The sequence below is a fragment of the Psychrosphaera sp. B3R10 genome (genome assembly GCF_018861025.1).
Lineage (GTDB): Bacteria > Pseudomonadota > Gammaproteobacteria > Enterobacterales > Alteromonadaceae > Psychrosphaera > Psychrosphaera algicola.
In genome coordinates, this window is sequence record NZ_JAHKQH010000028.1 from 51,591 (window position 1) to 109,261 (window position 57,671).

Consider the following 57,671-nt stretch of genomic DNA (forward strand, 5'->3'; position numbering starts at 1 on the left):
GAGGTAGAGTGACTCAGGAGACAAAACCGACGACCACATGGATGTGGGAGGTAGAGTGACTCAGGAATTATAGGTGGTAACAACTTGCTAAATTCTATTGTGGAAAATTTCAATTTTGAAGAAAAACAAATTAACCTTTGGGGTGCTTACGTTCGACATACTAAAAAGGGAAACTATTCTAGTTAATAACAAACTTACATAAACTCGACAACTCGCTAATGCATATTGAAATCTATGGTAATTTCCATAATGTCTGTTGTCCGTTTGCCATCATCCATAGCCGGCTTAAATTTCCACTTTTTCAGAGCATTTAGCGCTGATTTACGAAAAATTCTTTTGGGTTTTTCATCTATGACTTCGATATCTTCAGCTTCCCCCTTTTTATTGACAACAAAAATCACTGAAACGTAACCTTCTATTTGCCTTAAATAAGCCTCTCTAGGATATTTAGGCGAAACTTTTTTTATCACCTCTGAACTTTGAAATTCAGCAAAGGAAGAACTACTAAAAACACTCGCTGCAAGTAAGATAGTCTTAAATTTATTAGCTTGAAAAAAACGATACTTGTTCACAAAACGCGTCCCTATCATACAAGAGTGACTATTCCGTCATTAGTTTTTTGTAATTAAATGCTAATTTAGCACAATTTCAGATGTTAGCTTAATATGGTTTTTAACCTTAATAAAAATTTTAGGCATAAAAAAACCGTGTATTAAACACGGCTTTTTCAATTCTTATTTACTAATTACAATGTCGCTTCTTTATCTTCTGCTTCTTCATCTTTGATTTCAGCTTTTAATAACAACATGTCACGTAATTTTCCTTCGATCTCGTCAGCCATTGCAGTGTTCTCTTTTAAGAACTTAATGCAGTTAGCTTTACCTTGACCAACTTTATCACCGCCGTAGGCATACCAGGCACCAGCCTTATCTACCACGCCGTGCTTCACGCCAAGGTCAATCAACTCACCTTCTTTAGAAATGCCTTTGCCATACATAATAATAAATTCAGCTTGCTTAAATGGCGGAGCAACCTTGTTTTTGACAACCTTAACTCGCGTTTCGTTACCAATAACCTCATCACCTTCTTTAACCGAACCAATTCTACGAATGTCTAAACGAACTGAAGCGTAGAATTTAAGTGCGTTACCACCAGTTGTCGTTTCTGGGTTACCGAACATCACACCAATTTTCATACGAATTTGGTTAATGAAAATACATAACGTATTCGAACGTTTAATGTTACCTGTTAACTTACGTAATGCTTGAGACATCAAACGGGCTTGTAGACCCATGTGAGAGTCGCCCATGTCACCTTCAATTTCTGCCTTTGGTGTTAATGCTGCAACGGAGTCAACAATTAATACATCTACTGCACCAGAGCGAACTAGCATATCCGTAATTTCTAATGCTTGCTCACCGGTATCTGGTTGAGATACTAAGAGCTCAGCGACATTTACGCCTAATGCAGAGGCATAAATTGGGTCCAATGCGTGTTCTGCGTCAACAAACGCACAGGTTTTACCTTCTTTTTGCGCTTCCGCAATAACTTGTAACGTTAATGTTGTTTTACCTGACGATTCTGGACCATAGATTTCGATGATACGACCACAAGGTAAACCGCCTATACCAAGCGCGATATCCAGACCAAGTGAACCTGTTGAAATTGAGTCAATATCTAGCGCCTTGCTATCGCCTAGCTTCATGATTGAACCTTTACCAAATTGACGTTCAATTTGCTGTAAAGCTGCGCCTAACGCTTTTTCTTTATTCGCGTCCATCTTAATCTCCAAGAATTTGTTTTTATGCATTTCGTCATAACTTGCTGCAAAGTATACTGTATAATTAAACAGTATCAATAAAAATTTTTATTTATTTAAATATTTTCAGCCAACTAGCTCACAGGCCTTTGTTAACGCCACCTCAGTAGCTTTTTGTCGTATTTCACTTCGGTTACCTGAAAATGTAAAACACTGTGACCATACAGTACTTTTTTCAACTTGAGTACTGTCCCTTGTCGCAATCGCTAACCAAACTGTACCAACTGGCTTAAATTCTGTACCGCCACCTGGGCCTGCTATACCACTAACGGCAATTGCCACATTAGCATTAGCTGCATTTAGCGCGCCCTTTGCCATCTCGTGAACGGTTTCATCCGATACCGCGCCATAAGTATTTAACGTCTCGGTATTAACACCGACCAACCTATGTTTCGCTTCGTTTGAGTAAGTTACATAGGCACAATCAAAATATCCCGAGCTCCCTGCAACCTCTGTTATTGCGTTGCTTATACCGCCACCGGTACAGGATTCAACGGTCGTTATCTTCCAACCTTTGGCTAACAATAAGTCACCTAATAATTGACTCTGTTTGTATATTTTGTTTTCCATTTGGATACCTCATGTTTTGTCAGTAAATTTAGCAAGACAGACGGTTTTTGATCTGGGACAATGTTCGATATCATAGACTAAATCACTATTCTGTTAACGCTTTTATGACCGATATTTACAGCCCTGAAAACATCTCGCAACAAACTCCAATGATGAAACAATATTTGTCGATGAAAAAAGATCATCACGAAATTTTGTTGTTTTACCGAATGGGCGATTTTTACGAACTCTTTTTTGACGATGCAAAAAAAGCCGCCGAGTTACTTGATATATCGTTAACCAAACGAGGTACGTCTTCTGGGCAACCTATTCCTATGGCCGGCGTACCTTATCATGCGGTCGATAATTATTTGTCGCGTCTAGTGCAAATGGGAGAGTCAGTCGCCCTATGTGAGCAAATTGGTGACCCAGCGACAAGTAAAGGTCCTGTCGAACGCAAAGTGGTAAGAATCGTTACCCCTGGCACCGTTAGTGATGAAAATCTATTAAATGAGCGGGCTGATAACCTAATTTGCTCAGTTTATTCATCTTCCACTAAGTCAGGTGAACAATTTGGTATCGCTTATCTGGATATTAACAGTGGTCGATTTTTAATAAACCAGTTTGACCAAATCGCGGATCTAAGTGCCACCCTGACACGTCTTTCCCCAGCAGAGTTGTTATTTCCTGAGAGTTTTCCGCATCTGAGCTTATTACAATCCATTAAGGGAACTCGCAGACGTCCCGACTGGGAATATGATTTACAAACCAGCGAACGCGTTTTAGCACAACAATTTAAAACAAAAGACCTTGCGGGCTTTGGCGTAACTAATGCACCTGTTGCCATTTGCGCTGCGGGTTGTTTGATGCAATACGTAAAAGACACTCAGCGTACTGCTTTGCCACATATCCGTGCGGTAGTTTTGGAATCTATTGAAGATACAATAATTTTGGATTCAGCTACGCGCCGTAATCTAGAGTTAACGCAAAATCTAAGTGGTGGGCAGGAAAATACCTTGTCACAGGTATTAGATAAAACATCAACGTCAATGGGAAGCCGACTTCTAAAGCGTTGGATCCACCTACCACGCCGCAATCACAGTGAAATAAATGCTCGACTAGAAGCCGTTGAACACATATATAACAAGGCTAATTACGACGAATTTTCTGACATATTAAAACAAATAGGTGATATTGAACGAATTGTTGCCCGCCTTGCGCTTCGTTCGGCTCGACCTCGGGATTTAGCACGTCTACGAAGTGCAATATTGGTTTTTCCTGCCTTAAAGGCCTTGGTAAGTGATGCGACCGCACTACGATTTAAAGCACTTAACAACCAAATTCAAACGTTTCCTGAGCTATCTGATTTACTACAAAAGGCGATTATTGATAATCCACCGGTACTTATTCGAGACGGTGGCGTTATTGCACCGGGTTACAACGACGAATTAGATGAATGGCGAGAACTCAGTGCTGGCGCAACTCGATTTGTTGAGCAATTGGAAATATCCGAACGTGAACGCACAGGAATTAGCACACTAAAAGTCGGCTACAATCGAGTGCACGGCTTTTACATTGATATAAGTAAAGCGTACTCAGATAAAGTGCCATCGGAGTACATTCGTCGTCAAACATTAAAAAACAACGAACGTTATATTATTCCAGAGTTAAAGGAACACGAAGAGAAAGTCCTGAGCAGTCAAAGTAAAGCATTAGCGCTTGAAAAACGTTTATATGAAGAATTGCTCGAACACCTAGCGACATTGATTGAGCCTTTACAGTTGGCGTCTGACGCAATTGCCCAAATCGATGTATTAAACAATTTTGCAGAACGCGCCGATGCCTTAAATTACGCAAAACCAGAATTGGTCGAAGGTCGCTTTGTTAAAATCGAAGGCGGTCGTCACCCGGTTGTTGAACAAGTCATGACAGAACCTTTCATTGCAAACCCTGTGGAACTCGACCAGCAAAACCACCTAGCGATTATCACAGGGCCAAATATGGGCGGTAAATCAACCTACATGCGCCAAATCGCACTGATTTGTTTGCTTGCTAATATAGGTAGTTTTGTTCCTGCTGAGCGTGCACAAATTGGTAATATTGACAGGATATTTACCCGTATCGGTGCATCCGATGATCTGGCTTCTGGCCGTTCAACCTTTATGGTTGAGATGACGGAAACTGCGAACATAATGCATAATGCGACGCCTAATTCATTAGTGCTAATGGATGAAATTGGCCGCGGGACAAGTACCTACGACGGTCTAAGTTTAGCTTGGGCCTGTGCCCAGCATCTTGCTAATAAGATTGGCGCACTAACGCTTTTTGCCACCCATTATTTTGAACTGACACAATATGCAGAACAACAAAAAGGCGTATTTAATGTTCACCTCGATGCCCATGAACACGGTGACGACATCGTCTTTATGCATCAAGTTCAACCTGGCGCTGCGAGTAAAAGCTTTGGGATACAAGTGGCTAAACTTGCGGGTCTACCACCAGAAATACTTACTTTTGCAAAAGCCAAACTGCACTATTTAGAATCGAATAACATTCCTACCGGCGCAACCCCGACCTCTGCGGACAACCAAGTTCCACAGATGCCATTATTAGTCATGGAGCAGTCTGAGGTTGTCGATATTTTAAATCAAACCGATATCGATGAGTTGTCACCGCGCCAAGCATGGCAATTGATATTAGAATTAAAGCAAAAGATAAAATAGAACATCTTACTATTGCCATTTAACGGTTAAAGCTAACTTTTAATTGAGGCATAAAAAAGGCCCGACCAAAATAACATTTTGTGTCGGGCCTTTTTACTTCTATGTATACGATTCACATAATTAATAGATCATTCAGCGAAACTTAGTATATTTTTCCGGAAGCTTGCTCTGGCTTTGGTTCTATTCGACTCGGTGTAATCGTCCCATCATTTATTCCCTCAGAAAATAGCTTTATGGTATTCACTACGTTATTCATCGATTCAAGATTTAGCGTTGAAACGTCATCGGTCACTTGATGATAATGGATATCTTTATCTAATTGTGTTGTAGAGAACGAATGAGCAGGCACGCCAAACTTAGCTAAAGAGGCGTTGTCCGAGCGATAAAACAATCTTTGATCTGGATACGGATCTGCATGAACTTTGATGCCTTCTGGCTCCAAATAGTTATTAATGAGCGTCATAAAATTAGAACGCTTAGGACCCGTAATCCAAGTAATACCTGGACCAAACTTTGATGGTTTACCTATCATTTCAATATTAACCATGGCAATAATTTTTGCCGGATCCAATTGTTTTGAAAAAAACTTAGAACCAAAACCACCAATTTCTTCACCCGAAAAGGCTGAAAATATTAACGTGCGTTTGTTTTTGTTTTGCGCCGCAAATTGCGCTGCTAAATTAATAACGGCGGAAGTTCCAGATGCATTGTCGTCAGCACCATTAAAAATTCTATCCTTATCTGCACTGCTACTTTGGTCTTCAGGCATCATACCTAAATGGTCATAATGAGATGAATATAATACATACTCATCTTTCAACTCTTGCCCAGGCAATACACCCACAACATTAAATAATTCTTTTATCTCCAACTTAACTTCTGCGTCGGCAACGGCCGATTTTACTGAAGTGAGATCTGTTAGAACCAAAAAGAGAGTCCCTCGCTCACTTAGACTTTTTTTCGTTAATCCACGGGAGAAATAATTTCGATAAATGTTAAACCATTTCACATGGCTATTGTCGATTAGTACTAAGTGGTTACCACCTAACATATTCAGCTGGCGCAATTCAGTTTTCAGTTCTTGCCCTGGCCCTACATGCGTAACGGATAACATATCCAAATTAAACGAACTGTCACCATCCGCCGTACTGACAACCGCCAAATTTACGCCGTCGATTACCGTATTGTTCAGTTTTAAATTCGCTTCTGTTACCGCATATTTATAAACAGGAACAGCCTGTAAAAATGATTTTTCGCCCCGAAAAGGCTTCAGTCCGATTTCTTTAAATCGGTTTTGGATATAATCTGCAGCGACGTCAATTTCAGGACTAAAATTGGCTCGACCTTTTAAGTCATCAGACGCGAGATACGTCAGGTCTGCTAGTAATTCATCTTGATATTTATCTTGTGCTGAGGCATCACTTACAAAAAAAACAAACGCCATTAAGAGAAAAGAAAATTTAGTCATTAGTATCCTTGAAATTAACATCTTAAAATTGGTGATTCTAATACGATTAGAGTTAAACAACGCCAATAAAAACTCATCTAATAGAGCGATATCGGCAATAAATTGGAAACATTAAAAAAGCCAGCGGGTTGGCCGCTGGCTTTAATTAAAAACATTAGGTTTTACACTTCGACTTTAAACAAGGATTCCATGTTAAGGCCTTCATGAGTCGCCATGTCCCGCAAACGACGTAACGCTTCAACTTGGATCTGCCTAACACGTTCGCGCGTTAAGCCAATTTCTTTACCCACATTTTCAAGTGTCGAAGGTTCATAACCCAACAGACCAAATCGACGAGCCAAAACTTCACGTTGTTTTGGATTAAGTTGCTCTAACCAGCTAACAATATTGTCGTTTATATCATCATCCGTCGTTTTAACTTCAGGGCTCTTGCCTCTGTCGTCCGCTATAATATCTAACAAGACTTTATCCGAGTCACCACCGATTGGTGTGTCGACAGAGCTAATGCGCTCGTTTAAACGTAACATCTTAGAAACGTCTTCTACTGGGCGATCTAGAGTTGCTGCTATTTCTTCTGCTGTAGGTTCGTGATCGAGTTTTTGGGCAAGCTCTCGCGCCGTACGTAAATAAACATTTAGTTCTTTCACCACATGTATAGGCAAACGAATCGTTCGTGTCTGATTCATTATCGCGCGTTCAATTGTTTGTCTAATCCACCAGGTCGCGTAAGTAGAGAAACGGAATCCACGTTCTGGGTCGAATTTTTCCACTGCTCGAATTAAACCTAAATTACCTTCTTCGATTAAATCTAATAGAGCTAAACCACGATTATTGTAACGACGGGCAATTTTAACAACGAGTCGTAAATTACTTTCGATCATACGCTTGCGGGAGGCATCGCATCCTCTTAAGGCTTTGCGAGCAAAAAAGACTTCTTCTTCGGCGGATAGTAATGGTGAAAATCCAATTTCACTAAGATAGATTTGAGTGGCGTCTAAGTTTTTTGGCTGGTCGGCTTTCGCTACAACTTCTTCCTTTTCTTCCTTTGCGACATCTTCAATGTCATTAATGTCAGGTTCGACTAATTCTAATAGGTCAACTTTTGCGTCCGTTTCGATGTTTTTAACACTAGTTTGGCTCATACACGCCTCCAATTTACCCTTCAGTGGATCATCCAGGTGTTGAAATCGAGTGCTTAACGTTTTGGAAGGTACTTAAGTGGATTAACAGAACGGCCACGGAATCGGATTTCAAAATGCAAACGCACTCGATCAGATCCGGATTTTCCCATCTCTGCAATCACTTGACCTGCCTTAACCCAATCTTGTTCTTTCACTTTTAGTGAACGATTGTGAGCGTAAGCACTCAAATAATCATTGTTATGTTTGACAATAATTAAATTGCCATAACCTCGAAGCGCACTGCCAGCGTAAACCACTTTGCCGTCTGCTGCAGCAATAATGGAGTCACCTTCTTTTCCACCAAAATCGAGTCCTTTGTTGCCATTTACACGGCTTGAATAAGTCTCAATTATTTTTCCCTTACTAGGATACCGCCAATTGCGGATCTTACTAGGGAACGGATCTTTATTAGCTTTTTGTGTATCTCTATGATCCTGTTGTTTTTTACCGTACTCCTCTGACTTTTCTTTTGCAATAAGTTTTTTGTTATTTTTTCCTAAACTGTCTACTACGCCCACTATAACCTGCTTTGGTGGTTCAGCTTTATTAACGACTGCTTTGGGGTTAATGATTAACTTTTGGCCCGGGTAAATATTGAATGGTTTATCTATTTTATTTATTTGAGCCAAATACCGAAAGTCTTGCCCAGAACGCCATGCGATTGAATAAAGGGTTTCACCCTGTTTAACTTCGTACGTGTCGTCAGACAAAGTATTGCGATAAGAAGGTAAATAGCTTACCCCCGCGTCGCTTATGTCCGCGATAGGTGCAGGCGCTTTTCGACTCGTGCAACTCGTTAAAATTAAAAACGATATTAGGGCGACTACGACTATTTTCATTAGAATAATTGTTTATATCCGATCAAACCTACGATTAGCACAATCACTAACCAACCTAAAAAGTCCACGTATTCGCGGATCTTATGTTCCATTTTTTCGCCACCAAAATACAAGATCCCAGCAACCAAAAAGAATCGCATGCCGCGACCAATGGCAGAGGCAAATACAAATGGCCAAAACGCCATCGATAACATACCAGCGCTTACTGTAAATAATTTGTATGGAATTGGGGTAAATCCGGCAACAAACACAACTAGCACGCCATATTCGCTAAAATAGTTAACTATTGTTTCGAACTTACTTTGGTAACTCATCATTTCAATAAAAGGTAAAACAACTGGCTCGTATAAATACGCACCAAGGAAATAACCGACAATACCACCAATTACAGAACTAATACTGGTTATTGACGCAAAATACCACGCTTTTTTAGGTTGACTCAAAACCATTGGAGCCAACATAACATCTGGTGGGATTGGGAAAAATACGGATTCAGCAAAGGTTAAAACCGCTAAATATGCCGTCGCATATTTGTGTTTTGCCCACTTCAAACATGTATCGTAAAGCGTTGTAAATATTTTCACTAAATGGTTGCTCCTGCCACTAATGGAACAAACTTAGCGGGTTCTAAAATAGTTTCGACGAACGTATCGCCATTCCGGACAATTTTAACAAGATGTTGGACACGTTCACCAACCGGTAATATCAAAATACCACCATCTTTTAATTGTTGTTTCAACGCGGGTGGAACTTCATTAGGTGCCGCTGTCACTATGATGGCATCAAATGGGGCTTTTGACTCCCAGCCTTGCCAACCGTCACCATGCTTCATTTGCACGTTGTAAATATCAAGCTGCTGTAACTTACGTTTGGCATTTAGTTGTAAGTTTCTGATCCGCTCTACAGAAAAGACTTTATCAAATACTTTACCTAAAATGGCTGCCTGATACCCAGAACCGGTGCCAATTTCCAATACATTGGTTTCGACATTATGTTCAACCAAAAGTTGCGTCATTTTTCCAACAATATATGGCTGTGAAATTGTCTGACCCTGGCCAATAGGCAAAGCGGTATTTTCATAGGCTTTATGTGCCAGCACAGATTCAATAAAGAAGTGTCTTGGAACCTCAGACATAGCGTTTAGAACACTGTCATTGGTAACACCTAAAGTTTTTAATTGGCTGACCAGTGCGCCACCACTTCGTGCAAATTGATTCATATTAAATTTCTAATTGTTTAACCCAGTTCGCAACAGTTTCTAAACTGTCGTATGCCGTCATATCAATTTTTAATGGTGTAATTGATACCTTATTTAGTGAGATGGCGTAAAAGTCAGTACCTTCACCCGCATCTAATTCTCTGCCAAGTTCACCGTACCAATAAATATCCCGTCCCCATGGATCTTGCTGTTTTTGCATCATTTCAGCTTTATGTCTGCGACCTAAACGCGTCACCTCAAAGCCTGCAATATCTTCATAAGGTAAGTCAGGTACATTGACATTTAAGATCTGATCAGAAGGTATCGGATTTTTAATAATGTTCTCAACTACATCACGGGCAACTCTAGCAGCACTTTTAAGGTTATTTTCATTGCGACTCACCAACGACATAGCAACCGCTGGTAAACCTAAATGACGTCCTTCCGCAGCGGCAGAAACCGTACCACTGTAAAATGTATCATCGCCTAAATTGGCACCATGATTAACTCCAGCTACCACTATATCGGGTTGTGTTTTCATCAATTGGTTAATGGCAAGATGAACACAATCTGTAGGAGTGCCGTTTACACTATAAAAGCCATTTTTATGTTTGTGCAAACGCAGTGGATTGGTCAACGTTAATGAACTGCTGGCACCGCTTAGATTTCTATCTGGCGCGACAACTGTAACTTCGCCCAGTGTAGAAAGCGCTTCATATAACGCTTCTAATCCCGGAGCATGCACACCATCATCATTACTGACTAGTATTTTCACGTTCTAATATCCTTATACATTCGCGAATAACAGAGGTCGCAAATGTGCCACTCGGCAATTCAAAACTAAGGCTTATATTGTCGCCACTTTGAGTATGTTTTACATTTTGTGGATATAACCACAGCGCCCTGCGTTCTTGTTTGAGGCCATTATCGACCAGCAGCTTTACCCATTTAGGATGTTGGGTAGCAATGTCGTTTTCAAGCGTTTGAACGTCCCCTTTTGACAACATCTCGCCGTCACCAAACATAGGACCTGTTAAGTAGATGTCTTTTTCAGCTAAACGTTGATGAATTTCAGGAGCCAATGGTTGTTGAAAATAAGAGTTGCTGCCAGCTAATTCAAAAACATCGCCCTCTATTGCAGTTACCTCTGGGTTACCTGCAAGTCGAGCACTGAGTACCTCATTAAATAAAAATGAACGTGCGCCCGATAGACCGAAACCTTTGACTTTTTTATCACGGATTGCTTCGCCGTCTGCCATCCTATTAGCCCAATTTAGGTTATTTCCCTTAAATCCAAAACGTTGCTCTCCAAAATAATTAGGAACACCGTGCTCAGCAATATGGGTCAATCGACGTTGGACATCTGCAATGTCAGACACAGATTTAAGTTGAATATCAAACTGGTTGGATTTTAACGAACCGACTTTAAGCTTTCGGTTGTGACGAATCGTTTGTAGCAGTTTAATATTAGGTGTTTCAACACCTGTTAGGTCTGGTTCTTGTTTAACGTTCATTTGAATCGAAAACCACTGCCGAGTAATGGCGTGTTTGTCCTTTAAACCAGCGTAACCCACATCACGTAAACGTCGTTGCAGAACTTTAGCTAAATGCATACACACTTGCTGCGTATTCATTGAGGTTTTTTCAATTAACAAATACAGGTTTTCACCTTCACCCGTTAGGTCATAACCTAATTTTTCGGTGACGATAAAGTCCTCTGGTACGTCTTTAAAAATTGCCGTTGCGGTAGGTTGTCCGTACGCATATTGCCAATGGTCTAAACGCCAATCTTTAAAATGGGGGGATTCGCTCATTCTGTTCCAACTTTAGTTTTAAACATGAGTACTGACGCTTGAACGCCAATGCCTTCTTTACGACCTTGAAAACCGAGTTTCTCAGTTGTAGTGGCTTTAACCGATACTTGAGAAACGTCCACAAGTAAATCTTCTGCTAAACATTTACGCATGTTTTCGATATGAGGCGCCATTTTTGGCGCTTCCGCAATAATAGTCAGGTCACAGTTACCCACTACAAAATCTAGCTCATTCACTAATTTCACAACATGGCGTAATAATATTCGACTATCGATGTTGTCGTACTGATCAGCCGTATCTGGAAAATGCTTGCCAATATCTCCTAACGCCAATGCGCCGAGAATAGCATCACATAATGAATGAATAGCGACGTCGCCGTCAGAGTGCGCCACAAAACCTTGTTCATATGGGATCTTGACCCCTGCAAGCACGATAGGCCCGTTTCCACCAAATTTATGTACGTCGTAGCCGTTTCCAATCCTAATATTCATCACTCTTCACTTTGTAAAAATAATTGCGCTAATTCTAAGTCGTCTGGCTCAGTAATTTTGATATTTCGAGCACTGCTGGCCACTAGCAAAACCCGCTTGTTGTTTAACTCTAGTGCCGAGGCTTCATCAGTTACTGCAGAGTTTACTAATCCATCCTGCAGTTGACTAACAAGTGCCGTTTCTAATGATTTAATATCGCTGCATTGCGGTGTTAACGCGTGCCACAAGTCTGTTCTTGGAACAGTATGGTCAACCGAAACTGAATCCGGTTTTGCTCGTTTCATTGTATCTTTAACGCGTACCGCTAAAATTCCTGCTGACTGCTGCGCTACGCATTGGTGGTACAGTTCAATAATGTCTCGTTCTAAAACACATGGTCGCGCTGCGTCGTGCACCATAACCCAAGACAAATCGAGTTCTGACGCAAACCTAATGCCACTTAACACGGAATCAGCTCGTTCTTTTCCGCCGATAACCGTTTTCACCTTAGGGTGATGAGCAATTGACAGAGTTGAAAATACGGTGTCGTCTGCCGACAGCGCTAAAATAATACTATGAACAAAAGGTAACTCGATGAATTTGTTAATCGTTTGTTCTATAACGGTTAGACCATTTAAGGTTAAATATTGTTTTGGTACTTCCGATAACATTCGTTTACCAGTGCCAGCTGCCGGGATAACAACTGCCAAACTCGGCAATGGTTCAGTCATGGATTAATTATCCTCTCGTTTTGGTACTACACGAAAGAAGGTTTCATTCTCTCTAATCATGCCAAGCTCGTTGCGAGCACGCTCTTCAATTCCCTCAAGTCCAACACTAAGATCTTTTACGTCCGCAGCAATGAGTTCATTTCGTTTAATTAATTGTTCGTTGTCATGTTTTAATTTTGTTACTTCTTTACGATGCGAATTGTAAAAATCCACACCATTGTGACCAAATACGAGTCGGTACAATAGTAAGGAAGCTAATACTAATAACAAAAAATTAATTAGGCGCACGCTTTGCAAATCTAAAGGTTAGTCATAACGCTATTATGCAAACGATTTACGAATATAGAAAGAGGGGTTTACATATTCAGGGATAATAATTTGTGAAATTGCTGCCAATTGATCCGACTAGCCAATAACATTTCACGCAAACTCAATAATCTTGGAGTTGTTTTGTGTAGATTAAGCCATTGATGGCCACAACATGCCGCAGACATTATTGGTTTACCCAACTTTAATAGTGTTTTGTTGTAGAGCCTATTGGGTTCGAGTTGCTGGCCGTTAAATTGAAACCAACCTTGTTCATTGCAATGTAATCGTTTTTGGTCCCAATCAATCTCGTCAATGGTATCGAGCTTTACTTGTTCAATTCCATAATGACTTACTGCGACAGGAACAATGAGTGCCATTTTGGCATGTTGCTGATAATACATTTCCGTTTTTTCTGGGGCGGCTTTTATCGAGAACGGCTTTGCCGATTGTGTACCTAGCCAAGAGCCATTTTGGCTGTCTAAATCGAGCGGAGTGTATAGTTCGGCGATATGCTCCGACGCTCGTTTGATATAGTAAGGTAAAGACCGAAGTCTTTTTTGAATTGTCTGTAAATCTAACCCTTCGTCTTGGGATAAACGTTTAAGCTCACGTTCATACAAGGCGTTAGCAAGCTCAGACAAAACCTGATGGTTTGTTCTTTGTTGCCATAAGTTGGGTTGATTGTCAGGCGTCTTCATGTCAGAAATATAACGCTATATCGAAAAAATACCAAGAAACAAAAAAGGGGAATCACAATGAATTCCCCTTTTTAAGATTATCGAGCCAGTATAATTACTGACCTTTAATTTCACTTAGGCCGTTATAAGCAACATCGCCTAACTGTTCTTCGATACGTAACAATTGGTTGTACTTAGATACACGGTCTGAACGACATAGAGAACCAGTCTTAATTTGACCAGCCGCTGTACCAACTGCTAAATCAGCAATCGTTGAGTCTTCAGTTTCACCGCTACGGTGAGAGATAACAACGGTATATCCCGCTTCTTTAGCCATACGAATAGCTTCAAGCGTTTCAGTTAAAGTACCAATTTGGTTAAACTTGATAAGGATAGAATTACCAACACCCTTTTCAATGCCTTCACGCAAAATCTTAGTATTTGTAACGAATAAGTCGTCACCAACTAACTGTACTTTTTCACCGATTTTGTCAGTAAGAAGTTTCCAGCCATCCCAATCAGACTCATCAAGACCGTCTTCGATTGAAACAATTGGGTATTTTTCGCTAAGTTCGGCTAAGTAGTCACAGAAACCAGCTGAATCGAATTCTTTCCCTTCGCCTTTAAGGTTGTAGATACCGTCTGAATAGAATTCAGAAGCAGCACAATCTAGGGCTAAAGTTACGTCTTCATTTAGTTTGTAACCAGCGCGTTCAACCGCGATTTCAATGATAGCTAATGCTTCTTCATTTGATGCTAAGTTTGGCGCAAATCCACCTTCGTCACCAACTGCGGTATTAAGACCTTTTTCGCTTAATACTGATTTTAAGTTGTGGAAGATTTCAGCACCCATACGTAGTGCTTCTTTAAATGATTTAGCAGAAACAGGTTGCACCATGAATTCTTGAATATCAACGTTATTGTCAGCATGTTCGCCGCCGTTAAGAATATTCATCATAGGTACAGGCATAGAGTATTCACCCTTAGTGCCATTTAACGCTGAGATGTGTTCAAACAGAGCTACACCGTTTTCTAGCGCTGCAGCTTTAGCATTTGCAAGAGAAACCGCTAAGATTGCATTCGCACCTAATGTTGCTTTGTTTTCTGTGCCGTCTAAATCCAACATTAGTTGGTCGATAGCAACTTGCAATTGAGCGTCGTTACCGATTAATACCGGAGCAATTTTATCATTGATGTTAGCAACAGCTAATTCAACGCCTTTACCCATATAACGGCCTTTGTCTCCGTCGCGTAATTCTAATGCTTCACGTGAACCAGTTGATGCGCCACTTGGTGCAGCTGCACGGCCAACAGCGCCTGATTCCAGATATACATCTGCTTCTACAGTCGGGTTACCGCGTGAGTCCATGATCTCACGACCAATGATTTTAACAATTTGAGACATTCCCAATTCCTTAACTTGTTGTGAAGTGAAACGCAGCCAACAGACTGCATTCTAAGTTTTATTTATTTTTTGCGTAGTCGCCCGCAGCACCGACAAACCCTTCAAACAAAGGATGCCCGTCACGAGGCGTAGACGTAAACTCTGGATGGAATTGACCCGCGACAAACCAAGGATGTCCTGGGATTTCTATCATTTCCACCAGTTTCTTATCTTCTGACAACCCTCCAAAAACTAAACCAGCTTTCTCGAGTTGTTCAATATAGTTATTATTTACTTCATAACGATGACGATGACGTTCAACGATCCATTCGCTGCCGTAAACCTCACGCGCTTTTGAATTTGGTTTCAAGAAACAACGTTGTGCACCTAAACGCATAGTTCCGCCTAAGTCTGAAGTTTCAGTACGCGACTCAATTTGACCTTCTTTGTCTAACCATTCAGTTATCAAACCAACAACCGGAAACGGTGTTTCAGGGTCAAATTCAGTTGAGTGGGCGCCTTCAAGTCCCGCAACATTTCGTGCGAACTCAATTAATGCAACCTGCATTCCTAAACAAATCCCTAAATATGGAATTTTGTTTTCACGGGCATACTGCGCGGCTAACATTTTGCCTTCTGTACCACGTTCACCAAATCCACCAGGAACTAAGATCGCGTCTAGATCTTTTAAAATGCCAGCCCCTTTTACTTCAACATCTTGAGCATCAACATATTGAATATTTACCGACAGACGGTTTTTAAGGCCCGCATGCTTTAAGGCTTCGTTTACAGATTTATAGGCGTCTGGTAATTCAACATACTTACCAACCATACCGATGTTAACTTCACCGTTTGGATTTGATTCTGAATATAAAACTTGTTCCCACTCAGTTAAGTCTGCTTCTGGAACATCAATGTGGAAACGACGACAAATAAGTTGGTCGAGTCCCTGCGACTTTAACAACGCCGGAATTTGATAAATTGAGCTAACGTCTTTTAAGCTAATAACGGCTTTTTCTTCAACGTTAGTGAACAAAGCAATCTTAGAACGTTCGTTAGCTGGAATTGCACGGTCAGAACGACAAATCAAAATATCAGGCTGGATACCAATCGAACGTAGTTCTTTTACGGAATGTTGAGTCGGTTTTGTTTTAATTTCACCAGCGGTTCCTAAATATGGAACAAGCGTCAAATGCATGTACATTGCATTATCACGACCAACTTCTACGCCTAACTGACGAATTGCCTCTAAGAATGGCTGTGATTCGATATCGCCGACAGTGCCACCAACTTCTACGATGGCAACATCCATGCCTTCAGCACCTTCAACAACACGACGCTTAATTTCGTTGGTAATATGAGGAATGACCTGAATCGTCGCGCCTAGGTAACCCCCACGGCGTTCTCTAGCCAATACATCTTGGTAGACACGTCCTTGAGTGAAATTGTTTTTCTTCGTCATTTTGGTACGAATAAAACGTTCATAGTGACCTAAGTCTAGATCTGTTTCCGCGCCGTCCTCGGTCACAAAAACTTCACCATGCTGAATTGGGCTCATAGTGCCAGGGTCAACGTTGATGTACGGGTCGAGTTTTAACATGGTAACTTTTAAACCACGAGATTCCAAAATTGCAGCTAGGGACGCCGCAGCAATACCCTTACCCAATGAAGAAACAACACCACCAGTTACGAAAATATATCGAGTAGTCATACTAGCCTTAAAAAAATAGATTGCGATATGTGCTCATCCCAAAAACAAAAAAAACCGCTTGAACAAATATTCAGCGATGAAAGTTTTTTTATTTCAGATGATTGTCAGGACGGGGTGAAAGTATACCAAACGAACACAAATCCAACAATCTAGGATCGACCCTTAATTTATTTTTTTCTTACCCAATTGTACTTTTTATGAGCCACAATTGAAAAATGGCTTGTTTTTACCCAAGCCATTTAATTTTACTAACCAACGAGTGCTAATAATATACCGGCAGCTACAGCTGACCCAAGCACACCAGCAACGTTTGGTCCCATTGCATGCATTAATAAGAAGTTGTGTGGATTTGCTTCCAGACCAACTTTATTTACCACTCGCGCTGCCATCGGAACCGCAGATACACCCGCAGCACCAAGCAACGGATTGATCGGTTCTTTACTAAACTTACCTAATACTTTGGCCATCATAACGCCGGCTGCTGTACCGATACTAAATGCAACAGCCCCTAATGCTAAAATACCTAACGTATCAACGGTCAAGAATTTATCTGCACTCAACTTAGAACCAACAGCCAAACCTAAGAAGATGGTAACGACGTTGATAAGTTCGTTTTGCGCTGTATTGCTTAAACGGTCAACAACACCACATTCTTTCATTAAGTTGCCTAGACAGAACATTCCGACAAGCGGAGCTGATGCTGGTAAGAACATTGCTGATAAAAATAATACTGCCAATGGAAATAATATTTTTTCTTTTTTAGACACCTGACGTAATTCCGCCATTTTGATTTTACGTTCTTCAACTGTCGTTAACGCTTTCATGATTGGAGGCTGAATAATTGGCACCAACGCCATATAAGAATATGCAGCTACCGCAATTGCACCTAACAAATCAGGGGCCAATTTAGACGCCAAGAATATTGCTGTCGGTCCATCAGCACCACCAATAATGGCAATAGCAGACGCATCTTGTAAGGTAAAGTCAAAACCAGGTATTAGGTTTAATAATATGGCACCAAACAAGGTCGCAAAAATACCAAACTGAGCTGCGGCACCGAGTAATAACATCTTAGGGTTCGCGATTAACGCCCCAAAGTCTGTCATGGCCCCCACTCCCATAAAGATTAGCAGCGGGAATACCCCCGTCTCTATTCCAATGTGGTAGATATAATATAAAAGTCCGCCTTCATCAGTAAAACCCGCCAATGGAATGTTAGCCAAAATGGCACCAAAACCAATAGGTAATAACAATAAAGGTTCAAAGCCTTTTGCAATCGCGAGATAGAGTAAGCCACAGCCTACTATCATCATCACAATTTGACCCATTTCAAAATTCGCAAGGGCCGTTGATGCCCATAGCGTATGCAATCCGTCCATTATATTACCCCAGAGTTAGCAAGACATCGCCGGTTGAAACCGAGTCGCCATCTTTGACATTGATTGAGGAAATAACACCACTTGATGCAGCTCGAATTTCAGTTTCCATTTTCATCGCTTCCATGATGATCACAACATCACCCTCTTGAACTGCGCTACCTTCAGAAACTAATAACTTGAAAATATTACCTGCTAGTGGCGCATTCAACGTTTCGCTGCCAGTTACTGCTGCGTGCTGTTTACCACTTTCATCAGATGGTCCTTTGCTTACCACTGAAGTCAACTCACCAGAAGGCGCTACAACCACTTCATAAACTTTACCATCGACTGAAACGCTATACGCTTCAGGTTCACCGTCTGCAACTGCCGGTTTAGATGACTTGGTTGATTCAACGTCACCAGTAGGGACTGGTTCAAATGCTTCAGGGTTATTGCGATTTTCTAAAAATTTCAGACCAATTTGTGGGAATAACGCATACGTTAAGACGTCGTCAATCTGGTCATCGGCTAGCGTAATATCTTTATCCGCTGCAATATTGGTTAATTCGTCAGTTAAAGACTCAAGCTCATCACTGATAACATCTGCTGGACGACACGTGATAGCGTCCGCACCGTCTAATACTCTAGCTTGTAGCTCAGCATTAACTGGCGCAGCAGTTGCGCCATATTCGCCTTTTAATACACCCGCAGTTTCTTTGGTAATTGACTTATAACGTTCACCAGTCAATACGTTTAAAACAGCTTGAGTACCTACTATTTGCGACGTTGGCGTTACCAAAGGAATAAAGCCTAGGTCTTCACGAACTCGTGGAATTTCTTTAAGTACTTCGTCAAACTTGTCTTCAGCACCTTGTTCTTTTAACTGGCCTTCCATGTTAGTTAACATGCCACCAGGAACTTGAGCTAACAAGATACGCGCATCTACGCCTTTCATGCTACCTTCAAACTTCGCGTACTTCTTACGAACATCACGGAAATAAGCGGCTATCTCAGCAAGTAATACAAGATCAAGGCCTGTATCACGTTCAGTGCCTTCAACAATAGCAACCATAGTTTCAGTTGCCGTATGGCCGTACGTCATACTCATTGAGCTAACGGCGGTATCTAACATATCAATACCAGCATCTATTGCTTTTTGGTACGTTGCGGTAGAAAGACCCGTGGTCGCATGGCATTGCATTGCAATCGGTAGGTCAACAGATTTTTTAAGGCCTAAAATTAATTCTTCACATTCATATGGTTTTAATAAACCGGCCATATCTTTAATACAGATAGAGTGACAACCCATATCTTCTAGACGCTTAGCCATGTCTAACCACATTTGGATATTATGAACTGGGCTTACTGTATACGAAATAGTGCCCTGAGCATGTGCGCCAACATCTACAGCAGATTTAACAGCTGTTTCTAAATTACGGATGTCATTCATTGCATCAAAAATACGGAATACGTCAACACCATTTTTATGAGCACGTTCTACAAACTTACGAACGACATCGTCAGCATAGTGGCGGTAACCTAAAAGATTCTGACCGCGCAATAACATTTGTTGCTTAGTATTTGGCATCGCCGCTTTTAATGCACGAATACGTTCCCAAGGATCTTCACCAAGATAACGGATACACGAATCGAAAGTCGCGCCACCCCAAGATTCTACAGACCAATAACCCGCTTTATCGAGTTTTTCAGCAATTGGTAGCATGTCATCTAAGCGCATACGAGTCGCTAGTAACGACTGGTGTGCGTCTCTGAGCACTAATTCTGTAAGTAATAATGGCTTTTTCATGTTCCGTCCTCTAATTGTTCTTTTTGCGATGTTGTTTAATGGCAGCGCTTATTGCTGCGACAACTTGTTGTGATGTATCGCCAGTAGCAGAGTGTGTATTTCTTCTTGGGGCGGGAGTTGACGTTTCCGGCTCTGGGAATGATTGAACAAAAGAGGTTAACCCTTTTGTTGCAAAAATCAGTATTGTTAAAAACACAAATACGACCGACATTCCGACCACCATAAGTATGCCTGCTTCTACTAAAAGCTCAGTAACATTCATAATCCAACCCTGTTGTATTTAATTAAACAATTTGATCTGGGTGCATATTATTCCACAATAAATGAATAAATAAGCAACGCCCAACGTAATCAAATTAGAGTATTAGCTCTTAAGTACCACAGAAAACGTTAGAAAGAAAAGTTATTTTTTCTAAATTGGTGCATAAAAGAGCTCGAATTCAGCGAATAAATATAGCTGAAAACCAGTAAAAATAAAGCTTTGACACAAATGGTCAGTCCATTTTACAAATTAGTAATAATGTAAAACCAAAATGAAGATCCGAGAATGAATATTAACCGTTCGTAAAGTAATATAATTTGGGGTAACTAAAATTACGGCTGTTATTTTTTTATACAAACTGTGATTGATAATTAAACAGGACTTTTGAGCCCAACAGTTTTCCAAACCCGAAATAGTATCCTAAACACTATGGCGTCTAAAATATACATCTCAAACCTATAAACTCGTCAACTAATCGTTATAGGTTAGTCGATTTTATACGAGGCGATACCGTGGACAACAAAATTATTTTTAAGCGTCTTTGTTATTGCTTATTGAAAATCAATAAAACCCAACAACAGACTGAATTCAAAGCTGTGAAAAAACGAGAAATTGGGTTATGGCGTAACAATGCGTATTAGAATTACAAAAATATTAGGGTGTTTAAGACATTTTGATATTGAATTAAGTTTGGAGTTAACGAATGAATACCGATGTGGTTTTTATACTGAGTGGGTTTTGTAGTGCGCTGCGTTGAGCGTTTAGAAATGTTTGGGGTGGTAATAAAAAGGTTGTTTCATGGCGCGCTCGGGAGGATTCGAACCTCCGACCGCCTGGTTCGTAGCCAGGTACTCTATCCAGCTGAGCTACGAGCGCGCAACAAGAAACAACGTTAAAAAATGGCGCGCTCGGGAGGATTCGAACCTCCGACCGCCTGGTTCGTAGCCAGGTACTCTATCCAGCTGAGCTACGAGCGCGCTATATCTTTAACACACATTGAATGGCGGAGAGGGGGGGATTCGAACCCCCGATAGGGCTACAAACCCTATACTCCCTTAGCAGGGGAGCGCCTTCAGCCTCTCGGCCACCTCTCCACTCAATGTGGATGCGTATAGTAATGATCTGAAAATATAAGTCAAACAAAAAATAACAAATAAATTACTGTCTGCTTTGATTTTGACCAATTTGAAAGTTTACCCATCAGATTGACGGATAATCAACCAAGTTTACATACAATTTAAAACGTTAAAATAAAAAAGCCGACTCAAGGTCGGCTAAATGCTTATTCCGCTTCTGAAGGTGTTCCACCTTTTTCAGCCTGAATTCGCATGTATATCTCTTCACGGTGAACCGCAACTTCTTTAGGGGCGTTAACACCAATTCTTACTTGGTTACCCTTTACACCTAATACAGTGACAGTGACTTCGTCACCAATCATTAATGTTTCACCAACACGACGAGTTAGTATAAGCATTATTAGCTCCTTATATGCTTGCTTATGTTACTTTCCAGAGGAAAGCCGTATATCCAGCAAAAAGCTGACGAGAGTGATTCTACAGGTAGTGCCACAAACATCCAATTTCTACTAATAACATTTGTTTAACGCAAAAGCACTGTGAAGCGCTCTCACTGCCAGTTCCATATATTTCTGTTCGACGAGAATGGAAACTTTGATTTCAGAAGTCGAGATCAAATCCACATGAACATGTTCATCTGCTAACGTCTTTAGAATTTTACTAACGACGCCAACATGAGATCTCATCCCTACTCCTACTACTGAAATCTTAGCAATAGATTTGCGACCTTGCACATTATCATTTGATTTATTTTCACTTTTTTGTGACAACCCGCCCAATATGGACATTGTTTTGTCATAATCGGCCTCAGAAACAGTAAAAGCGAAGTCAAACTTGTTGCCATTTGTCCCGCGTGCTATCGATTGCACAACCATATCTACTTCAATATGTTCATCTGCTACCATTCCAAGAATGTCCGCTGGTGTCAGATGCGTGGGATCTAAATCATGAAACCACACTAGCGCTTCATCTTTAATCGCAGAAATCGCTGTAACCGCTAATTGTTCCAAAAGGTTTTCCTCATAAGTGACTAAGGTGCCTGAATCCGCATAGGGCGTATCGTAATCGGTAAAACTCGAAAGTACCCGCAACTTAACTGAATGATTTAGGGCCATTTCAACTGAGCGCTTCTGCAAGACCTTAGCACCTAAACTGGCCAACTCTAGCATTTCATCAAACAACAAGTGCTTTATACGCCTAGCGTTGGACTCAATGCGCGGATCGGTGGTGTATACACCATCAACATCGGTATATATGAGGCATTCGTCAGCTTTTAACGCTGCAGCTATCGCCACTGCGGTTGTGTCTGTGCCACCACGACCTAACGTTGTAACATCATTTTCTTTATTTCGACCTTGAAACCCGGCGGCTATAACAATTCGACCGTGGGACAAGTGCTCTTGAATAATCTTTGGGCTTACCGACTCAATTCTTGCTTTACCAAATTCACTACTGGTTTTTATGCCAATTTGCTCGGCCAGTAAAGATATGGCGGAATACCCTTTTGACACTAGCGCCATGGCAAGTAGCGACGCACTCACCTGCTCACCTGTGGTAATCAACATATCCAGCTCACGAGTCGAGGGTTGATTATCAACCTGAGCGGCAAGTTCTATCAGTCGATTAGTTTCCCCTGCCATGGCCGAGACAACCACAACAACTTGATGGCCTTGTTGCACCGTATAAATGATACGGTCCGCCACAGCCTTGATTCGCTCGACAGTGGCAACCGATGTGCCACCATATTTATGCACCAATAATGACAAGTTATTCTCTTTTATCGGGTTATAAACAAAAAACCCAGCTTTACGCTGGGTATTTTAAGTTATTTTTAACTGAGTTTTTCGTTGAGTAACTGCTCAACACTCTCAAGTGCCGCTGGCACATTTTCGGGTTGTGAGCCGCCGGCTTGGGCCATATCTGGACGACCACCACCTTTACCACCAACTAACGATGCTGCATGATTGACAATTTCGCCCGCTTTAACTTTGCCCACCAGATCTTTAGTCACACCAGCAATCAAACTGACTTTTGAGTCACTCGATGCCGCTAATACGATAACCGCCGAACCGAGTTTGTTTTTCAGCTCATCAACCATACCGCGTAAAGATTTAGGATCGGCATCGTCAAGATTAGCAATAAGGCATTTTACACCACCGATGTCTTTCGCCTGTGACACTAAATCGCCACCTTGTTGACTTGCTAATTTCTCTTTCAATTGGCGAAGTTCTTTTTCTAGCGCTCGTGATTTATTTAGCGTTTGTTCAACTTTTTCCACCAACGTGGCCGCATCACCTTTTAATAAGCTAGCTGCGGTATTGACGACATTTTCAGTTGCATGAAGTTGTGCGATAGCTGCCATACCAGTTACTGCTTCAATTCGACGAACGCCTGCCGCAATACCAGCTTCAGAAACAATTTTTAACAAACCGATGTCACCAGTACGCCCAACGTGGGTACCGCCACAAAGCTCAATAGAAAAACCGCCCATAGTGACAACACGAACTTCATCGTCGTATTTCTCACCAAATAGCGCCATTGCGCCTTTTTCTTTAGCGGCATCAATTTGCATCAATTCTGTATTTAATGCGTGATTCTGTTGAATTTGCTCATTAACCAAACGCTCAGCGAGTTGTAATTGCTCTGCTGTCACCCCTTCGTAATGTGAAAAGTCAAAACGGAATTTGTCGGCTTCAACAAGCGAACCTTTTTGTCCTACATGCTCACCTAATACTGTTCTTAACGCAGCGTGTAATAAATGGGTAGCAGAGTGATTTTGTTTAATCGCGCTTCGACGCGCTTCGTCTATCGCTGCATTCACTTTACTGCCAATTGTTAATGTTCCAATGACTGTGCCGTAATGACCAATCGCATTGCCAATTTTTTGCGTATCATTAACTGTGAACTCTGCAGAGTCGGCCGCTAATGTGCCTTTGTCTCCAGATTGACCACCAGACTCAGCATAAAATGGGGTATTGTCTAAAATTACCACACCGCTTTCACCGTCTTCTAAACTGGCAACAGACTCACCATTTTTAAACAACTCAATAACGTTTGCGGCATATGAGGTATTGTCAAAACCTTTAAACTCAGTCGATTTCTCTGATTTTATTTGGTCGTTGTAGTCCGCACCGAAGTTAGACGCTGCTTGTGATTTTTTGCGTTGTGCTTGCATTTCACGTTCAAAACCAGCTTCGTCAATCGTAAGCTCTTTTTCACGTGCGATGTCAGCCGTTAAATCCGCAGGGAACCCGTATGTATCATACAGTTTAAAGACTAACTCGCCTGGGATCTCTGTGCCGTTAATATCAGCTAAATTTGACTCTAAAAGTGCTAATCCGCGTTCTAATGTTTTAGCAAATTGCTCTTCTTCAATGCGTAGCATTTTTTCTACGACCGCTTGTTTTTGAGCAAGTTCTGGATAGGCTTCGCCCATTTCCTGAACTAAGGTTGCCACTAATTTATTAAAGAATAAATCTTTACCACCAAGCTGATATCCGTGGCGAATTGCACGTCGAATAATACGACGTAATACATAACCACGACCTTCATTTGAAGGCATTACACCATCAACAATCATAAATGAACATGAACGGATATGGTCAGAAATAACCCGTAACGATTTATTTTCCAAATCCGTTACATTCAATAATTTAGCCGTAGCTTTAATTAGTGTCTGGAAAATATCAATTTCGTAGTTCGAATGAACTCCCTGCATAATCGCAGCAATACGTTCTATGCCCATGCCAGTGTCAACAGAAGGCTTAGGAAGTGGGTTCATCACGCCATCTGCACTGCGGTTGAACTGCATGAATACGATGTTCCAAATTTCAATGAAACGATCACCGTCTTCTTCAGGTGAACCTGGAGGCCCGCCCCATATGTGTTCACCGTGATCATAAAATATTTCAGAACAAGGACCACAAGGACCTGTGTCACCCATAGCCCAGAAGTTATCTGATTCGTATTTTTTTTCAGGAGACTTATCGCCTATACGAACGATTTTTTCCGCCGGAACGCCAATTTCTTTATTCCAAATATCAAACGCTTCGTCGTCATTTTCGTAAATTGTTACCATTAATTTCTCTGGTGGTAACTTAATAACAACGGTCAAAAATTCCCAAGCGTATTGAATGGCTTCACGTTTGAAATAATCACCAAATGAAAAGTTACCTAACATCTCGAAGAAAGTATGGTGACGGGCAGTATATCCAACGTTCTCTAAATCATTGTGTTTACCGCCTGCGCGGACACAACGTTGCGATGTTGTCGCGCGTGTATAAGCGCGGCTTTCGGCCCCTAAAAAGACATCTTTGAACTGCACCATGCCAGCATTAGTAAATAATAAGGTTGGGTCATTCCCAGGTACTAATGAGCTTGAAGAAACAATTTGATGTTGGTTTTTTGCAAAGTAATCTAAAAATGCCTGTCTTAAACCGGCCGTCGTGTTATACATATTTTCTCGCTCATCGTCTTACGTTGTTTGTATTACCAATTGTCTTGGTCAGTCGCCATTGCATATTTAATTTCGTCTGAGCCAAAACCGCGATACTGTAAAAAACGATACCGTTTGGCCCGTTCTTTATGATCTGCAATTTCAGTAACACCATATTTTTTGTGGTACGTCGCTTTCGCCTTTTCAAACCAATCAACTTCAAGGGTTTCAGCAAAAGCATCTATTTGTTCACTTTTAATGCCGTGGGGTCGTAAATCGTTGCGTATTCGGACTAACCCCAAACCCGCTGCAATTTTTGTTTTTACCACCGCCCGCACATATCGACTTTCATTTAAAAAATCGTTTTTGATAAAATCGGCAATCAGATCTTCTTTAAGAATTTCATCTTCACAGACTTTATCGAGTTTCTTTCTAAAATCGTATTCTGAAAAATCGCGTTTAGACAACCAATAAAACGCTCGATTACGCAGTTTAGTGCGATCCGTAATCAGCTCATATTCTTTATTTTTTGTCCAACTCATCCGTACTCTTTATATCTTTTACGTCAGTCTCTTGCGATGAGGTTTCATCTTTTACCTGCACCTCACTGTCTTCTGTCGCAATTTTTTCAGATTGAGCAGGCTCACTTTGCATATCATCTGTCGATACCCGCTCCACTTCATCTGAAGAAGATAATTTGCGGTCTGCCGCAGCGTTTTTCAATGTTTCTTCGTCAGTTAGTTCACGTTCTGTCCGGCGATTTTCAGTCGTTTCGGTATTTGTCTCTTGAGCGTCTGCTACTGCTGGTATTTCAGCATCTGATAACTGCTCGCCAGTACTTTGAGCCTGTGAATTTGATTCAGCATTATTAACTGGCTGATAGATATCCAAAAATGCGTGATAGAAGGACAGGTTACTCAACGACAGCGCAATTAGCCAACCAATCAAAATAACCGGCATACTGACCATCCAAATCGCCATAATCACGATGCCATAAATTGTCATCGGCACGACATTTTGCCATCCGGCTTGGAAGCTTTGGTAAATAAGGACTTTAACTGAGCTGTTGGGATTGACCCAGGCAGCAGGAATTGAAAACGCGGTCGCCATAAAGTTAAGCCCCATAAAGAGCACAAAAATGACAAGTTGATCTAATGCTGGCGGTAAGCCTCCAATCATGGCTTCAGCCATATTAGAACCCGCCATTGAAGCAGGAATGCTCAGCAGTATGCTCACCAATGAAATCCGGAATAACACACGGTATTCTCGAATGCGCGATAGATAATGAAATAAATCGTTTACCGAAACTTGCTCACCTTGCTCAACTTTCGACGCAACTTGATATAAACCTATAGTCAAAAATGGCAAAAGAAAAACCGCAACGTAACTGGCCAGTGGGACTAAACTCGCAAGCAATTGAATAGCCATTAATATACCGGCTATAGCCATAAATGGTGCAGGTTGCTGAGTAAAAAGTCGCCATCCACTTTTAATCCAACTAAACGCACGCAACGAATTGACTCTACTGACTGCTAATTGCATTAACTTTTAACCTAAAATGTCTAAAACAAGTCGCCCATAATGACGACAAATATGGCCTGTAATGATACCTAAAAAGCTAATGATTACTAGGCCTTCGTTAATAATTAAGCATTCTAAATTGTGACATCATATTGCCGAATAACATTTCCCCTCCACACCCATCGTACAATTTGCTTAGAGCACACAAATTTTGTTTCGATTGTTTTAACTCGTTACTCCTTTCATCAATTAAGGTAGTCTAAATGCATCTAACTACGCACCTTTTTGTCTGACTTTCGTATGCTTGAATTTCCAATTTCTGTTAATAACGCACTGCTTCAAGTCAATGTTGCCGATTCATATACGGCGCTAAGTGACCAGCAAATCGATTTTATTTTTGGCCATAGTGATTCACCATTTAACCAATTTGGCTTTTTGAAGGCGCTCGAAGATTCAGGCTGTATTGGGCTAAATACAGGATGGTTACCAAAGTATCATTTGATTTATGAACAAGACACATTACTGGGTATGATGATAATGTACGAAAAACACCACTCTTACGGCGAGTATGTGTTTGACTGGGCTTGGGCTCAGGCATACCACCAGCATGGCGTCGAGTACTACCCAAAACTGTTATGCGCAATACCCTTCACTCCAGTACCATGTAAAAAATGGTTAGGGTCAGATACCCTATCTGAATTTGATGTTTTTAGTGCGTTGCAGCAGCATTATCGCGAGTCTTTAGAATACACTGGCCTGCATTTAAATTACCCCAATACCCTTGAAGCTTCAGAGTTGCCTCCAGCAATAATGGTCCGAGAAGGTCATCAATTTCATTGGTTCAATTCGGTACCTGTTAATTTGGTGAATGATGTTTCCGCTTGCACCGAAACACTAGAGCCAGTCGTTGATGTTGCAAGCAAACAGAATCTAATAAATGCTGACCGCTTTGCAGACTTCGACCATTACCTTTCGACAATGACGGCGAGAAAACGCAAGTCGATAAAAAAAGAACGTCTTCAGATTAAAAATTTAGGCATTGAATGCGTTTGGCGAACCGGAACTGAAATCACCAAAACAGAGGCTCACGCGTTTTACACTTTTTACCAACTAACCTACGAAATACGGGGGCAACAGGGGTATTTGAATCAAACCTTTTTTGACCAAATATTTTCTACGTTATCCGATAATATTCGACTACTCGTGTGTTACCACGACCAACAAGTTGTTGCCACTGCGCTGTATTTTGTTGACGCTAATACGCTTTATGGACGCTACTGGGGCTCTGATCAGCAATTCGACCTTCTGCATTTTGAGGCCTGCTATTACCAAGGAATCGCGTATTGCATCGAGCATGGTTTAACCTGCTTTAACCCTGGTACTCAAGGTGAGCACAAGATCAGTCGAGGCTTCAAGCCAACATTGACCTATTCTTATCATGCGATTTACCTTGATCCATTTGAACAAGCCATTAAGCGATTTTGTCTGGACGAAAAAGCCCATAATCGTTTATACATGGCTGAATGTGAAAAAAAACTGCCCTTTAAAAAGATCGAATGTTAAGACCCATCCGTATCATTGGTGAAATTAAATGGTGAAAATACCGTTCTACTAAATACATCTCGCATTTGGAGTTTATTATGAAGTTGCCTTCTCTCATTTTGGCCTGTGTTTTAGCCGTTTTTGTCACTGCATGTAGCCAGGCTCAGGAAGTTAAAAGTTTGATGGGAGACCTTCCCATCGCCGTAAAAACCGACAAACTCAGTGTGCAGCAAAGTAGTATTGTTTTAGGACTTGGTTGCTTTTGGGGGGCGGAGAAAAAATTTGCTCTATTACCGGGGGTTATCGATGTTAAATCGGGGTATGCCGACGGACGTGGTTTTGATGCTACTTATAGAAACATAACGCAACGTAAACATAAATTTAACCCAGACAATTATGCCGAAGTAATTGAAGTTACGTTCAACCCAGAACAAATATCTTTGTCATTAATTTTTAGACACTTTTTTGAATTGCACGACCCTACGCAACAAAACCGTCAAGGTAACGACATTGGCACCCAATACCGATCTACGATTTTGTATAACTCGCCTGCAGAAAAACAAGTTGCGTTAGAGGTGCAAGCACAATACCAGACGTTATTAACAAACGCGGGGTTCGATAAAATAACAACCAAGCTAGCACCTCTTGATAAATTTCATGCTGCGGAAACTTATCATCAGGATTATTTAGTCAAAAACCCGAACGGATATTGTCCAGACCATTCAACCGGAGTGCGGTTTGATAAGACTAAAGATAAATCTCGAGAGGTTGATAATACGGCCATACTGTCAGGCCAGCATATCGTGATCATTGATTCTGAGTTTTGCCCTTATTGTGACTTATTTAAAAAAGACGTTGCCAATAATTACTCTGGTTCGGTGCCGATGCATTTTCGTAAGGCCATGGAACTCGAAGGTCTTGACGTTACCACCCCAACTTGGGCGACACCAACCATATTATTTATGCAGGACGGCGTCGAACAATACGGTATTCAAGGTTATGTGAATAACAAGGATTTTTATAAAGCCTTAGGTTATTTTAAATTGGGTAAATCTGAAGCATTTAACGTTGCATTTAACGAAGGTACTGACTCACGTTATTGTAAACAATATGAATTATTTAAAAATACGCCTGACGGTAAATTTATCGACAAATTATCTGGCATTGCCTTATTTGACACAGACGATAGATTTAACTCTGGTAGCGGTTGGCTGTCGTTTACCAAACCGATTGAGGGTACCGTCACGTATGTCGAAGACAATCGCTTTGGAATGCAACGAACAGAAGTTAGGGCGAAAGATTCGGATATTCATTTAGGCCATGTATTTGATGACGGTCCTAATGGCAGCAAACGTTATTGCATCAATGCCACGGTTTTGGACTTTGTCGCAGACTAACACTACTCCTTAAACGTAAAAATCTAGGCCAATGCAATTGACCTAGATTTTATTATTCGATACCAAACGATTTGTTAACAGCGATTAAATACCACAAAAAAGTTGTTAGCTGGCATATCCGACAATGTTTCAATTTCCAGTTTGCCTTTCGATAATTTCACAACGTCTTCTAAATCCATTAAACCGCCATGACCTTCCGACATTAACCAGTCATTAAACTCTTTGTTTGATTCGGTAGTAAACTTATTGTTTTGCTTGAACGGTCCATAACATACCCACTTCTGGCCAGTCGCCAATGCGCCGCAGATCTGCTCAACAAGCTGCTTTGCATGGGCACGACTAACAATATGTAAAACATTGCTGGTATAGATAGTATCAAAGTCACCGGCTGGGAATTCATCATCTCCAATTGTATATTCAATCGGTTTTAAAAAATTAATGATCCCAACTTTCTGAGACGCTTCCCACCACTGATTTAGTCGCTCAAAGTTTTCCTTAACTTCTGTCGGTTGCCAGCGTAACTGGTAACAATGTTGGCTTAAATGAATAGCCTGTTGCCCAGTACCTGAGCCGATTTCCAATACTTTGCGTTCGTTAAATTCTAGCTCAACCCATTTATCTAAAATTGGGCCTTTGTTATTTTCCGCCGCTGTTAACGTCGGTAAATCGCTAAATACATCCGCTGCATGTGACTGTGGTGGTTGAATTATTGTCATTCTAAATTTGGACCTAACCAGGTTTCAGCTTGTTGCTCATCCCAGCCCTTAAGTTCTGCATATTCTTGCATCTGCGCAAGATCGATTTTAGATACAGCAAAATATTTGGATTTCGGATGAGAAAAATACCACCCTGAAACCGACGCACCCGGCCACATCGCATAACTCTCTGTCAACGTCATACCAATTTTGTTTTCGACATCAAGTAACTGCCACAGCTTAGCCTTTTCTGTATGTTCAGGGCAAGCTGGATAACCTGGTGCTGGACGAATTCCTTGATATTTCTCTCTAATTAAGTCGTCATTGGTAAGTGACTCGTCTGGTGCATAGCCCCAATATTCTTTACGAACCTGATGATGTAAGTACTCGGCAAGCCCTTCTGCTAAGCGGTCAGTAACCGCTTTAACCATAATATTATTATAGTCGTCATGTTCTTTTAAATACTTATCCGCTAACTCATCAACACCAAATCCAGCTGTAACGGCAAACGCACCTACGTAATCGGCTAGACCAGATTTCTTAGGCGCAATAAAGTCGCCCAACGCATAGTTTGGCGCATTATTACGGGTTTGGATTTGCTGGCGTAAATTAAATAAACGAGTAACAATCTCAGTTCGAGACTCATCTTTATATACTTCTATCGTTTCTTCATCTGAGTTTGCTGGGAACAAACCAAACACGGCTTTTGCTTTCACGGTGCCTGACGCAATAATTTGGTCAATCATGTCGTTTGCATCGTCAAAAACTTTCTGAGCTTGTTCGCCAACAACTTCGTGTTTCAAAATTGACGGGTATTTACCACTGAGTTGCCAAGTAAGAAAATAAGGCGTCCAATCTATAAACGGTCGAATGTCTTCTAACGAGATAGAATCCCAAACATGTACGCCCATTTTTTTCGGTACTGGCGGAATGTAATTTTGCCAATCACCGTCAAATCGATTTGCTCTCGCTTTGTCAAACGAAATAAACTTAGTATTGTCACGTTTACGCTGGTGTTGCTTGATCACTGTTTCGTATTCTTTCGCTACCTGAGTCATGAAATTAGGTCGTAATTCATCACTTAACAAGTTAGACACAACCGAAACACTGCGGCTTGCATTTGGCACGTAAACCACAGGATGTTCGTAATTTGGATTAATTTTTATCGCAGTATGGGCACGTGAGGTTGTCGCGCCTCCGATTAATAATGGTAAGTCTAACCCCTGACGAGTTAACTCTTTAGCGACATGCACCATTTCATCTAAAGATGGTGTGATCAAACCTGATAAACCTATGATATCAACCTTTTCTTTTATGGCCGTATCGATGATTTTTTGGCACGGTACCATAACGCCTAGGTCGATAACTTCATAGTTATTACATTGCAGGACAACGCCGACAATATTTTTACCTATATCATGTACGTCACCCTTCACGGTAGCCATTAGAACTTTACCGTTGGTGTAACCGTCTTCTTTTTCTTCTTCAATATATGGGTTCAAATAAGCCACGGCTTGTTTCATAACACGTGCGGATTTCACCACTTGTGGTAAAAACATCTTACCTGCGCCAAACAAGTCACCAACGACATTCATACCATCCATTAATGGACCTTCGATGACTTGCAGTGGTCGGTCGTAAAATTGGCGAGCGGCTTCCGTATCTTCTTCAATAAACGTCGTTATACCTTTAATTAAGGCATGTTCTAAACGTTTTACGACGTCCCAAGAACGCCATTCTTCGGTTTCAACTTCAACTTTTGAACCATCCCCTCGATACTTAGGTGCAAGATCGAGTAAACGCTCTGTGGCATCGTCGCGACGATTTAGTATAACGTCTTCTACCGCTTCACGAAGTTCATCAGGAATGTCGTCGTAAACCGCGAGTTGGCCGGCGTTAACAATCGCCATATCCATGCCCGCTTGAATTGCGTAATACAAAAACACAGAGTGCATTGCTTCACGAACAGGATTATTACCACGAAATGAAAATGATACGTTTGATAACCCACCAGACACTTTTGCATGTGGTAGATGAGTTTTAATGTCCCGTGTGGCTTCGATAAATGCAACGGCGTAGTTATTGTGTTCTTCAATTCCGGTGGCGACAGCAAAGATATTAGGATCAAAAATAATGTCCTGCGGTGGGAAACCGATCTTACCTACCAATAAGTCGTAAGCGAGTTTACAAATTCGGAACTTTTCTTCTCGAGTTTCTGCTTGACCATCTTCGTCAAAGGCCATTACAACGACAGCGGCGCCGTATCGTTTTAATTTTTTAGCGTGTTCTAAAAATTGTTCTTCACCTTCTTTCAACGAGATGGAGTTTACAATTGCTTTACCCTGAACACATTTTAATCCCGCCTCAATGACTTCCCATTTAGATGAATCTAACATGATAGGCACACGTGCGATGTCCGGCTCTGAGGCAATAAGGTTACAAAAACGGGTCATCGCGGCAACTGAATCTAACATGGCTTCATCCATGTTGATGTCGATAACTTGAGCGCCGTTTTCGACTTGTTGACGTGCCACATCAAGCGCGGTTTCGTAATCCCCTTCGAGGATGAGTCGCTTAAACATTGCCGAACCGGTTACGTTAGTTCGTTCACCGACATTAATAAATCTGCTTACTGATTGCGTGGTCATGGTAAAACTTCTATACGTTAAATGCTTCTAATCCTGACAGGCGCATAAGTGCGGCTGCAGGTCGAGGTGTTCTTGGCTGCTGACCAGATACCACATCTACAAATGCTTGGATGTGCTCCGGTGTTGTTCCGCAACAACCGCCAACGATATTTATTAATTTGCTCTGCGCCCACTCACCAATGTGTTCAGCCATATCTTGGGCGTCCAAATCGTATTCACCAAACTCGTTCGGCAATCCTGCATTTGGGTGCACAGAAACAAAACATTCTGCAAATGACGATAACTCGTCTACATATTGGCGTAACAAATCTGGACCTAGTGCACAATTTAGCCCAATTGAAATTGGGTTTACATGACAAATTGAATTATAAAATGCTTCCGTTGTCTGCCCTGACAAAGTACGACCTGAAGCGTCAGTAATGGTCCCCGAAATCATTATTGGCAAACGATGATTTGCTTCTTCAAATGCAACTTCAACAGCGTAAAGTGCTGCTTTAGCATTCAACGTATCAAATATAGTTTCAACCAAAATTAGATCCGCGCCGCCAGCCATTAGGGCTAGCGTGGCTTTGGTATAGTCAGCAACCAAAGCATCAAACGTGATGTTACGAAAACCGGGGTCGTTAACATCTGGAGAAATAGAAGTTGTTTTAGACGTTGGCCCTAAAACACCAGCGACAAATTTCGGTTTATCTGGGGTTGCCACTTGATCACACGCTTCGCGTGCTAATTTAGCTGCTTCAAAGTTAATTTCATCGGCGAGACTTTCCATCCCGTAATCGGCCATCGACGCAACAGTTGCATTAAAACTATTGGTTTCAATAATGTCAGCACCCGCTTCAAGGTAAGCTATGTGAATGTCTTTGATCACTTGAGGTTGCGTCAATACTAATAAGTCATTGTTGCCGCGCACGGATGTCGGCCAATCTTTGAATCGCTCGCCACGATAATCATCTTCTTCAAACTTATACTCTTGGATCATTGTGCCCATTGCACCGTCGAGAAAAAGTACTCTTTGTTTTAACATTGATGTTAATAATTCTGATTGGTCTGGGCGGTAGTCGCCTTTAATAGTCATGTTAAAATTTTAACCTTAAATTATGCGAAGTTTTCTGTTCGAATTTTTGCACTAACTTGACTTATATCATATGGCGTCTTTTGGTAAACGTAATAATTTAGCCAGTTAATGAATAACAAATAACCATGGGACTGCCACAACTTTATTGGTGGCTGCGTAACATCATCATTTGGAAAGTAATTTACGGGAACTATGGCCTCTAAACCGGCATCAACATCTCGTTGATATTCGGTCAATAAAGTATTTCGGTCGTACTCAGGATGGCCGGTAATAAATACTTTGGTTCCTGCTTTATCTTGCATTAGGTAAGCTCCGACTTCGTCACTTCCCGACACTAAGATCAAATCATCTACTTTTTTCAGTTGTTCGATTGGAACTTCACCGTAACGAGAATGCGGGGCAAAAAATACGTCGTCAAAACCACGCATGATTGGCGCTTTACTTTGCCATTTCTGATGTTGATACACGCCACTTAATTTATCGTCGCGGATCTCATGTTGTAAATCGTGATAGTGGTATATCGCTGCGTGGGCGGCCCAACACAAAAATAGCGTTGAAGTTACGTGATCTTCTGCCCATTTGAAGACTTCCTGGAGTTGAGACCAATAGGTAACGTCTTCATAACTTTTGAGACCTAGAGGTGCACCCGTAATAATTAAACCATCGTAATTTCGATCTTTAATATCATTAAAATAACGGTAAAACGTATCTAAATGATCCTCAGAGGTATTTTTTGCTCTGTGCTCTAAGCGCACTAAATCAATATCAACCTGCAATGGGCTGTTGGATAATAACCGAATTAATTGAATTTCTGTCGTTATTTTATCAGGCATCAAATTTAAGATAGCGACTTGCATAGGACGAATGTCCTGCGTGTCAGCTCTATGTTCTGGCATGACATAGATATTTTCCTGCCTTAAGGCGTCAATGGCAGGTAATTGATCTGGGACTCGAATTGGCATGTCTTCACCTCATAAATACTAATCAAGGAAGATTACTTCAAATTTTAGCAATGTCAACATCTAGATGTTTAGACGTCCATGCATCCTAAATATTTTTTGGGCTCGCGGTAGAACTTAGTCTGTATTCATATTCCGTATTTATCCTTGCCTCATTTCCTCTAATCTCATTTCCCATAATAAAGAAAACAAAACACTACGCCAACTCGAAGGATCATCAATGCCATTTGCGGTTGAAACGACAGTACATTGGTATTGCCGTTTTTCGCCAAACGTGTCGACAAATATGTAAAACCCGTAATAAGTTACCTTCACAAATCACAACTACATCCAATATTGTCTGCCTTATTTGAGATAAGTAAGACAAATAAATTAATTGTAAGTTTCAAACGCAAAATCTTTTCCAAATTATTCCCTTCCATTACGCAATGGTATTTTGCTCAAACAGTTTCAAAGTCAAAATCAGTTCAAAAATGACTAAAATCTCGGAACCCCCTTAGAACATTAAGATTTGTTTACAACATCAACGTAATTTATTTGACCTAACTCATTCCATACAAGGTCAAAAAGATTATAATTTAGACAGACATTGAACACTATCCCAACCCCTTTTTGTAAAAAAAGCGACTAATTTGGATAAATTGGTGGTCATTAAAATCTATAGATAATATATTGGTTAGTAACTAATGTATGTGAAACAATATAACAAATAACCAGTTACGGTTAGTTGGAGCAATATTTACTAATGTATTTTTACGCCGCTAGACAGCCCATTTTGGACCAGCAGAAAAAGCTTTTTGCCTACGAATTACTGTTTAGAGACGGTGTAAGTAATGTATTTCCCGATATTGACGAAGATGAAGCAACCTCACGAATTATTGAAGGTTCGCAGGTCAGTTATGGACTTGAAGACTTTACTGACAATAAGCCAGCATTTATCAATTTCACTTTAGATACCATTTTAAAAAATTACCCAACAATGATGGCACCTGAAACTATAGTTGTTGAAATACTGGAAACTGTACAACCGGGGCGTCGCTTACTTGCTGCCGTCAAAGAGTTAAAAGAGTTAGGTTATACAATCGCTCTTGATGACTACGAGCATAAGCCCGTATGGAAACATTTTTATCCGTATATCGATATTATCAAATTCGACCTTCGTGCTATGACCATGGACGAAATTGCTGGTATTTTAATTGAGCTCAAGCCTCAATCGCATATAGACATGCTCGCTGAGAAAGTAGAAACCCTCGAAGAATTTGAACAGTGCAAAAAACTTGGCTTTAAATACTTCCAAGGTTATTTTTTCTCTAAACCTGAACTCGTTAAAGCAAAAAATTTATCACCAGCGCAAATGACATTAGCCGAATTGTTGTATGAGACTTCGAGTGAAACGTTAGATTTGCCTAAGATCACGCAAATTTTTGAGCGAGACGTCAATCTTTCTTATAAATTGCTGCGATATACAAATTCAGCAGCATTTAAACGTCGTGCCGAAATTTCAACAATCAAACAAGCCCTAGTCGTATTAGGCCAGCACGAACTTAGAAAATTCCTATCATTGCTATTTACCGCCCAAGTGAATAACAGCAAACCACAAGAGCTATTAAAAATGGCGATGGTTAGAGCGCGATTTAGTGAATTGTTAGCTGCAGAGAATACTCAAATTGATTCAGCAATGGCGTTTTTAACCGGTATGATGTCACTTATCGACGCGATATTAGATGAATCAATAGATAAGATAATGGAGCAATTGCCACTGGCAGCTGAGATTAAAAACGCCCTAATTAAAGGTGAAGGACAGCTGGCGGAAATATTAAAACTTGCCATTACATTTGAAAAAGGTGACTGGGAACAAGAGTCGAAACTTGAATCTGTGTTAAATCTTAGTGGTAAACAAATTTCAGCTAAGTTTGCCGAAGCCATTAGTTGGGCCGATGACCAACTTTCACTTATATCTTCCGTTTAAAATAGATTTTTAGTCAATATTAAAAAGCGCAGTCACCAAAATTGGTGCTGCGCTTTTTTACATCTCAAAATTATCCTGAAATGAATTTATTCATTTAGGCATCTTTGAAATAATTCAATGCCATAAACTAAATCACTAAATTCTGAATTGAGGCTTAATTTTAGCAAATAGTTTGGGACCAATGCCTTTAATTTCTTTTAGTTCAGAGAGTGTTTTAAACTTTCCTACCTTTTTGCGATATGCAAGTATTGCTGCCGCTTTACTTTTGCCAAGTCCTTTAACTTTAATTAGCTCGTTTAAGCCAACGCGGTTAAGATCAAGCAATGAGTGACTGCTTACCTGTTTAACTTGTGCATTTGTTCCATCATTAACCATAGGCAAAGCAGACGCACTGTGCGAACCAAACAAGCTGCCAATAATTAAAAGTAGATATTTTACTGAACGTCCTTTCATCATATTTCCTTTTTGTAGTTTAAGAACATTCCAAATAGTAAGTTAGAATGCTGAAACCACAAGTCCAGTTTTTATCAAAAAAGTACAGTTTACATGAGGTTAAGAACTTACGAGTTGCTCGAGTACGCGCTTAATTTGAACCCCAATATTGGAATAGAATACTCTTCGGTGACTCGTTTTCCGCCACACTAGACTCAAGTTACGAAACGCATTTTTATCCTCTAGCTCAGCGACCTGCAGCTTATGGCGGTCAACAAAGCCAGATTTAATGGCGAGCTTAGTTAAATAAGTTGCGCCTGCATGCCCCTCTACCATTGCCAATAAAGTCGTTAAACTACTGGCCTGGAATGGATGAACATCTTTAGATTCAGACAAGCTACAGCCACTAATCGTATGCTCTGACAAACAATGATCGCGTTCTAACAAATAGACATTATTTTCTACATTATCTTTATGAAAAACATGGTAAAACTGATCTTTAATCAAATGATACTCAACAAATTCGCCGACGTTATAAGGCGTCGCCATCAACACCATGTCAAGTCGGCCCTCTCGAAGTAAAGACAGGCAGTTGTCCGTTGTATCTTCACGTAAATAAAGGTCCAATTTAGGGAATTGCTCTGCACAATCTTTAATTAAAGGATTTACAACAAATGGGGCGATGGTAGGGATAATACCTAAGTGCAATTCACCGCCGTATTGGTTGCCATCTGATGTTGCCGTGGCCACGAGATCAGCGCTGCTTTCTAAAATTTCCCGAGATTTTTTAACGACATCGACACCAACAGGGGTAAACACAAACGTTTTGTGGTCGCGTTCGATTAACTGTGCATCTAATTGCTCTTCCAAGGCTTGAATTGCACTACTTAATGTTGATTGTGAAACAAAACACTTTTTTGCTGCCTGACCAAAATGTCCAGTATCGTACAAAGAAACTAAGTATTTTAGCTGCTGGAGCTTGGGTAACTTCATATAAATAGCCTTTCCTGAAGTATCAATTTATCGCATATTTTATGGCGCTTACCTTACCGAATAACCTCCCAACTGACAAAGAGATTCAATAAATTGTTACTTGGTCGGCCAATATCTTGATTCTACCGCAATAGCATATTTTTTTTCATAAACTCTATTATTCTTATACGTACGAAAAACGCGCGGGGAGAAAATCCTATGAACGTTTCACATATAAGAAAAGCAATATTGGTATCAACAGTAATATTTTGTTCAGCAACAACAGCAGCGACAGTTTCGAATGTTGATTGCGAATGTGCTCAAAAACAAAACGGCTGTGAAGCACCAAAAGCCCAAAGCCCTAGTTGGTGGAATTGGATAACTGGCAACAAAAATGGTTCGCAATTCCACTTTTTTGACCTTATTGAATTACTACACAATAGTGACAAGGTTGCCGCAGTAGACAAGGGAGAGATTGAGGGTGAAAACGATAAAAGTAACGCATAAACCGAGCTTTTTTTCCGCTTTGAAAAGTGCAGCGTCTGCCATGATTGGCATTCAAAAGTCAGATAAACACAGTTCAGATTTTAATTCAGATACACCATTTCCATTTATTTTGGCTGGCGTTATTTTAGTGATTGGGTTTATTTTAGCACTGATCACGATTGTTAATTTTGTTGTCGGCTAGGACGAGTTAAATTAAGTTGCGATACGTATATAGCGATATCTAAGTAGCGATTTACAGCAAAGTGTTAAATCGCTGCAATTTTACCGAGACTTAACGATTACCTTATCTGGGCAATAGTAAGCAAATATCTCACCTACCTTCTTTCTCGTCGCGCCATTTTGGCTAATGTTCCTGCTAACCTTTACAAAACTATGTTTAGCTTCATGGTAAAGCTTTCTAGTGAGTTCAGTGTCATGATTACTAATCAGTACTGGGATCTTTCTATTGAACGCTGTGTGTTCTGCCAAAAGCGCTAATTTGGCCTGCTCATTTGGATCAAAGCCGCCTACCGAATAACTCGTAAATTTTGCGGTTTGACTTAATGGAGCGTATGGCGGATCGCAGTAAATAACAGAACCGGCCCTTGCCCGCGAAAACGTCTTTTTATAATCCTCACAAACAAACTTAGCTTTTTTAGCTTTTTCCGAAAATGCATAAATTTCATTTTCTGGAAAATAGGGTTTGTTGTAGTCACCAAAAGGCACATTAAAGCCTCCTTTCAAATTATAACGACATAACCCGTTATAGCCGTGGCGATTCAAATAGATAAATAACAAGGCTCGATAATACAGATCGGTAGTGGTATTGAACTCCTGGCGCAAACCGTAATACATCACTTTGTCGTTGTTTTTCTGATTGAAAAGCGTTCGAGCATCAGTGACAAGTGTCTTTGGTCGCGACTTTACATATTTGTATAATCGAATTAAATCTGGATTAACGTCATTTAGTAGGTAAGAATCATAGTTACTATTGAGAAAAACAGAACCGGCACCGACAAACGGTTCAACCAATTTTTTCCCCTCCGGCAATCTGGAGTGGATCTGCTCAATAAGGCTGTACTTTCCGCCGGCCCACTTAAGAAAGGCTCTGGTTTTCTTGGTCATGGTTACTCGGCTTTTTCGAAACGTTGATTATAAGTTTGAATTTGTTGTTGGATCACCGACACTGATTTTGCCCAAGCATTCGGCTCGAGGCGTGAGGCAACTTCGCGAGCTTGTGTAATGGTATCAAATAAGCCATAAGTCACCACTATCCAATCTGTCCCATTTCGTTGAATTTTGTAAATCCGAAATTCACTGGGCTTTACTGGCGCTGAAACTAAATACTCAGCTAAAGTTGGCTCTGAGCTAACCGCAGTAAACTGCAATACATAGCGGTCTTTTGGCAATGACATAAACGCGTCATTGTCAATTTTATACAAACTTGTTTGCGGCTGTTCTGGGTAATTCTCTGATGCCGTTGCAATAATTAAGTCACTGTCGTTCACAACCTGTTTGGCTGCGGCCGCTGACTTAGACAGTTGATTTTCCACCGACTGTTTTTTAACGGTAGGAGGAGTATTAGTAGCTAATGACAGCGTAGATTTTACGGATGTCGTTCCCGTCACTTTTGCGCTGTCCTCCGCATTGCCACCTTTATCAGGTTTTGTCTGCGGCGTGATGACCGAGGCTGGGTCATCCAAAGATGCTTGTAACGCAGTAAACATTTCTTCAGCGGACGCTGTCCGGGTCGCCGCAAGATCATCGGCATACAAGGTACGACTTTTAAATTCTGGTATCGACACCTTTTTATTGGCGTTGAGCACTTGTTTCACCGCCAAAGACTCATCATCCTCCGGACCAATATGTTGCTTTGCAACGTTTGGAGTTGAGTCAAAATAACCCACATTGTAGGCATAAATCCCAAGGGCAAGAAGTAAACTTGCGAGCGTGACAATTGCCCCCCAAAGTTTGATATTTAAGCCGCCTGAATTAACTAACTCTAAGTTATTTTGGTCGTTATAGGCCAATAACTGGATCGGAACACCTTTTGAGTTTTCAATCCAACGCTTCAACTTTGAATCGGTAATGGCTGGCAACTCAGAAAAATACGTATTTAGCAGATGATAACTTTCGTCCTTTGACAACCTAGGTATTGATTCAACGGCGATAAGCTGTGAATTAATATTTAATAAGGTGGCCGAGATTGACTTGTCGAAACTGAGTACAATTGAAAACTGGATACCCGCACCGTTAATTTGGCTAAAGACCTGTAATAACTCACCAACCAGTTTTGCAGACATATAGTGCGCATTATCTATCGCTACCATTAGTTCAGTTTGCTGATTAAACTCAAGGAATGAGCTTACAAGAGGTTTTTCTGGGTCAAATAGTACATTGCCAAACAATTGCTCTATTATCCGGCTACGGAGCTGTACATCCGTGATGTTTTTTGAAGCTGTGACATAACATTTGTTGGCATCTGGCATCGCCGTTGTTAAAACTTCTTCTAACAAAACGGTTTTGCCAAACCCCATGCCGCCTTCAAGCGCAACGATCTTGTTTTGAGTTAACAAAGAACGAAGTTGAACTAAATAATTTAGTCGACTTGGTGGGAAGTAGAAATTAGAGCCCAAAGCGGTCATTGTAAAATTAGTTTCAGTTCACTCTCGGTTACGTCTGTAACCAGTATCGCCTCACCTAAGTGTTTCGGCAATACAAATCTTATGGTTTGTGCCTGAACTTTTTTATCTTTTTTCATATGAGGAATATATTGCTCATATGACATTTGTGCAGGTCCTTTCGAAGGTAACGAAAACGCGTCATTTAGAGCAACGATGCGATTAACGTCAGCATCCGATAACCAACCACGTAATTTGGCTAATTCGGAAGCTTGCACCATACCGACAGCAACTGCTTCGCCGTGAAGCCAATTGCCATACCCCATTTCAGCTTCGATAGCGTGCCCAAAAGTATGACCTAGGTTAAGCAATGCTCGAACACCACTTTCTTTTTCATCTTGCGCAACAATATCAGCTTTATTTTGGCAGCATTGCTTAATGATATAAGACAATACACTTGGAACTTTCGCTGAAATTTCAGCTAGGTTAACTTCGAGATATTCAAATAATTGAATGTCACCCAAAATACCGTATTTAATAACCTCAGCCATTCCTGCTGAAAACTCTCTATCAGGCAATGAAGAAAGGGAATCAATATCAATAATTACGGCTTTAGGTTGGTAAAACGCACCAATCATATTTTTGCCGAGTGGATGATTAACTGCCGTTTTTCCGCCTACTGATGAGTCAACTTGACTCAATAAGGTTGTTGGGACTTGAATAAAATCAACACCACGTTGGTAGGTGGCCGCAACAAAACCTGTCACGTCGCCTATTACACCGCCACCTAAAGCAATTAGGGTTACATCACGACCATAGTTACCCGAAAGTAAAAAGCTCATGATATGTTCGTAACTTGCTAATGTTTTGTATGCTTCACCATCAGGTATGGTCACAGTCGCTACATCATATTGAGATAGCAATTCTGCAACTTCGGTGGCAAAGATGGGTGCTAAAGTATCATTTGTAACAATGACAACTTTAGTTCCTTTGATGTGTTGCGAAAACAAAGAAGCATCAAACATCGCTCCCTGTTTTATATAAATCGGGTAGCTGCGTTCACCTAACGAAACATTTAGGGTTTCCATACTGACAGCCTCCGCTATTTAGAAATCGAGTTTACTAATAATTTCGTTTGCAACAACACGTGCACTTTGTTCATCGGTTTTAACCACGATGTCAGCCACTTCTTCATAAAGTGGATTACGTTCTTCAGACAAGCGAATCAATACATCTTTCGCTGGTTCTTCAGTCTGTAACAAAGGTCTACGCTTATCACGTTGAGTACGAGCAACTTGTTTTTCAATTGGGGTTTCCAAATAAACTACAATTCCACGTGCGGATAGACGATTACGAATTTCTTTACTGACAACTGAGCCACCGCCTGTGGCTAACACAATACCTTGTTTTTCGGTCAATTCAGTGATGACAGATTCTTCGCGTTGGCGAAAACCCTCTTCACCTTCGATATCAAATACCCATGCGATATCAGCGCCGGTACGACGCTCTATTTCCTGATCCGAATCGACAAACTGCAAATGCAATTGATCGGCGAGGTGTCTGCCGATTGTGCTTTTACCCGCGCCCATTGGACCAACTAAGAAGATGTTACGTTTTTCAGCCATATTACCTAATTCAAATACTATGTTTTGTGTTTACAACAAGCCCAAGGCACCATACTTCGCGCCCATGAAAAATTTAAGGCGCGAATTATCGCAAAAAAAGTGGCAAAATTGCAACTAAGAGTTGTCAATAAGAAGCTAACTACAATGCATCAGTAACAATTTTAGGTGTTACGAAGATTAAAAGTTCGCGTTTTTCGTTAAAAGAAGTATCCGTTCTGAACAATCTACCAATAAATGGTAGGTCACCTAACAGCGGAACTTTACTTACGGAGTTTATCACTTGTTGCTGATATATTCCCCCCAATACTATAGTTTCACCATTAACAGCTGTGACTTGTGTTTGTAGTTGCTGCGTATCAATCGCGACAGCTGGGCCAGTTGGTGTAGAAACTGTATCGCCCCGCGCATCTTGAGTGATGTTTAAATCTAATATTACACTGTTATCTGGCGTGATTTGCGGTGTAACTTCCAAACTCAAAACCGCTTTTTTGAATGTCACAGTTGTTGCACCACTCGACGCAGCCTGAACATAAGGTATTTCTGTACCCTGCTCAATCCGTGACATTTTTTGATTTGAAGCCGTGATACGTGGGGTTGCAACTATCTCACCCTTATTTTCACGCTCTAATGCAGATAATTCTAAATCTAATAATGTACCGTCAGCTAAACGGGCTATTTGCACAGCAATACTACCTGCAGGGCTTGCAACGGGTAAGTTTACATTTAGTCGTTGGGCTACAGGTATTGCAAGGACACTAGTTTGGTCGCCGCCTGCAGTCGCAGTATCTTGATTGTAATTTGCTGAACCAGCGCCATCCAATGACCCGCTGATACCCGAAGTATAACCACTGCTTGGTGCATTTCGGTCAGTAATACCCCAACGAATACCAAGTTGCTCGTCAATATTGTCACGAATTGTGACCATTCGAGCCTCAATAATAACCTGTTTAATTGGAATATCTAATGTTCTAACTGCTTTTTTAACGGTTTCGATACCATCAAACGTATCTTTAACTAAAAGTGTATTAGTTCTGTCGTCCACCGATACTTGACCGCGTGGTGTTAAAATTGACGTTCCATCTGATTTTAACAATGCCGCGATATTCACCGCTTTCGCGTAGTTTATTTGAATAAATTCGGACACCAGCGGTTCGTTTTCTTCCACTTTTTTACGTGCTTCAAGTTCCCGTGCTTCACGAGCGGTTAATTCATCCGCTGGGGCAACCATTAATACATTGCCGTCCATGCGTTTATCTAAACCTTTCGTTTTTAATACGATATCGAGCGCCTGATCCCACGGTACGCCATTTAATCTTAGTGTTAATGACCCAGACACTGTATCCGATACCACTAAGTTAAACCCGTTGTAGTCGGCAATTATTTGTAAAACAGTTCGTATTGGTAAATCCTGGAAGTTTAGGGATATCGGCTGACCTTGATACTCAGTTCCGCCGGCTAATATGCCTTGTTGCTCTGCGGCTTTAATGACAGATAAAGTGAAGATATTATCAAGTTGTTGGAAGTCATACTCAAACTCACCGTCAACATTAACAACTAAACGCGTATTAACGCCCACTTGGAATGTTTCAATACCACCTACCACAGTGCCAAAGTCGGTCACGTCCATTTTATAAAGCAGTTCATTTACAATATCAGTATTGTGAAACTCAATAAAAATTTGATTGTCAGAGGAAGTGACATCAACCGCTGCCATATTATCGCGTAGGAACACCAAAACACGGCCTTCGGTTTCTTGACCGGGATCTGTACCACGACGGAAGTCTAAAGCTTGAATGCGATTGATAAGTGTAATTGCAGTGTCTTGTTGTGCTTGAGCTTCTAACGATGCATTGTCTGAAACACGAATAAAGAAACGATTACCTTCAACACGTGATTGATAGATTTTTAAGTAATCGAGTAAAATGCTCACCATAACGCCGTCATCCATATACTGGGTTTCAACATTAATAACGCCATCTTTCTCGATTAATACGTTAGCTAGGCTTTCTTCAAAATCAGTTTCGTCAAAAAACATTTCAATTCGAGCAGGTTCGTTATAAACCTGAACATTTGGATCTGCGTAGAGTTCTTCATCAAAGACAAATTCGAGTTCAGTTTCACCTTTAACAATTGGGCTATATCGAATGTCATACAACAAAGGTATCGATTGTGCGGTAAACACCATAAAAAGGGCAAACATCCCAACAAGCGATCGCACCGTTGCAGATTTATTTTTATTTTTTGTTTGAAAATCCATATTTTTGACCATTTTTATTCTTCTGCCGTAGCTTCTGCCATTAACACGGTTGCCGTTCGCTCTTTCCAGCAACCCGCACCGTCGGGGATCAGTTCAATTAAATCTACTTGATTATCCGTAACCGAAGTTATTCTACCGTTAAATAGACCAATATAGTTATCATTAGTTACTCTATGTAATGAACCATCTGTTGCTTCTACTAACGCCCAAATTTGATTATTCGTGCCTAACGTACCTTTCATGCTTAAATTATCAAGCGCAAATTTTTCCAAAGGTTGTTTTCTTCTTCGATGATCAGGGGCAAGGCAATTTTGAACTGGGACAAAATTTTCTTCAATAGCTTCAGGTGAAGGCAACTCAAACGGACTTCGCGTAATGACTGCTTCATAATCGACATGAACAAACTTTTTGACTTCTGGGATTGGATCAATCTTAACCGGTGCGCCGTTTTTCACCTCATTCATATACTGCTGAATATCAGACACGTCATCGTAACAACCTTGAACCAAAAGAGTGAATAATAACATTAACCGTTTCATTACTTCGACTCCTTATAGCGGTAGGTTTTAGCGACAACATTTAGTCTAAGCTCTTTATCCCGAGCATCTTCAATCGAAAATTCGTGCAAGGTTACAATCCGCGGCAGTGCTGCAACTTTACTGACAAATTGGCCAAATTCATGGTAATCGCCAATAACTTCTATTTGAATAGGTAATTCTGTATAAAACTCGTTTTCTATTTCCGGTAACCAATTAATTCGAATAAACGTCAAACCCGAGGTTGTACCTACGTAGGTTATGTCATCTAGCAATCCTGGTGTTTCATGAGACGATGGCAACCTTTTCAGTAACAAAGAAAAATTTTGTTCCATGTCTGTCATCTGTGATTTGTAAGAATCAAGGTTGACCGCAGCCCCATATTTTATTCGGTACGTCTTTCTAAGCTGTTGTTCATTGGCTTCAGCTTGTTCTAATTCACTGATTTTTCCACTGACCAAAAACATATAACTCAACACCGAGACCGCAATGGCAACAACTAAAGCCATTGCAATTTTGGCCGCTTTTGGCCAAGACCCCATATTTTCAAAATCGATATCATTGATATCAAATTCTGATAAGTCAAAATTCAGCTTGTCGAAGTTCATTTTTTCGCTCCAACTTGCTCAGGTAAGTACTCAGTTACTTTTATTGTCATCTTAAAGTTACTTAACAAAGAGTTTTCTTTTTTGCCTGCAACAATCGATTCTAGTATAGCGTCCGACAATAGTTCGGATTTGTCGATTTGACGGATCATATTGGCCAAACGGTTGTTAGATTCACTTCGGCCTGTTACTAAAATTAAATTATCTTTCTTCTCAACTCTAGTCAGGTAAATCCCAGCAGGCACAATTGCGGCAACTTCATTCAGCACCTGAGTACCTAAATTACGTGAGCTTTGCAGTTGTTCAATCAATCGAATACGTTGGTTTAGATTATCTTTTGTATCATTCAAATTTCGAATTTCGCGGATCCGCTTATCCAAAATTGAGATTTCACTTTTTAAATAGTTATTGCGATATTCTTGTCCGGCAATCCGTTCAGAAAAGTAAAAGTTTAGTAAAAAAACGAAAAAGACAACAATAGCCGATAATCCAGCCAATATAGCAATGAATTGCTGTTGCATTTCCCTTCTGGCATTTTCACGCCATGGTAATAGATTTATATATGGCATTCAGAAAAACTCCTTAGCGCCAATCCGGTTGCAATCATCAACTGAGGTTGAATTAGATTAATTTCATCTAAATCCAATTCGGCTGCGACTTCCATATTTTTTAATGGGTTTGCAATTACGGTGTGTATTCCAAGTTCATCAATTAACAAACGATCTAAACCATTTATTAACGCTGTGCCGCCAGAGAGAACGATGTAATCGACGTTTTCTTTTTCACTGGTATTTAGGAACATTTGAATCGAACGACGAATTTGTTGAAGTAAAGCCGTCTGGAACGGAGCCAAAACTTCAAACGTGTAATTTGGAGGTAAATTACCTAGTACCTTATCTCGCTCAGACTCTTCGAACGATTTACCATAATAGGTAACAATTGAATTTGTGAACTGTTCGCCACCAAATACCTGATCTCGGGTATAAAGTGCCCTTTCACCCTGTACGATACTTACCAGCGAAATTTGTGCACCGATATCGACAAAGGCAACAACTTTATCTTCAGCGTCGTCTGGTAATTGACTAAAGCACAATCGACCAGCTCGACTTAAGGCGTAACTCTCAACGTCCATGACTTTCGGCTCAAAGCCGCCATCCATTACCGCGTGAGATCTAACTTCGATATGTTCAGTACGTGCTGCACTTAACAAAACATCAACCTTGGAAGGATCAGCTTTATTCACGTTTAGCTTTTCAAAATCTAAGCTAACTTCGTCAAGAGGGTATGGGATCAAAGAGTCTGCTTCAATTTCAATTTGACTTTCTAATTCAGATTCAGAAAGCGAAACATCCATATAGATAACTTTTGTTATCACACTAGCTCCTGATATCGCGACGGCAGCATGTTTGACATTTTTAGGCATATGTTTACGAATTTTTGCAATCACACGAGATACAGCTTCAATATCTTGAATTTCACGATCCTTTATCATTCCTTTAGGCATTGGTTCTAATGCCGCGGCTTCCATACGAAAGATTCCATGTTGTTCTGACAACAACACAGCCTTTACTGAGTGTGACCCTATATCGATTCCCACCATATAAGGGACACTCTTGGTGAAAAACTTTTTGATTATCTCAACTATCATGTCAAGTAACTGAGCTTCCTGAAAAAATATGCTTTAATACAGAGATTAGACGCTTTTTAATCGAATAAAAAGCCTTTTCTCTATGCTGGTTCTAGTTATACTATCAGCTCGTTACATATTGACAAATTTTTTTAGGTAGTTTCAATGGTTTGGCTGAATAAATTACTACGAATATTATTCTATTGTGGATTATTAGGGCTTACGGTTTTAGTTTCATTTTATTTTTATATTCAAGATGAATTGCCTGATGAGGCATCAATTCGCGACGTTCAGTTCCAAATACCGATGAAAATTTATACAGCGGATGGCGAACTGATCTCCCAATTCGGTGAAAAACGCCGTAACCCATTACTTTATGAAGAAATTCCGCCTCAGCTGATGGAGGCGATTATTGCCACCGAAGACTCTCGATTTTACGAACACTTTGGATTTGATCCTATCGGGATCGTTAGGGCCGCTTTTGTTTCTATTACAAAAGGTCGTGCCGCACAGGGCGCAAGTACCATAACCCAACAGCTCGCTCGAAACGTATTTTTAACATTTGATAAAACCATTATCCGAAAAGTAAAAGAACTTTATATCGCTTTGCACCTTGAGCAAATCTTAACAAAAAAAGAAATTATAACGCTTTATCTCAACAAGATTTATTTTGGTAACCGAGCCTATGGTATCGGGGCTGCAGCGCAAGTCTATTACGATAAGCCAATTAATGAATTGACGCTGCCACAACTTGCGTTAATCGCTGGCTTACCAAAAGCTCCTTCGTCATATAACCCGGTTCGCAATCCAGCTAAAGCCAAATGGCGTCGAAATGTTGTACTCGGACGTATGTTCACTGTCGGTGCGATTGATGAAGCGACATATAAAGAAGCAATTGAAGCGCCAATTACAGCAAAACTCCACGGCGCCAATATTACCGCACATGCCCCTTACGTCGCAGAAGAAGTAAGGAAAGAAATGGTTGAGCGTTATGGTAAAGAAAAAGCTTATACCGAAGGATTTAAAGTTTATACAACAATAGATGCTAAAACGCAGAAAGCCGCACAGATTGCGTTAAGAAATAATATTTTTGCCTATGACGAGCGACATGGTTATCGAGGCGCTACGCTCACTTTATGGAGTGAGGAAGAGACAGACAGTACAACTTCTGCTAATGCCAGTTGGAGTCTAGAAAAGATCGACCAAAGGTTGTCTCGCCTTAAGCAATTTAATGAATTAATGCCTGCGGTTGTTACAAATACAACAGAGCAAACCGCTTATGTGCAGCTCAAAGGCAATCAATTTGACGTGATTGAGTGGGACAACTTGAGTTGGGCTCGTGCTTATATTAGTGACGACAAACAAGGGCCAGCCCCTAAATTGGCGTCTGACATCTTAGTGCCTGGCGCGCAGATATGGGTTCGAAAACTTGAAGATGGTCGCTTACGTTTAAGTCAGATCCCAAGTGTCACCTCGTCAATCGTGGCACTTGATCCGAACAACGGTGATATCAAAGCTCTGGTCGGTGGTTACAATTTTGTTGGTAATCAGTACAACCGAGTGACTCAAGCAAAACGCCAAATCGGCTCAAACATTAAGCCCTTTATCTATTCTGCCGCCCTAGAAAATGGCTTTACATTAAGTAGTTTAATAAACGACGCACCAATCAATAAATGGGATAAGAATCTTGGCACAGCATGGCGTCCAAAAAATTCGCCTGAAAATTATGATGGTCCTACGCGAGTTCGACGTGGACTTGCTCAGTCTAAAAACGTGATGTCGGTTCGATTAATGCGTTCATTGGGGATCCAAAAAACAGTTGATCACCTAACCAAATTTGGTTTTGCTGAAAGCGATTTACCTAAAAATGAATCACTTTCACTTGGTTCGGCATCGTTAACGCCGATTTCAGTTGTGACTGCAATGAGTGCGTTTGCAAATGGCGGGTATTTAGTTAAAGCAAATCTTATTGATCATGTCACTGATGCAAGCGAAAAAAATGTTTTCCAAGCGACAAAATATATTGCAAGAGAGCCTTCACAATTAGAACCGTTAGACGCACTTACTGACGATAACGTTGAGGTCACAGAGGATTCGGTTGAATCATTTGCCTTAGACGCCCCACGAGTCATTAGTAGAGAAAATGCGTTTTTAGTTGCAGACGCAATGAACAGCACCGTTTGGGGAGGCGGAACATGGAGTAAAGGTAATGGCTGGAACGGTACTGCGTGGCGAGCACAAACGTTAAAACGTCGAGACCTCAGTGGCAAAACAGGGACAACGAATAGAGCTGTAGACACATGGTTTACCGGCTTCACCCCCAAATTAGTGGCTACAACCTGGGTCGGCTTTGACGCACCGGGACGTCCGTTGGGCCGAACCGCTTATAATAGCAATTTAGGTGACGGGCATATTTATGGCGCGGAATCAGGCGCGAAAACCGCATTGCCTGGCTGGGTAGATTTTATGAGTCGCGTTTTACCTGACATTCCTGTTACCTATCGAGAAATTCCAGAGGGGGTTGTTTCCGTCAGGATAGATCGAGAAACAGGACTTCTATCTAGAAAAACAGATTACACAACCCGATTTGAATACTTCAAAAAAGGTACTGAACCAGACAAATATGCAGAAAACTCCCGACCTGTGAATATCGACGACGAAGAGGACTTTATTGCCGAAGAAGAAGAGTTGTTTTGATCAATTCGTTACTTAAGTTCGATTAATCACTATAACGCCTTTTTCTTTTTAAACTTATTGGCAATGACGTGTTTTTGATACGCGACAAGCGCATTATAAGAATCATTTGTTACGGCTTCAATTGGGGTTCTATAGGCAATGTCGCGTAACCATTCAATATTATAAGGGCATGTGTTGATGAGTTGTTTAACTGACTCAATAGCTAATGCCTTATCCTCCACATGACAATAAAACAACGCTTCTGCGAACATCGTTGGCGTAATCACAAAGACATTGTCTCGGTTCAATGCGTCGACGTTTAGCCCTTCTGCACTGGATGTTTGGGGTGGTGTTTCGATAAAGCGCGGATCAAAATTTGACATCGCTAAGTTGCGATTTGGTTGTACCAAGTGCACCGTTTTATCGAGCTGTTTTAACGTCTTTCCGGTTTTTTGTTTAAAACCATACTGCGCAAAAAACTGGATAATATAGTTGCGTTGTCCTATTGAAAGAACATCATAGTCATTCCGCAAAAACCAATTGTCATCATAAACTGTCACAAGTGGCAGCGCACTTATGGCATATAGGTTTTTATCTGATTTTATGTCATTGAATAAACGCATACATTGTCCACATTCTCGTTATCAGAACTAATACCACAACAAACCAATACCACAACAAACCAATAAGATACAAAAAAACCGCATTAATGCGGTTTTTACGTTTAGCGCTAATTTGCAGTTCAGTCAAAAATAGATCAAAAACCTATTTTGGCAACACCAGACTTAATAGCGGCTTCTGAAACGGCATTTGAAACGCGTTCCAGCAAACGAGCATCCATCGGTTTAGGTATAATGTAATTTCGGCCAAACTCAAGAGAAGTTAGATTTGACGCAACTAAAACTTCTTGCGGCACGGGTTCTTTTGCTAAAGAACGAATCGCTTCAACCGCAGCTATCTTCATTTCATCATTTATAGCAGTTGCTCTTACATCTAATGCACCGCGGAAAATGAACGGGAAACACAAAACGTTGTTAACTTGATTAGGATAATCTGAACGGCCTGTCGCCATAATTAAATCATCGCGAACGGCTCTTGCTAATTCAGGTTTTATCTCAGGATCTGGATTTGAACAAGCAAATACCACAGGATTAGGAGCCATAAGTTTGAGTGCATGTTGACTCAGTAAGTTTGCTCCAGAAACCCCTACAAATACATCTGCGCCATCCATCACATCTTCTAAAGTACGTTTATCAGTATTGTTGGCAAAACGCTCCTTGAATTCATTCAGGTCGTCACGACGAGTATGGATAACCCCTTGGCGGTCTAACATATAGATGCGTTCACGTTGCGCACCGCATTTGATAAGTAATTCCATACAAGCAACTGCCGCTGCGCCAGCGCCTAAACAAACAATAGTCGCCTCTTCTAATCTTTTACCCTGAATTTCTAAGGCATTTAACATGCCGGCAGCCGTAACTATTGCGGTTCCGTGTTGGTCATCATGAAATACCGGAACGTTACAACGTTTGATAAGTTCTCTTTCTATTTCAAAACATTCCGGTGCTTTGATGTCTTCCAAATTTATGCCGCCAAACGAATCTGCAATACTTGCAACTGTGTTAATAAACTCAGCGGGGGTTTTATGTGTTACTTCAATGTCAAACGAATCAATATTGGCGAAACGTTTAAACAATAGCGCCTTACCTTCCATTACTGGTTTAGACGCCAATGGACCAAGATTACCCAAACCTAGTATCGCTGTACCATTTGTAATGACCGCAACGGTATTTCCCTTTGACGTGTATTTATATGCGTTATCAGGATCTGCAGCAATTTCTCTCACCGGTTCAGCAACACCAGGACTATAAGCCAAAGAAAGGTCATCGACAGTTTCCGCCGGTTTTGTTAAGGCAATACAAATCTTTCCTGGAGTAGGTTCTGAATGGTACTGCAGTGCACGTTTCTTTAAATCCGACATTGATATAATCCCAGTTGCGTAGTTCTAATTATTAATTGTTGTCCTAGCCTAACGATCCTCGTTGATCAAAATTAGGCGTAATCGGACGGTCAATTTACTACTAAAGTCGTAGATAAAAAACCGTTTACTGGTAATAAGTTATAGCATGTCTACCTGTTCGTACCAGTTGGGTGTAATTTAACTACAAATAACAACAATTGATGAATTAAGTGCAACTAATAGATGCACCAAGTAAAACTTTTTCTAAGAAGTTCATAGATATTTTAATGATTTAGCTCTGTATCGTGTTGATTCACGTAAATTAACTAAAATTCGCGAAACTTTCAGTTGTAGATTAATTACAACGAACACCCGTTAGAAAAATAGTGAATATTGCTAAAAAAAATGGAGATAAATATTGAAAACCAGCACATTGAAACGCTCGACATCATTAAATGTGGCACTTGTAGCATGTAATTCGAGGTTAACGGGATAAACTACTCATGCGCAATTGGTGAGTTAGAACAATAAAAATTTTGAGACTCAAAATCTAGGCACAAAAAAAGCACCCTAAGGTGCTTTTCTTTAGATGCTTGGCAACAATTACTTTTTGCCCAACATACCGAAACGGTTTTTAAACTTATCAACACGACCACCAGTAGTAGCAGCTTTTTGCTGACCAGTGTAGAACGGGTGACAAGCTGAACATACGTCTAAGTGAAGGTCTTTACCTAGAGTAGAACGAGTAACGAATTTGTTACCACATGAACAAGATACGTTGATCTCGTTGTACTGCGGATGGATATCTTTTTGCATTTTGGATTACCTCAGTGGGCCGCATCGCCATCCGATCTTAATGTCGAATACCATACGAAGTTAATAAAATTAAGGGCGCGAATTATAAATGGAAAAATAAAAAGATCAAGGCTTAAACTGCAGAAATAATCAACGACGGACTTGTCGACGGTTATTCTGGGCTTCTTCAATTAATTTAACTTGTTCAGGATTTATGTAAATACTGCTACCAGGGTATGGTTGGCCGTAGGAGTAATTCCAATTTTCAGGTTGAAACTCCGAAACCAATCGATTTACACGATTGCACAGCTTGACCTTAGGTTTAAACCCAAGTTTTTTCTCATAGTCTTGCAAATAGCTACTATCTATTTGCTCAAATGCTAATATACAGTATCCTTCTGTAGAATAAATTCTTGCTTCCTTAGCATCTACATTGTTATTAAATGTAAGAGTCCCTATAAAGGTAGCTAACCCGAAACTCAAAATATGTCGAAACGAAGCCATTAATGAATAACGCCTATAATATAAACCGCATCAAAAGTAAGTGATTGCTAATCTGATGTCAAGCTATCTAATTGTTGGCGCATGCCATGTTTGAGTTAGAATATAAAATAATACGCGTTGCGTTAAACGTACCGCTGCGTCGATTATTCGATTATGCCCTTACAGAAAAGCAAAACGGACTGACCATTTGTGCTGGCCAACGTGTGCTAGTACCCTTTGGAAATAAGTCCCTTGTGGCTATTGTTGTTGAGTACGACGTCACCACGGACATCCCGGATTCTAAGCTTAAATCTATTATTGAAATGATAGATAGCCAGCCTGTCTTTAACGAAGAGCAAATTGGCTTTTTAAATTGGGCAGCCAAATACTATCAACATCCACTAGGCGATGTTTATTACAGTGCTTTACCCAAATTATTGAGAGAAAACAGACAACTAGAGGCTCTTTTACCTGAATCATTAGTTGCAACGCCAATGATGCCAAAACGCAGTGAGTTTTCTGCCAACGCCAAAAAGCAAATACAGCTCTATGATCTTTTAAAGCACAAGACACTAAGTCGAATCCAATTGGCAGACCACGGGATTACCGCCCCCACTATTAAAAAATTTGTCGACCAAAAGTGGGCGGAATGGCAAAACATAAAGCCCGCCCCCACCACGATTGATAAATCGCAACTACAACCAGGTTTAGCGCTAAATGCAGAGCAAGCACTCGCTGTTGCCGCGATAAATCAATGCTTTGGTCACACAACCTTTTTACTCGATGGTGTCACCGGCAGCGGTAAAACTGAAGTTTATCTGCAGGTAATTGAACAACGTTTATTAAAACAGCAGCAAATTCTCGTGTTAGTGCCTGAAATTGGGTTAACTCCACAAACCATAAAACGATTCGAACAACGATTTAAGCTTTGCATTGCGTTATGGCATTCCGGTATGACGGATAAACAAAGGTTTGATACGTGGCAAAAGACCCAATCTGGCGAAGCCAAAATCATCATATCGACTCGCTCTGGAGTGTTTTTACCATTCGCAGATTTAGGTTTGATTATTATCGATGAAGAACACGACCCATCATTTAAACAACAAGACGGGTTTAAGTATCACAGTCGCAGCATCGCACTTTATCGCGCCAACAAATTTCAAATCCCGGTTGTTTTGGGATCGGCAACGCCGTGTTTAGAGACTTTAAACAATGCAATGACCCAGAAGTTTCATCATTTAAAGCTGAACCAACGTGCAGCTGGCAGCCAAATGCCAACGATGAAATTGTTAGACCTAAATTTATGTCCACAGGATTCCGGCTTAGGAACTCCGTTGATAGAACGCATCGGTGAACAACTAGCCCAAGGTCATCAAGTGATGCTGTTTATTAATCGACGTGGTTATGCGCCTGTATTGATGTGTGAAGAGTGTCATTGGCTAACTGAATGTCATCGTTGCTCAAGTTATATGACTTACCATCGCAATATCAACCAACTCATTTGTCACCATTGTGGTCATCAGCATCCTACCGTTCACCAATGTATGAGTTGTGGTTCAACACGATTAACCGCGGTTGGCGTTGGTACCGAACAACTTGAATATAAATTGCGAGAATTGTTCCCTGATATTCCTTTAACTCGCTTGGATAGAGACAGCACAAGTAAAAAAGGACAGTTCCAGGAAGTCCTCGAAAAGATAAATCAAAAAGGCCCTCAGATCATCGTAGGCACACAGATGATTGCCAAAGGACATCACTTTCCTAATGTCAGCTTAGTTGGTGTAGTCGACGTTGACGGTGCCCTTTTTAGCAGCGATTTTCGTGCTCCAGAAAAACTCGTTCAGCTCATTGTCCAAGTGAGCGGACGCGCTGGTCGAGGCAGTATAAAAGGTGAAGTTTGGCTGCAAACCCGATTCCCTGAACATCCGGTCATTCAAGATGTTGTTAACTACACATATAATGATTTTGCCGTATTTACGTTAAATGAACGTAAAATGTTACATTTGCCGCCGTTTTCTCACCATATTCTATTAAAAGCCGAATCGACCCACGAAACAGCGGGTCTTGAATGGCTAAATGGACTTTTGCCACATTTAAGACAATTCCCAAATCTGCAAACTTTAGGTCCGAGTCCAGCCGCCATGATGAAAAAAGCCGGTAAATTCCGCTTTCTTCTGACATTACAGTGCCAATCTCGACCTTATTTGCACAAAGTTGTCGATTGGCTCATTGAAAACTTGGATACTATTCAAAAGGATAATAGAATCCGTTGGAGTATCGACGTTGATCCTATCGATCACAACTAAATTGAATTAAGGCTCTTTGCCCATGAAAAATAAAGATTACGTGAGTCAACCTAAGCAAAAAAGACCCAAGCCCCCAAAAGAATCAACACCACCAAAAAGACCATTTCCAATCATAAAAGCAATTATTGTTTTATCTTTGGTCGCGGGTTTTGGTTATTTTCTATTAAATATCAAAGATGACGGGCTTATTACCGACGGTGCAAATCCAGAAACGAAACCTGATGTTGTTAAAAAACAAGCGGTTCCACCTCCACCAGAAGATGAGACTTGGACTTTTATTGAAGAGTTAGAGAACAAAAAAGTAAAAGTTACAGCTGATGAACTCGAAGACAAGGGGCCATTTTTGATGCAATGCGCCTCGTTACGGCATTCAGACCAAGCTGAATCTTTAAAAGCGAAAATTGCATTTGCCGGTTTCGAGTCACAGGTAAAACGTGTCGAAGGCAGCAGCGGAGTTTGGTATAAAGTCATTTTGGGGCCATTCGACCGCAAACGAGACGCTGAAAAAACACGTCATGTATTAAAGAGTAATAACATTAATTACTGTGAAATATGGTTGTGGCGTTAAGTAATACCAATCAACAGCAACAACAATAATTTTTGTAGCGATAATAAAAAGCCACTGATGTCAGTGGCTTGTTTTATTTCATAGCAGTTGTCTAGCGACTTT

Annotated in this window: 53 protein-coding genes and 3 tRNA genes (1 of these 56 only partly in view); 9 read left to right on the forward strand and 47 right to left on the reverse strand. The window is 40.7% G+C overall.

The genetic code is table 11. The annotated features are described in order from the left end of the window. Positions 1–215: 215 nt before the first annotated feature. From KO525_RS11345 to KO525_RS11355, 3 genes are all read right to left on the reverse strand, one after another. Positions 216–572, reverse strand: coding sequence for an energy transducer TonB (locus tag KO525_RS11345; protein WP_215963932.1), 357 nt, complete (start codon positions 570–572; stop codon positions 216–218). A 173-nt stretch (positions 573–745) separates the two neighbouring features. Next, positions 746–1,780: a recombinase RecA gene (gene recA / locus KO525_RS11350; RefSeq protein WP_215963933.1), complete on the reverse strand. Its 1,035-nt coding sequence runs from the start codon at positions 1,778–1,780 to the stop codon at positions 746–748. Positions 1,781–1,885: 105 nt separating this feature from the next. Next, the gene (locus KO525_RS11355) at positions 1,886–2,389 is read right to left on the reverse strand and encodes a CinA family protein (RefSeq protein ID WP_215963934.1); all 504 of its coding nucleotides are present in this window, start codon (positions 2,387–2,389) and stop codon (positions 1,886–1,888) included. 104 nt (positions 2,390–2,493) lie between these two features. On the opposite strand from KO525_RS11355, the gene mutS reads away from it, so the two are divergent. Continuing rightward, the gene (mutS, locus tag KO525_RS11360) at positions 2,494–5,091 is read left to right on the forward strand and encodes a DNA mismatch repair protein MutS (protein WP_252736587.1); all 2,598 of its coding nucleotides are present in this window, start codon (positions 2,494–2,496) and stop codon (positions 5,089–5,091) included. A 142-nt stretch (positions 5,092–5,233) separates the two neighbouring features. Here mutS and KO525_RS11365 read toward each other — a convergent pair whose 3' ends face one another. The 24 genes from KO525_RS11365 to KO525_RS11480 form a co-directional block, all read right to left on the reverse strand. Next, positions 5,234–6,559, reverse strand: coding sequence for a M20/M25/M40 family metallo-hydrolase (locus tag KO525_RS11365; RefSeq protein WP_215963935.1), 1,326 nt, complete (start codon positions 6,557–6,559; stop codon positions 5,234–5,236). Between the two features lie 161 nt (positions 6,560–6,720). Then, on the reverse strand, positions 6,721–7,701 hold the full coding sequence (gene rpoS, locus KO525_RS11370; protein WP_215963936.1) for an RNA polymerase sigma factor RpoS: 981 nt from the start codon (positions 7,699–7,701) through the stop codon (positions 6,721–6,723). A gap of 53 nt (positions 7,702–7,754) precedes the next feature. After that, complete coding sequence (locus KO525_RS11375; RefSeq protein ID WP_215963937.1) at positions 7,755–8,579, reverse strand: peptidoglycan DD-metalloendopeptidase family protein; 825 nt, start codon at positions 8,577–8,579, stop codon at positions 7,755–7,757. Further along, positions 8,579–9,163, reverse strand: coding sequence for a YqaA family protein (locus tag KO525_RS11380; RefSeq protein ID WP_215963938.1), 585 nt, complete (start codon positions 9,161–9,163; stop codon positions 8,579–8,581). The genes KO525_RS11375 and KO525_RS11380 overlap by 1 nt, the downstream gene beginning before the upstream one ends. After that, positions 9,163–9,798: a protein-L-isoaspartate(D-aspartate) O-methyltransferase gene (locus KO525_RS11385; RefSeq protein ID WP_215963939.1), complete on the reverse strand. Its 636-nt coding sequence runs from the start codon at positions 9,796–9,798 to the stop codon at positions 9,163–9,165. Before KO525_RS11385 ends, KO525_RS11380 begins: the two co-directional genes overlap by 1 nt. A 1-nt stretch (position 9,799) precedes the next feature. After that, positions 9,800–10,552: a 5'/3'-nucleotidase SurE gene (surE, locus tag KO525_RS11390; RefSeq protein WP_215963940.1), complete on the reverse strand. Its 753-nt coding sequence runs from the start codon at positions 10,550–10,552 to the stop codon at positions 9,800–9,802. After that, positions 10,533–11,591 carry a tRNA pseudouridine(13) synthase TruD gene (gene truD / locus KO525_RS11395; protein ID WP_215963941.1) on the reverse strand — a complete coding sequence of 353 codons (1,059 nt, stop codon included), beginning with the start codon at positions 11,589–11,591 and terminating at the stop codon, positions 10,533–10,535. Before truD ends, surE begins: the two co-directional genes overlap by 20 nt. Then, entirely contained in the window at positions 11,588–12,082 is a 495-nt protein-coding gene (ispF, locus tag KO525_RS11400) for a 2-C-methyl-D-erythritol 2,4-cyclodiphosphate synthase (protein ID WP_215963942.1), read from the reverse strand. Before ispF ends, truD begins: the two co-directional genes overlap by 4 nt. Beyond that, positions 12,082–12,792, reverse strand: a complete 711-nt coding sequence (gene ispD, locus KO525_RS11405; protein ID WP_215963943.1) for a 2-C-methyl-D-erythritol 4-phosphate cytidylyltransferase — start codon at positions 12,790–12,792, stop codon at positions 12,082–12,084. The genes ispF and ispD overlap by 1 nt, the downstream gene beginning before the upstream one ends. Positions 12,793–12,795: 3 nt before the next feature. After that, on the reverse strand, positions 12,796–13,080 hold the full coding sequence (ftsB, locus tag KO525_RS11410) for a cell division protein FtsB (protein ID WP_215963944.1): 285 nt from the start codon (positions 13,078–13,080) through the stop codon (positions 12,796–12,798). 68 nt (positions 13,081–13,148) lie between these two features. Further along, a complete protein-coding gene (locus KO525_RS11415; protein WP_215963945.1) occupies positions 13,149–13,799 on the reverse strand; it encodes a hypothetical protein in 651 nt (216 codons plus the stop codon). 94 nt (positions 13,800–13,893) lie between these two features. Then, a complete protein-coding gene (gene eno, locus KO525_RS11420) occupies positions 13,894–15,183 on the reverse strand; it encodes a phosphopyruvate hydratase (RefSeq protein ID WP_215963946.1) in 1,290 nt (429 codons plus the stop codon). A gap of 58 nt (positions 15,184–15,241) precedes the next feature. Continuing rightward, on the reverse strand, positions 15,242–16,873 hold the full coding sequence (locus KO525_RS11425; RefSeq protein WP_215963947.1) for a CTP synthase: 1,632 nt from the start codon (positions 16,871–16,873) through the stop codon (positions 15,242–15,244). A gap of 248 nt (positions 16,874–17,121) precedes the next feature. Continuing rightward, complete coding sequence (locus tag KO525_RS11430; protein WP_215963948.1) at positions 17,122–18,252, reverse strand: sodium ion-translocating decarboxylase subunit beta; 1,131 nt, start codon at positions 18,250–18,252, stop codon at positions 17,122–17,124. Between the two features lie 4 nt (positions 18,253–18,256). After that, the gene (gene oadA, locus KO525_RS11435; protein ID WP_215963949.1) at positions 18,257–20,038 is read right to left on the reverse strand and encodes a sodium-extruding oxaloacetate decarboxylase subunit alpha; all 1,782 of its coding nucleotides are present in this window, start codon (positions 20,036–20,038) and stop codon (positions 18,257–18,259) included. 10 nt (positions 20,039–20,048) lie between these two features. Continuing rightward, on the reverse strand, positions 20,049–20,300 hold the full coding sequence (locus tag KO525_RS11440; RefSeq protein WP_215963950.1) for an OadG family protein: 252 nt from the start codon (positions 20,298–20,300) through the stop codon (positions 20,049–20,051). 799 nt (positions 20,301–21,099) lie between these two features. After that, a tRNA-Arg gene (locus KO525_RS11445) sits at positions 21,100–21,176 on the reverse strand. Positions 21,177–21,200: 24 nt separating this feature from the next. Continuing rightward, positions 21,201–21,277: transfer RNA gene (locus KO525_RS11450), tRNA-Arg, on the reverse strand. Positions 21,278–21,301: 24 nt separating this feature from the next. Next, positions 21,302–21,394 (reverse strand) — tRNA-Ser (locus KO525_RS11455). A 188-nt stretch (positions 21,395–21,582) separates the two neighbouring features. Beyond that, complete coding sequence (gene csrA, locus KO525_RS11460) at positions 21,583–21,774, reverse strand: carbon storage regulator CsrA (protein WP_215963951.1); 192 nt, start codon at positions 21,772–21,774, stop codon at positions 21,583–21,585. Positions 21,775–21,885: 111 nt separating this feature from the next. Continuing rightward, positions 21,886–23,142, reverse strand: coding sequence for an aspartate kinase (locus KO525_RS11465; protein ID WP_215963952.1), 1,257 nt, complete (start codon positions 23,140–23,142; stop codon positions 21,886–21,888). 65 nt (positions 23,143–23,207) lie between these two features. Further along, positions 23,208–25,832, reverse strand: coding sequence for an alanine--tRNA ligase (gene alaS / locus KO525_RS11470; RefSeq protein WP_215963953.1), 2,625 nt, complete (start codon positions 25,830–25,832; stop codon positions 23,208–23,210). Between the two features lie 32 nt (positions 25,833–25,864). Beyond that, the gene (locus KO525_RS11475; protein WP_215963954.1) at positions 25,865–26,353 is read right to left on the reverse strand and encodes a regulatory protein RecX; all 489 of its coding nucleotides are present in this window, start codon (positions 26,351–26,353) and stop codon (positions 25,865–25,867) included. Further along, on the reverse strand, positions 26,334–27,353 hold the full coding sequence (locus KO525_RS11480; protein WP_215963955.1) for a hypothetical protein: 1,020 nt from the start codon (positions 27,351–27,353) through the stop codon (positions 26,334–26,336). The genes KO525_RS11475 and KO525_RS11480 overlap by 20 nt, the downstream gene beginning before the upstream one ends. Before the next feature lie 279 nt (positions 27,354–27,632). On the opposite strand from KO525_RS11480, the gene KO525_RS11485 reads away from it, so the two are divergent. Further along, positions 27,633–28,895 (forward strand): GNAT family N-acetyltransferase, encoded by a 1,263-nt coding sequence (locus tag KO525_RS11485; RefSeq protein WP_215963956.1) that lies wholly within the window; start codon positions 27,633–27,635, stop codon positions 28,893–28,895. A gap of 161 nt (positions 28,896–29,056) precedes the next feature. Then, positions 29,057–30,271 (forward strand): peptide-methionine (S)-S-oxide reductase MsrA, encoded by a 1,215-nt coding sequence (gene msrA / locus KO525_RS11490; RefSeq protein ID WP_252736595.1) that lies wholly within the window; start codon positions 29,057–29,059, stop codon positions 30,269–30,271. A 74-nt stretch (positions 30,272–30,345) separates the two neighbouring features. Here msrA and KO525_RS11495 read toward each other — a convergent pair whose 3' ends face one another. From KO525_RS11495 to metA, 4 genes are read right to left on the reverse strand one after another with little or no spacing between them, the layout of a single operon-like run. Next, positions 30,346–30,987: a DUF938 domain-containing protein gene (locus KO525_RS11495; RefSeq protein WP_215963958.1), complete on the reverse strand. Its 642-nt coding sequence runs from the start codon at positions 30,985–30,987 to the stop codon at positions 30,346–30,348. Continuing rightward, on the reverse strand, positions 30,984–33,614 hold the full coding sequence (metH, locus tag KO525_RS11500; RefSeq protein WP_215963959.1) for a methionine synthase: 2,631 nt from the start codon (positions 33,612–33,614) through the stop codon (positions 30,984–30,986). The genes KO525_RS11495 and metH overlap by 4 nt, the downstream gene beginning before the upstream one ends. A gap of 10 nt (positions 33,615–33,624) precedes the next feature. Next, a complete protein-coding gene (locus tag KO525_RS11505; RefSeq protein ID WP_215963960.1) occupies positions 33,625–34,692 on the reverse strand; it encodes a homocysteine S-methyltransferase family protein in 1,068 nt (355 codons plus the stop codon). A 20-nt stretch (positions 34,693–34,712) separates the two neighbouring features. Further along, positions 34,713–35,654 carry a homoserine O-succinyltransferase gene (metA, locus tag KO525_RS11510; RefSeq protein WP_215963961.1) on the reverse strand — a complete coding sequence of 314 codons (942 nt, stop codon included), beginning with the start codon at positions 35,652–35,654 and terminating at the stop codon, positions 34,713–34,715. 742 nt (positions 35,655–36,396) lie between these two features. On the opposite strand from metA, the gene KO525_RS11515 reads away from it, so the two are divergent. After that, complete coding sequence (locus KO525_RS11515) at positions 36,397–37,620, forward strand: EAL and HDOD domain-containing protein (protein WP_215963962.1); 1,224 nt, start codon at positions 36,397–36,399, stop codon at positions 37,618–37,620. A gap of 135 nt (positions 37,621–37,755) precedes the next feature. Here KO525_RS11515 and KO525_RS11520 read toward each other — a convergent pair whose 3' ends face one another. Next, entirely contained in the window at positions 37,756–38,073 is a 318-nt protein-coding gene (locus tag KO525_RS11520) for a helix-hairpin-helix domain-containing protein (protein ID WP_215963963.1), read from the reverse strand. A 99-nt stretch (positions 38,074–38,172) separates the two neighbouring features. Further along, the gene (locus KO525_RS11525) at positions 38,173–39,045 is read right to left on the reverse strand and encodes a hydrogen peroxide-inducible genes activator (RefSeq protein ID WP_215963964.1); all 873 of its coding nucleotides are present in this window, start codon (positions 39,043–39,045) and stop codon (positions 38,173–38,175) included. A gap of 198 nt (positions 39,046–39,243) precedes the next feature. On the opposite strand from KO525_RS11525, the gene KO525_RS11530 reads away from it, so the two are divergent. Together KO525_RS11530 and KO525_RS11535 are read left to right on the forward strand one after the other, a co-directional pair. Next, on the forward strand, positions 39,244–39,531 hold the full coding sequence (locus KO525_RS11530; RefSeq protein WP_215963965.1) for a hypothetical protein: 288 nt from the start codon (positions 39,244–39,246) through the stop codon (positions 39,529–39,531). Then, positions 39,506–39,712 carry a DUF2970 domain-containing protein gene (locus tag KO525_RS11535; RefSeq protein ID WP_215963966.1) on the forward strand — a complete coding sequence of 69 codons (207 nt, stop codon included), beginning with the start codon at positions 39,506–39,508 and terminating at the stop codon, positions 39,710–39,712. Before KO525_RS11530 ends, KO525_RS11535 begins: the two co-directional genes overlap by 26 nt. 80 nt (positions 39,713–39,792) lie before the next feature. Here KO525_RS11535 and KO525_RS11540 read toward each other — a convergent pair whose 3' ends face one another. The 9 genes from KO525_RS11540 to KO525_RS11580 form a co-directional block, all read right to left on the reverse strand. Next, entirely contained in the window at positions 39,793–40,635 is an 843-nt protein-coding gene (locus KO525_RS11540; RefSeq protein WP_215963967.1) for a Dam family site-specific DNA-(adenine-N6)-methyltransferase, read from the reverse strand. Positions 40,636–40,637: 2 nt separating this feature from the next. Next, on the reverse strand, positions 40,638–42,155 hold the full coding sequence (locus tag KO525_RS11545) for an AAA family ATPase (protein WP_215963968.1): 1,518 nt from the start codon (positions 42,153–42,155) through the stop codon (positions 40,638–40,640). Next, positions 42,152–43,219 (reverse strand): 3-dehydroquinate synthase, encoded by a 1,068-nt coding sequence (gene aroB / locus KO525_RS11550; RefSeq protein ID WP_215963969.1) that lies wholly within the window; start codon positions 43,217–43,219, stop codon positions 42,152–42,154. The genes KO525_RS11545 and aroB overlap by 4 nt, the downstream gene beginning before the upstream one ends. An 18-nt stretch (positions 43,220–43,237) precedes the next feature. Next, complete coding sequence (gene aroK, locus KO525_RS11555; RefSeq protein ID WP_215963970.1) at positions 43,238–43,756, reverse strand: shikimate kinase AroK; 519 nt, start codon at positions 43,754–43,756, stop codon at positions 43,238–43,240. A gap of 139 nt (positions 43,757–43,895) precedes the next feature. Next, positions 43,896–46,013: a type IV pilus secretin PilQ gene (locus KO525_RS11560; protein WP_215963971.1), complete on the reverse strand. Its 2,118-nt coding sequence runs from the start codon at positions 46,011–46,013 to the stop codon at positions 43,896–43,898. A gap of 14 nt (positions 46,014–46,027) precedes the next feature. Continuing rightward, positions 46,028–46,552: a pilus assembly protein PilP gene (locus KO525_RS11565; RefSeq protein ID WP_215963972.1), complete on the reverse strand. Its 525-nt coding sequence runs from the start codon at positions 46,550–46,552 to the stop codon at positions 46,028–46,030. Next, entirely contained in the window at positions 46,552–47,157 is a 606-nt protein-coding gene (locus KO525_RS11570) for a type 4a pilus biogenesis protein PilO (RefSeq protein ID WP_215963973.1), read from the reverse strand. Before KO525_RS11570 ends, KO525_RS11565 begins: the two co-directional genes overlap by 1 nt. Beyond that, positions 47,154–47,723, reverse strand: coding sequence for a PilN domain-containing protein (locus KO525_RS11575; protein ID WP_215963974.1), 570 nt, complete (start codon positions 47,721–47,723; stop codon positions 47,154–47,156). Before KO525_RS11575 ends, KO525_RS11570 begins: the two co-directional genes overlap by 4 nt. Then, entirely contained in the window at positions 47,711–48,790 is a 1,080-nt protein-coding gene (locus KO525_RS11580) for a pilus assembly protein PilM (RefSeq protein WP_371744404.1), read from the reverse strand. Before KO525_RS11580 ends, KO525_RS11575 begins: the two co-directional genes overlap by 13 nt. A gap of 156 nt (positions 48,791–48,946) precedes the next feature. Between KO525_RS11580 and KO525_RS11585 the strand changes: the two genes are divergently transcribed. Then, positions 48,947–51,478 carry a penicillin-binding protein 1A gene (locus KO525_RS11585; RefSeq protein WP_215963976.1) on the forward strand — a complete coding sequence of 844 codons (2,532 nt, stop codon included), beginning with the start codon at positions 48,947–48,949 and terminating at the stop codon, positions 51,476–51,478. A gap of 29 nt (positions 51,479–51,507) precedes the next feature. On the opposite strand, the gene KO525_RS11590 is transcribed toward KO525_RS11585, so the two are convergent. The 4 genes from KO525_RS11590 to KO525_RS11605 all read right to left on the reverse strand — a co-directional run bounded on the left by KO525_RS11590 (position 51,508) and on the right by KO525_RS11605 (position 54,716). Further along, a complete protein-coding gene (locus KO525_RS11590) occupies positions 51,508–52,080 on the reverse strand; it encodes a hypothetical protein (protein WP_215963977.1) in 573 nt (190 codons plus the stop codon). A gap of 134 nt (positions 52,081–52,214) precedes the next feature. Next, positions 52,215–53,438 (reverse strand): malic enzyme-like NAD(P)-binding protein, encoded by a 1,224-nt coding sequence (locus tag KO525_RS11595; protein ID WP_215963978.1) that lies wholly within the window; start codon positions 53,436–53,438, stop codon positions 52,215–52,217. A 582-nt stretch (positions 53,439–54,020) separates the two neighbouring features. Further along, positions 54,021–54,233, reverse strand: coding sequence for a 50S ribosomal protein L31 (gene rpmE / locus KO525_RS11600; protein WP_215963979.1), 213 nt, complete (start codon positions 54,231–54,233; stop codon positions 54,021–54,023). Positions 54,234–54,362: 129 nt separating this feature from the next. Then, positions 54,363–54,716: a hypothetical protein gene (locus KO525_RS11605; RefSeq protein ID WP_215963980.1), complete on the reverse strand. Its 354-nt coding sequence runs from the start codon at positions 54,714–54,716 to the stop codon at positions 54,363–54,365. A gap of 86 nt (positions 54,717–54,802) precedes the next feature. Between KO525_RS11605 and priA the strand changes: the two genes are divergently transcribed. Together priA and KO525_RS11615 are read left to right on the forward strand one after the other, a co-directional pair. Continuing rightward, positions 54,803–57,001, forward strand: coding sequence for a primosomal protein N' (gene priA, locus KO525_RS11610; protein WP_215963981.1), 2,199 nt, complete (start codon positions 54,803–54,805; stop codon positions 56,999–57,001). A 22-nt stretch (positions 57,002–57,023) separates the two neighbouring features. Continuing rightward, complete coding sequence (locus KO525_RS11615) at positions 57,024–57,569, forward strand: SPOR domain-containing protein (RefSeq protein ID WP_215963982.1); 546 nt, start codon at positions 57,024–57,026, stop codon at positions 57,567–57,569. 100 nt (positions 57,570–57,669) lie between these two features. On the opposite strand, the gene pmbA is transcribed toward KO525_RS11615, so the two are convergent. Next, a protein-coding gene (pmbA, locus tag KO525_RS11620; protein WP_215963983.1) for a metalloprotease PmbA crosses the window boundary here: on the reverse strand, positions 57,670–57,671 show a 2-nt sliver of it. 1,342 nt of this gene lie beyond the right edge of the window; only 2 of the gene's 1,344 nt are visible here; its start codon lies beyond the right edge, outside the window; its stop codon straddles the right edge of the window (only 2 of its three bases are visible, at positions 57,670–57,671).

Coding starts and splice junctions, on each gene's coding strand:
- recA (WP_215963933.1), bottom strand. CDS start 1,780: ATGGACGCGAATAAAGAAAAAGCGTTAGGCGCAGCTTTACAGCAAATT.
- KO525_RS11355 (WP_215963934.1), bottom strand. CDS start 2,389: ATGGAAAACAAAATATACAAACAGAGTCAATTATTAGGTGACTTATTG.
- mutS (WP_252736587.1), top strand. CDS start 2,494: ATGACCGATATTTACAGCCCTGAAAACATCTCGCAACAAACTCCAATG.
- KO525_RS11365 (WP_215963935.1), bottom strand. CDS start 6,559: ATGACTAAATTTTCTTTTCTCTTAATGGCGTTTGTTTTTTTTGTAAGT.
- rpoS (WP_215963936.1), bottom strand. CDS start 7,701: ATGAGCCAAACTAGTGTTAAAAACATCGAAACGGACGCAAAAGTTGAC.
- KO525_RS11375 (WP_215963937.1), bottom strand. CDS start 8,579: ATGAAAATAGTCGTAGTCGCCCTAATATCGTTTTTAATTTTAACGAGT.
- KO525_RS11385 (WP_215963939.1), bottom strand. CDS start 9,798: ATGAATCAATTTGCACGAAGTGGTGGCGCACTGGTCAGCCAATTAAAA.
- truD (WP_215963941.1), bottom strand. CDS start 11,591: ATGAGCGAATCCCCCCATTTTAAAGATTGGCGTTTAGACCATTGGCAA.
- ispF (WP_215963942.1), bottom strand. CDS start 12,082: ATGAATATTAGGATTGGAAACGGCTACGACGTACATAAATTTGGTGGA.
- ispD (WP_215963943.1), bottom strand. CDS start 12,792: ATGACTGAACCATTGCCGAGTTTGGCAGTTGTTATCCCGGCAGCTGGC.
- KO525_RS11415 (WP_215963945.1), bottom strand. CDS start 13,799: ATGAAGACGCCTGACAATCAACCCAACTTATGGCAACAAAGAACAAAC.
- eno (WP_215963946.1), bottom strand. CDS start 15,183: ATGTCTCAAATTGTTAAAATCATTGGTCGTGAGATCATGGACTCACGC.
- KO525_RS11425 (WP_215963947.1), bottom strand. CDS start 16,873: ATGACTACTCGATATATTTTCGTAACTGGTGGTGTTGTTTCTTCATTG.
- KO525_RS11430 (WP_215963948.1), bottom strand. CDS start 18,252: ATGGACGGATTGCATACGCTATGGGCATCAACGGCCCTTGCGAATTTT.
- oadA (WP_215963949.1), bottom strand. CDS start 20,038: ATGAAAAAGCCATTATTACTTACAGAATTAGTGCTCAGAGACGCACAC.
- KO525_RS11440 (WP_215963950.1), bottom strand. CDS start 20,300: ATGAATGTTACTGAGCTTTTAGTAGAAGCAGGCATACTTATGGTGGTC.
- csrA (WP_215963951.1), bottom strand. CDS start 21,774: ATGCTTATACTAACTCGTCGTGTTGGTGAAACATTAATGATTGGTGAC.
- alaS (WP_215963953.1), bottom strand. CDS start 25,832: ATGTATAACACGACGGCCGGTTTAAGACAGGCATTTTTAGATTACTTT.
- KO525_RS11475 (WP_215963954.1), bottom strand. CDS start 26,353: ATGAGTTGGACAAAAAATAAAGAATATGAGCTGATTACGGATCGCACT.
- KO525_RS11480 (WP_215963955.1), bottom strand. CDS start 27,353: ATGCAATTAGCAGTCAGTAGAGTCAATTCGTTGCGTGCGTTTAGTTGG.
- KO525_RS11485 (WP_215963956.1), top strand. CDS start 27,633: ATGCTTGAATTTCCAATTTCTGTTAATAACGCACTGCTTCAAGTCAAT.
- msrA (WP_252736595.1), top strand. CDS start 29,057: ATGGGAGACCTTCCCATCGCCGTAAAAACCGACAAACTCAGTGTGCAG.
- KO525_RS11495 (WP_215963958.1), bottom strand. CDS start 30,987: ATGACAATAATTCAACCACCACAGTCACATGCAGCGGATGTATTTAGC.
- metH (WP_215963959.1), bottom strand. CDS start 33,614: ATGACCACGCAATCAGTAAGCAGATTTATTAATGTCGGTGAACGAACT.
- KO525_RS11505 (WP_215963960.1), bottom strand. CDS start 34,692: ATGACTATTAAAGGCGACTACCGCCCAGACCAATCAGAATTATTAACA.
- metA (WP_215963961.1), bottom strand. CDS start 35,654: ATGCCAATTCGAGTCCCAGATCAATTACCTGCCATTGACGCCTTAAGG.
- KO525_RS11515 (WP_215963962.1), top strand. CDS start 36,397: ATGTATTTTTACGCCGCTAGACAGCCCATTTTGGACCAGCAGAAAAAG.
- KO525_RS11520 (WP_215963963.1), bottom strand. CDS start 38,073: ATGAAAGGACGTTCAGTAAAATATCTACTTTTAATTATTGGCAGCTTG.
- KO525_RS11525 (WP_215963964.1), bottom strand. CDS start 39,045: ATGAAGTTACCCAAGCTCCAGCAGCTAAAATACTTAGTTTCTTTGTAC.
- KO525_RS11530 (WP_215963965.1), top strand. CDS start 39,244: ATGAACGTTTCACATATAAGAAAAGCAATATTGGTATCAACAGTAATA.
- KO525_RS11540 (WP_215963967.1), bottom strand. CDS start 40,635: ATGACCAAGAAAACCAGAGCCTTTCTTAAGTGGGCCGGCGGAAAGTAC.
- KO525_RS11545 (WP_215963968.1), bottom strand. CDS start 42,155: ATGACCGCTTTGGGCTCTAATTTCTACTTCCCACCAAGTCGACTAAAT.
- aroB (WP_215963969.1), bottom strand. CDS start 43,219: ATGGAAACCCTAAATGTTTCGTTAGGTGAACGCAGCTACCCGATTTAT.
- aroK (WP_215963970.1), bottom strand. CDS start 43,756: ATGGCTGAAAAACGTAACATCTTCTTAGTTGGTCCAATGGGCGCGGGT.
- KO525_RS11560 (WP_215963971.1), bottom strand. CDS start 46,013: ATGGATTTTCAAACAAAAAATAAAAATAAATCTGCAACGGTGCGATCG.
- KO525_RS11565 (WP_215963972.1), bottom strand. CDS start 46,552: ATGAAACGGTTAATGTTATTATTCACTCTTTTGGTTCAAGGTTGTTAC.
- KO525_RS11570 (WP_215963973.1), bottom strand. CDS start 47,157: ATGAACTTCGACAAGCTGAATTTTGACTTATCAGAATTTGATATCAAT.
- KO525_RS11575 (WP_215963974.1), bottom strand. CDS start 47,723: ATGCCATATATAAATCTATTACCATGGCGTGAAAATGCCAGAAGGGAA.
- KO525_RS11585 (WP_215963976.1), top strand. CDS start 48,947: ATGGTTTGGCTGAATAAATTACTACGAATATTATTCTATTGTGGATTA.
- KO525_RS11590 (WP_215963977.1), bottom strand. CDS start 52,080: ATGCGTTTATTCAATGACATAAAATCAGATAAAAACCTATATGCCATA.
- KO525_RS11595 (WP_215963978.1), bottom strand. CDS start 53,438: ATGTCGGATTTAAAGAAACGTGCACTGCAGTACCATTCAGAACCTACT.
- rpmE (WP_215963979.1), bottom strand. CDS start 54,233: ATGCAAAAAGATATCCATCCGCAGTACAACGAGATCAACGTATCTTGT.
- KO525_RS11605 (WP_215963980.1), bottom strand. CDS start 54,716: ATGGCTTCGTTTCGACATATTTTGAGTTTCGGGTTAGCTACCTTTATA.
- priA (WP_215963981.1), top strand. CDS start 54,803: ATGTTTGAGTTAGAATATAAAATAATACGCGTTGCGTTAAACGTACCG.
- KO525_RS11615 (WP_215963982.1), top strand. CDS start 57,024: ATGAAAAATAAAGATTACGTGAGTCAACCTAAGCAAAAAAGACCCAAG.